Origin of the sequence: Serratia sp. ASV30 (assembly GCF_016428815.1) — a bacterium.
Classification (GTDB): Bacteria; Pseudomonadota; Gammaproteobacteria; order Enterobacterales; family Enterobacteriaceae; genus Chania; species Chania fonticola_C.
In genome coordinates, this window is the sequence record NZ_JAELTL010000022.1 from 1 (window position 1) to 57,671 (window position 57,671).

The 57,671-nt window shown below is 57.4% G+C and carries 29 protein-coding genes and 4 tRNA genes (1 of these 33 running past the window's edge); 21 read left to right on the top strand and 12 right to left on the bottom strand.

Annotated elements, in window-relative coordinates; genetic code table 11:
- Nucleotides 1–62 precede the first annotated feature (62 nt).
- From JHD74_RS11970 to JHD74_RS11980, 3 genes are all read left to right on the top strand, one after another.
- A complete protein-coding gene (locus JHD74_RS11970; protein ID WP_199062792.1) occupies nt 63–2,615 on the top strand; it encodes a fimbria/pilus outer membrane usher protein in 2,553 nt (850 codons plus the stop codon).
- 120 nt (nt 2,616–2,735) lie between these two features.
- Nucleotides 2,736–3,896 (top strand): fimbrial protein, encoded by a 1,161-nt coding sequence (locus JHD74_RS11975; protein WP_233169513.1) that lies wholly within the window; start codon nt 2,736–2,738, stop codon nt 3,894–3,896.
- Nucleotides 3,897–4,019: 123 nt separating this feature from the next.
- Nucleotides 4,020–4,598 carry a helix-turn-helix transcriptional regulator gene (locus tag JHD74_RS11980; protein WP_199062775.1) on the top strand — a complete coding sequence of 193 codons (579 nt, stop codon included), beginning with the start codon at nt 4,020–4,022 and terminating at the stop codon, nt 4,596–4,598.
- A gap of 44 nt (nt 4,599–4,642) precedes the next feature.
- On the opposite strand, the gene JHD74_RS11985 is transcribed toward JHD74_RS11980, so the two are convergent.
- The 3 genes from JHD74_RS11985 to JHD74_RS11995 all read right to left on the bottom strand — a co-directional run bounded on the left by JHD74_RS11985 (nt 4,643) and on the right by JHD74_RS11995 (nt 7,480).
- On the bottom strand, nt 4,643–6,097 hold the full coding sequence (locus JHD74_RS11985; RefSeq protein ID WP_199062776.1) for a carboxylesterase: 1,455 nt from the start codon (nt 6,095–6,097) through the stop codon (nt 4,643–4,645).
- 148 nt (nt 6,098–6,245) lie between these two features.
- A complete protein-coding gene (locus JHD74_RS11990) occupies nt 6,246–6,713 on the bottom strand; it encodes a glycine zipper 2TM domain-containing protein (RefSeq protein WP_199062777.1) in 468 nt (155 codons plus the stop codon).
- A gap of 329 nt (nt 6,714–7,042) precedes the next feature.
- Complete coding sequence (locus tag JHD74_RS11995; RefSeq protein WP_199062778.1) at nt 7,043–7,480, bottom strand: periplasmic heavy metal sensor; 438 nt, start codon at nt 7,478–7,480, stop codon at nt 7,043–7,045.
- Nucleotides 7,481–7,634: 154 nt separating this feature from the next.
- On the opposite strand from JHD74_RS11995, the gene JHD74_RS12000 reads away from it, so the two are divergent.
- From JHD74_RS12000 to JHD74_RS12010, 3 genes are read left to right on the top strand one after another with little or no spacing between them, the layout of a single operon-like run.
- Nucleotides 7,635–7,808, top strand: a complete 174-nt coding sequence (locus JHD74_RS12000) for a hypothetical protein (protein WP_199062779.1) — start codon at nt 7,635–7,637, stop codon at nt 7,806–7,808.
- The gene (locus tag JHD74_RS12005) at nt 7,798–9,570 is read left to right on the top strand and encodes a PAS domain-containing sensor histidine kinase (protein ID WP_081375856.1); all 1,773 of its coding nucleotides are present in this window, start codon (nt 7,798–7,800) and stop codon (nt 9,568–9,570) included. The genes JHD74_RS12000 and JHD74_RS12005 overlap by 11 nt, the downstream gene beginning before the upstream one ends.
- Complete coding sequence (locus JHD74_RS12010) at nt 9,557–10,900, top strand: sigma 54-interacting transcriptional regulator (RefSeq protein WP_199062780.1); 1,344 nt, start codon at nt 9,557–9,559, stop codon at nt 10,898–10,900. Before JHD74_RS12005 ends, JHD74_RS12010 begins: the two co-directional genes overlap by 14 nt.
- Nucleotides 10,901–11,277: 377 nt before the next feature.
- Here JHD74_RS12010 and JHD74_RS12015 read toward each other — a convergent pair whose 3' ends face one another.
- From JHD74_RS12015 to JHD74_RS12030, 4 genes are all read right to left on the bottom strand, one after another.
- Nucleotides 11,278–12,609, bottom strand: a complete 1,332-nt coding sequence (locus JHD74_RS12015) for a cytochrome c (RefSeq protein ID WP_199062781.1) — start codon at nt 12,607–12,609, stop codon at nt 11,278–11,280.
- 6 nt (nt 12,610–12,615) lie between these two features.
- The gene (locus JHD74_RS12020) at nt 12,616–14,886 is read right to left on the bottom strand and encodes a molybdopterin cofactor-binding domain-containing protein (RefSeq protein ID WP_199062782.1); all 2,271 of its coding nucleotides are present in this window, start codon (nt 14,884–14,886) and stop codon (nt 12,616–12,618) included.
- Nucleotides 14,883–15,356 carry a (2Fe-2S)-binding protein gene (locus tag JHD74_RS12025; RefSeq protein ID WP_074031689.1) on the bottom strand — a complete coding sequence of 158 codons (474 nt, stop codon included), beginning with the start codon at nt 15,354–15,356 and terminating at the stop codon, nt 14,883–14,885. Before JHD74_RS12025 ends, JHD74_RS12020 begins: the two co-directional genes overlap by 4 nt.
- Nucleotides 15,357–15,556: 200 nt before the next feature.
- A complete protein-coding gene (locus JHD74_RS12030) occupies nt 15,557–16,294 on the bottom strand; it encodes a carbonic anhydrase (protein ID WP_065686958.1) in 738 nt (245 codons plus the stop codon).
- Between the two features lie 267 nt (nt 16,295–16,561).
- On the opposite strand from JHD74_RS12030, the gene mltB reads away from it, so the two are divergent.
- Nucleotides 16,562–17,641, top strand: a complete 1,080-nt coding sequence (gene mltB, locus JHD74_RS12035) for a lytic murein transglycosylase B (RefSeq protein ID WP_024530721.1) — start codon at nt 16,562–16,564, stop codon at nt 17,639–17,641.
- A gap of 190 nt (nt 17,642–17,831) precedes the next feature.
- Nucleotides 17,832–17,915, top strand: coding sequence for a damage-inducible type I toxin DinQ (gene dinQ, locus JHD74_RS27050; protein WP_370505612.1), 84 nt, complete (start codon nt 17,832–17,834; stop codon nt 17,913–17,915).
- Nucleotides 17,916–17,972: 57 nt separating this feature from the next.
- Here dinQ and JHD74_RS12040 read toward each other — a convergent pair whose 3' ends face one another.
- The 5 genes from JHD74_RS12040 to JHD74_RS12060 form a co-directional block, all read right to left on the bottom strand.
- Nucleotides 17,973–19,142, bottom strand: coding sequence for an HlyD family type I secretion periplasmic adaptor subunit (locus tag JHD74_RS12040; protein ID WP_024530722.1), 1,170 nt, complete (start codon nt 19,140–19,142; stop codon nt 17,973–17,975).
- 10 nt (nt 19,143–19,152) lie between these two features.
- A complete protein-coding gene (locus JHD74_RS12045) occupies nt 19,153–21,291 on the bottom strand; it encodes a type I secretion system permease/ATPase (RefSeq protein ID WP_199062783.1) in 2,139 nt (712 codons plus the stop codon).
- Nucleotides 21,292–21,317: 26 nt separating this feature from the next.
- Complete coding sequence (locus tag JHD74_RS12050; protein ID WP_081375857.1) at nt 21,318–22,715, bottom strand: TolC family outer membrane protein; 1,398 nt, start codon at nt 22,713–22,715, stop codon at nt 21,318–21,320.
- A gap of 188 nt (nt 22,716–22,903) precedes the next feature.
- Nucleotides 22,904–45,415 (bottom strand): Ig-like domain-containing protein, encoded by a 22,512-nt coding sequence (locus JHD74_RS12055; protein WP_199062784.1) that lies wholly within the window; start codon nt 45,413–45,415, stop codon nt 22,904–22,906.
- A 680-nt stretch (nt 45,416–46,095) separates the two neighbouring features.
- Nucleotides 46,096–47,487, bottom strand: coding sequence for an MFS transporter (locus tag JHD74_RS12060; protein WP_074032097.1), 1,392 nt, complete (start codon nt 47,485–47,487; stop codon nt 46,096–46,098).
- A 203-nt stretch (nt 47,488–47,690) separates the two neighbouring features.
- Here JHD74_RS12060 and pncC point away from each other — a divergent pair, with 203 nt between their 5' ends.
- The 13 genes from pncC to luxS form a co-directional block, all read left to right on the top strand.
- Nucleotides 47,691–48,179: a nicotinamide-nucleotide amidase gene (gene pncC / locus JHD74_RS12065; protein ID WP_199062785.1), complete on the top strand. Its 489-nt coding sequence runs from the start codon at nt 47,691–47,693 to the stop codon at nt 48,177–48,179.
- A 112-nt stretch (nt 48,180–48,291) separates the two neighbouring features.
- The gene (gene recA / locus JHD74_RS12070; protein WP_024530727.1) at nt 48,292–49,356 is read left to right on the top strand and encodes a recombinase RecA; all 1,065 of its coding nucleotides are present in this window, start codon (nt 48,292–48,294) and stop codon (nt 49,354–49,356) included.
- A 58-nt stretch (nt 49,357–49,414) separates the two neighbouring features.
- Complete coding sequence (gene recX, locus JHD74_RS12075; protein WP_199062786.1) at nt 49,415–49,948, top strand: recombination regulator RecX; 534 nt, start codon at nt 49,415–49,417, stop codon at nt 49,946–49,948.
- Nucleotides 49,949–50,079: 131 nt separating this feature from the next.
- Complete coding sequence (gene alaS, locus JHD74_RS12080; RefSeq protein ID WP_074032101.1) at nt 50,080–52,707, top strand: alanine--tRNA ligase; 2,628 nt, start codon at nt 50,080–50,082, stop codon at nt 52,705–52,707.
- A gap of 254 nt (nt 52,708–52,961) precedes the next feature.
- A complete protein-coding gene (csrA, locus tag JHD74_RS12085; protein ID WP_004091602.1) occupies nt 52,962–53,147 on the top strand; it encodes a carbon storage regulator CsrA in 186 nt (61 codons plus the stop codon).
- Nucleotides 53,148–53,480: 333 nt separating this feature from the next.
- Nucleotides 53,481–53,573 (top strand) — tRNA-Ser (locus JHD74_RS12090).
- A gap of 3 nt (nt 53,574–53,576) precedes the next feature.
- Nucleotides 53,577–53,653, top strand: a tRNA-Arg gene (locus tag JHD74_RS12095).
- A gap of 200 nt (nt 53,654–53,853) precedes the next feature.
- Nucleotides 53,854–53,930, top strand: a tRNA-Arg gene (locus tag JHD74_RS12100).
- 51 nt (nt 53,931–53,981) lie between these two features.
- A tRNA-Arg gene (locus JHD74_RS12105) sits at nt 53,982–54,058 on the top strand.
- Between the two features lie 306 nt (nt 54,059–54,364).
- Complete coding sequence (yqaB, locus tag JHD74_RS12110) at nt 54,365–54,931, top strand: fructose-1-phosphate/6-phosphogluconate phosphatase (RefSeq protein WP_199062787.1); 567 nt, start codon at nt 54,365–54,367, stop codon at nt 54,929–54,931.
- Nucleotides 54,928–55,356, top strand: coding sequence for a YqaA family protein (locus JHD74_RS12115; RefSeq protein ID WP_024530730.1), 429 nt, complete (start codon nt 54,928–54,930; stop codon nt 55,354–55,356). The genes yqaB and JHD74_RS12115 overlap by 4 nt, the downstream gene beginning before the upstream one ends.
- A gap of 81 nt (nt 55,357–55,437) precedes the next feature.
- Nucleotides 55,438–57,000, top strand: a complete 1,563-nt coding sequence (gshA, locus tag JHD74_RS12120) for a glutamate--cysteine ligase (RefSeq protein WP_199062788.1) — start codon at nt 55,438–55,440, stop codon at nt 56,998–57,000.
- 164 nt (nt 57,001–57,164) lie between these two features.
- Nucleotides 57,165–57,671: the 5' portion of an S-ribosylhomocysteine lyase gene (gene luxS / locus JHD74_RS12125; protein WP_021182180.1), read on the top strand. Its footprint extends 9 nt past the window's final position; 507 of the gene's 516 nt are visible here — the first part of the coding sequence; its start codon is at nt 57,165–57,167; the stop codon falls past the right edge of the window.

Below are 57,671 nucleotides of genomic sequence, written 5' to 3' on the forward strand. Positions count from 1 at the left end.
CCCCCCCCCCCCCCCCCCCCCCCCCCCCCCCCCCCCCCCCCCCCCCCCCCCCCCTTTTAGATGTGTATAAGAGACAGTCACAAGATATTGCCAAAAATCTTGAGTTCGATGCCTCTTTCCTGAATGTGGATGATGAAAAGTCGGTTGACCTTAGTCGTTTTGCCAACGGTTCCTCGGGCCTGCCTGGGGTCTATAAAACGGCTTTATATGTTAATAATCAACCGATCAGCAATACTGACATTGAATTCAAAGCGCGAGCAGATAAAAGCGTTTATCCCTGTCTGACCCGCGAACTGATTAAAAACATTGCGTTTGATTACGCCAAACTGCCGGCGGATTTTTTAACCTTGTTGAGCAAGGGGGAAGTCTGTTTCGATCTCCAGAGCCAGTTGCCAGAGGCTCTGGTGAATTACGACAGTAATGAGCAACGCCTGGATATTGTGGTTCCGCAGGTTTACATGCTCAACACCGCCCGTGGCACCGTTAGCCCGGAGCTGTGGGACAGCGGCGTACCGGCACTTTTGATGGGCTACAACGTCAACGGCTACACCAGCGAATCGCACGGCAATACCTTTAATTCACTGTTTGCCGGTGTGAACGCCGGGCTGAATGTCGGTGCCTGGTATCTACGTCACAACGGGTCTTATACCCGGATGGACAATGGGCCAAACCAGTACAGCAACCTCAACACTTATTTGCAGCGCGATATTCCAGTTCTCAAGGCGCGCGTGTTGATGGGCCAATCGAACACTACCGGGCAACTGTTCGATACGCTGCCGTTTACCGGTATTCAACTGGCCAGTGATGAGCGGATGTTGCCGGAGTCCCTGCGCGGTTATGCGCCGGATATCCGTGGCATTGCCCGCACCAACGCCCGCGTTACCGTGCGTCAGGGCGGCCAGGTGTTGTATGAAACTACGGTCACGCCGGGCGAATTTCTGATCAACGATCTGTACCCGACCGGTTACGGTGGGGATCTACAGGTCGCTGTACGTGAGTCCGATGGTACCGAGCAGACTTTCAGCGTGCCTTATGCCTCGGTGGCTCAACTGCTGAGACCTGGGTCATCACGTTATTCGATCACCGCAGGTGAAGTCCGCAGCGATAACCTGCGTGAGAAACCGGCGCTGTATCAGGGCACCTATCAACTGGGGCTAACTAACGCCATCACCGGTTACGGTGGCCTGCAGGCCAGCCAGGATTACTACGCACTGCAGTTGGGTGCGGCGGTAGGCACGCCGATTGGTGCCTGGGCTTTTGACGTTACGCAGGCGCGTACCCATTTGGGGAACGGCACCGACGCCAATGGCCGACATGAGGCGGATAATAGCCTGAGTGGGCAAAGTTATAAGGTGAGCTATAGCAAGCTGATCAGCGAAACCAACAGCAACCTGTCGTTGGCGGCGTACCGCTTCTCAACCGATGGCTTTATGGATTTTATGACCGCGATGCAGACTCGTGACGCGGTAGCAGAAGGGTTTTCGCCGGAGTCGATCTCGCGAGCCAAAAATCGCCTGACGGTGACCGCGGGACAAGGTCTGCCGGAGAACTGGGGCCAGTTGTATATCAGCGGCTCCTTGCAGAATTACTGGAACAAAGACGGCAGCGAGAAGCAGTACCAGGTGGGTTACAACAATCGCTACAAGGACCTGTCCTACGGCCTGAGCATTAACCGCAGTTTCTCCAGCCTGGGCACGGCGCAGACCAACTATCTGTTGAGCTTCAGCCTGCCGTTGGGGCGTAGCGACGAAACCCACACGCCACAGTTGCGGATGGATTTGTCGCATGACAGCAGCGGCCGTTATGGCCAGCAGGCTACGGTATCCGGCACTGCTGGAATGGATAATCAGTTCAGCTACGGCGTGACGGCAATGAATGCCAATCAGGGCATGGGCTCCAGCGGCTCGCTGAGCGGTAACTATCGTACCCCGGCCACGGCGTTGAGCGGTACTTACAGTACCGGTAAAGGTTATCAAAGCGCCTCTGCCGGGATGAACGGCACGGTGATCGCCCACTCTGGTGGAGTGACCTTTACGCCGTACACGTCCGACACCTTCGCGCTAGTGGAAGCCAAGGGTGCAGAGGGAGCGAAAGTTTCCTCATATCCGGGCGTGAGCATCGATTCACGGGGGTACGCGATAGTGCCATACCTGAATCCGTACCAGATGAACGAGATCAGTATCGATCCGAAAGGGACGGCGGCCGGTGTGGAGTTGGATAACACCAGCCAGAAAGTCGCGCCATATTCCGGTGCGGTAGTGAAGATGAAATATACAACTAAGCAGGGGACGCCAATTCTGGTGAACGCGACCTATCAAGGGGAGCCGGTACCGTTTGGGGCCGATATCTTTGATAGCAAAGGCAACAGCGTAGGCTCAGTGGGCCAGGGCGGGCAGCTGTATGCGCGTGTGTCGCAAGACAAGGGCCAGTTGCGAGTGAAATGGGGTGAAGGCGGTGAGATGCAATGCACCGTCAGCTATGTGCTGATGCCTGTAGCCAAGGGCCAGGCGCAGATACAGCAATTCAACTCTCCTTGTGCGGCGACGACATCAGCCGGTTCCCAGAGAGTGAAACTGGCGAACAATGATGCGATATCGGCTGTTAACCAAGGCTAGCCGTCCGGTATGACAGCTATTCGGCTGGTGAAGCCAAATAAATGATGTCGTGCAGATTATATAAAATATAGCAAGTGTGGCGCATACGGTTGTGCCAGAGGTGAAAGAATGAAGAGAATAATGCAGCGTACAATTGGGCTACTTTTGTTCATGGTAGCCAGCAACAGCGCCTGGGCGGTGGTAAACTGTACTGCGATAGGTGGTAGCTCCCGTACCGATATCGTTCAACTAACCCCTCCCGCGATTTCTGCAGGGGCAGATATTCCTGTCGGAACGGTAATTTATCAAGGGCGCTGGATTAGTGGTTCAACCGGTATCAGTGTGATGGACTGTACATCCACGTTGGACCCTGCCTCAATGTGGCTTAACGTTGCCTGGAGTATTGAGCAGGCGCCTATGCCGCTTTCCAGTTGGTCAGGCAGCCCTTTCGGTGGCGCGGTATATGAGACCGGCATTCCAGGTATAGGCATTGCCATCTCCCGCAGCAATAATGGTGATGCGGCCAAGGTTGGCCAACCAAACTATCAGTTTCCCAACGATGTCGAGAGCCCGATAACTGGGGGGCATTATAAGCCTTATATGGCGAATAGGGTCATCTACGTCTCACTGATTAAAACCGGTGTTATTTCGCCTGGGAATCATACCTTGGATGCGTCGAAACTTCCGGTAGCCGGCCTGACTATTGTTAATCCGCTGTATCATGCCTCGACAACTGGATTGCCTATCACGGTTACCCGGGTTCAATTTCAGGGGCAATTAACGGTGTCGGCACAGACCTGTAGCACACCGCTGGTCGCTGTTGCAATGGGTGAATATGACATCGGAGAGTATTTTAACCGAATAGGTTCGACCACTCCTTGGCTTGATGCGTCAATTAGGCTGACCAATTGCCCAACCTTCTACGGTTTTTATAATGCTGATAACAGTACGCTGATGTTCGATTACACAACCGGCACCGGGCTTGTAGCCAACTCAACCAGTAACAGTATTGGTGTGCGATTAACCCCGGCAACTTCGGTTATCGATGCAGCCAATGGCGTGATGGAAATCGACTCGACGGTTCCAGGTGCGGCATCGGGCGTAGGCATCCAGCTCGGTTGGGGGGAGAGCAGCCAGGCGCCGACATTGTTTAATTTTTCAACTGAACAGGCTATGACGCTGCCGAAAGATGGCAGCCCGACCATTCGTGTCCCGCTGGCCGCCCGATATATTCAAACGGCTTCGGCACCGACGCCGGGCAAGGCGAATGGCAAAGTGGTATTTACCATTAACTATTATTGAATTGCGGCCTGTCGATAACATAACTCATGACTATACAAACGTTCCGCTCGCCAGATTTTAGTATCTGTTTGCTGTGCTAACAATGAGATGGAGATTTATTTTTCATAAAGGAGTGCCATTGATATGTCTGGAAGAATTAATATAATTACCGATAATTATTATTTTTTTGTTGGGCTCAAGGCGTATTTGTATGCCGAGGGTAGAGTGATTAATCTAATGGCGCTCAATGAACTGAAAAACACCAGTGCTAGTAGCTTTGGCAAAGAGGATGTGCTGGTTTTTCATATGTTGAATTCAATGAGTGAAATGTCGTTCTTGATTGCTGTTGCCAAATTTCCGGGCAAAATAATTTTTTTGCCACGTGAAATGAAAATAAAATTCAACCTGGATTTTGGGCGGCATGTTGCCTTTGCAGAGGGTGCTGATGTAGACGCAGTGTTTAATGAGTTAGTCAAGATAGTCGGTGGGGAGCTTCCCGTTGCTACTTTTCTCCAGGATAGCTTAACCCGCAGAGAGAAGGCCGTACTGCTGTCTATGATCGATGGCATGAATATGCAGGCCATCGGCCACAGCTTACGTATCTCAACCAAAACCGTGTATACCCACCGGCGCAATGCGCTGCATAAACTGGGGGTGCGTAATCTGTTTCAGGCGTGCCCTATAAAAACCAGCGTGCTCAATTCAGCCATTTTTGCCGGTTAAAACCCCGGCCAGCACCGATTGGGTACTGGCCGGGTTAACCTGCCCTATTTTGTTGGTGCCGGGCCGATGTTGTCATCGATACGCTTGAGCATATAAGGGAAGAACGGGTTGGAGGACAGACGCATCAGCGAATCCAGCCCGACCACCAGCACCGCCCGCTCGCCACGTGCGGCAAAGGTCCCCAGGCTGATGCCGTATTGATTGCGCGGTTCCGGGTAGCGCCCGTACAGGGAATCACTCAGCGGGAACGGCAACGCCACGTGCGACAGCGAGAAGATATCCGGCAAATAGGTGATACCGAGCGGAACGGTGGTCTCTGCCGTTTGCCCTGCGAGGATGGTACGCGCCTCGGTATCGGTAGTTTCCGGTGTCACGTTGGTGACGATGGTGGCCGTATAGTTACGTGGTGGCGCTGGCAGCAGCCGCGGCAGAGCGGTATAGGATGAGCTTCTGAGTAACGGCCCAAACGCTACCGCCTGGTTTAAATCAAATAACACCACCTCACTGCCGTTGGCTGGCAGGTGGTTATACAGGGCGGTGATCACCGCGCGGGTACTGACGGTAGAATCCATCACCGATTGGAACGTCAGGATCGGCGGCAATTCGCCCATTTTGCCATTGCGCGAATCGGCGGCAATCTGCTTTTGCAATGCCTGGGTTAGCTGGAAGGATTGGCGTGCCGCGTTCACCGGGAACGAATTGTATTTGAACGGGTTAAACTCCGGCACAATTCCCAGCCAGGCGGCTTTGGCAAACGCCGGGAAGATGGCAGGCCAACCGGCAATACCGGCAAAACGGGCAAAGCTGGTGACGCCGATCATCGGAGAAATCAGCACCACACGCTGGGGTTTGGTCAGCCGAGGGTCATCCAACGCATCTAACGTGTATTTCATCGCCAACGCGCCGCCGTTTGAGAAACCAACGATATGCAGCGGGACGTCGTCACCTGCCAGGCGCTTGGCTTCACGGATCGCCAAGCGGGTGGCCGCCATCCAATCCTGCCAATCCACATCGGTCAGTGCTCCCGGTACGGTGCCATGCGCCGGTAAACGAATACCGACCGCCACATAGCCATATTCACGGTAATTATCCGCGATATGCCGCAGGCTGTAAGGGGTATCGGTCAAACCATGCAACAGCACGACAGCACCTTTCGGTTTGCCGTCCGGCATCATGATGTAGGAGCGGTTCCAGTCGGTGGGGAATTTCTCGGGATAGATCGGGCTGCCGGCATAGTAGCGGTTCAACGAGGTCTGCTGGCTGCTGTCCAGCTTGTCGGTCACATTCTGGCGGACCTCTTTGAAAATGGCGTCCTCGGCAGTCAGATAATCCGCCCAACTGGCCTTATCGATCTCATCGGCGCGCATTTCATTGGGGACAAAGGTATGCCAAAGCTGTAGTGATGGCCCACGCTGAGTTTCATAAACTCGCATGCCCAGTGCACAGACGATTAACACCACCAGCAGCAAGGCAATGCGTTTAATCCATTTGATAAACATCAGGTTTAACTCCGTTTTTTATTGTAATGGCCGAGCCGGAAAACTCGCTTTTACCCCGCAAGGGGAGTTCGTCCCTGAATTCTGTATCCTATCAGCAAGGGGGCCATGTTGCGGCCTGACACCTAAACCGTGAAGCAACTTGTTCCCTTTAGCGTGGTGATACGGTGGTGGTGCTGCCATTGGTCACCAGTGCGACGCGCTGCCCGTTATGGAACTGGGTTGAGCCCTGTGCCTGAACGACCACGATATTCACGCCATCATCCCGGCGCACTTCCAGTTCCACCCCGGCGCTGCGGTTCATGGCGCTTTGGATACCTGAGCCAGCAGCTGCGCCCCCAACGGCACCTGCCGCCGTTGCCAGATTGCGTCCTGTGCCCCCCCCCACGGTGTTACCCAGGAAGCCACCTACCACAGCCCCGCCGATGGCTCCAGCGGCGTTGTTGCCATCACCCCCCTGGATGGTGACCGGGCGCACGGAGACCAGTGTGCCATAAGTGACGAAGTTGGCCTGCCTGGCCTGTGCTGCTGTAAAGGTATCGCCGGAAGCGGTGCGATTAGCGTTACATCCGCTGAGAACGGCGGCAGCAAGAGCGACAACAATGATTGTTTTATTCATGAGATAACTCCGAGCAAGTTAAGTGCGCAAAGAGACAGTCGCTGTCTCATGCAAATAAGTATGGCAGGAACTTGATTTTATTCAGGTGATACGACAAAAAATTATATTCGGGCGTAAGAATAGAGATTAAGCGTTTTAGTATGCTGTTTTGCGTCAATTTCCCAAGAATATTCTCATTAATAAGTCTTAAATCAGTCTTATTAATTGTTCTTAAGGGAGGAATCAATGGTGGGGGTAGCCTGAACAATCCTGGAATTGCGAAGAATTGGTGGGAGAAACCAGAACAGGTCTGGCGTTCTCCCGATTTTATCTGAGGGTAATGTTAGGGCTTAACGGCAGCCGCGTCCGCCGCCCATCCCACGGCCCATCATTGGCACGCCGGCCTTGGCCAGATCGGTATCCAGCGCCACGCGTTGTTGGTACAGGTTGTCACGCAATGCGGTAACTTCTGTGCTCACGGCCAAGACCTTTTGTTCATCCAAAGGCTTGCTGGTCAGAAGCGCCTGATATTCGTATTGCTTGGACATCAGCTGTTGGCGCAGATCGGCGGTTTTCGACTGGAACTCATCAAAGGCTTTCTGGCTGACGGCTTGCTGTTCAGGCGTCAAGTTCGCGCGGTTACCGTGCTGATAACCCATCCCCTGATGAGTTCCCTGTGCATTGGTCATGTTTGCGTGGTAACCATTTTGCGCCAGCGCAGTAGTGCTAACACCGGCTAGCAGGGCAACGGAGATAATGGCGGCGAAGGTGGTTTTAGTTAGCGTCATGATTGATTTCCTTTTGTTTAGGGTTCATGGATTCCATTTCTTTCATTGCAACCGTCGTGCCAGCTTCAGGCTGGCATGGGAATTGTATAGATCCAGGATCGCCTTTTGGGCTGGGCTAGCTCCAACCAACGGGTACCAGCCAAGGAGTGTCAGCATGCAGCGCGTTAAGTTTATGACAGTAATAAAAATAACTGACGGTGGAGGATGGCCGTTTGCTGGTCGCAATCCAGAGATAAAGTGGGTTATTTTTACTCGCCATATTGATAGTGTGGGTAATAATTACCCGCACGCTGGCGTGCTGGTTGCAGAGGAAGCCAATGGAATTTAAAACCAAATCGACGCTCTTACCTGCCTGGATAGCGATTGCTGCGGTCGCGTTACTGCTCGGCATTATCATCACCCTGGCCATTAAAGATCTGCAGCGTGGTCGTGAGGTGGAGATCCAAACGCTACGAGAAAAAAGCGCGGTGTTGATGAGCTCGTTTGAATCCGGTGCCCGTACCGGTATGGGGATGCGTTGGCGTCACGATCAGCGCCAAACCCTGTTGGAGGAGATGGCCTATCAGCCGAACGTGCTGTACATCGCCATTACCGATCGCTCTGGCCGCATCCTGGCGCACAGCGATCCGCAACGCGTTGGCCAGCAGCTGTATAGCCCGCAACAGATGGCTGAGCTGAAAGTCTCCAGCGATGCACAATGGCATATGACGGTTTTTGATGAGCCACAGGCTCAGCAGCAGAATGCTTTCGAAGCCTACCGTTGGTTTAAGCCGCTCAAACGTGGTAGCGGCCACGCCGGCCATATGATGAACCGATCGCGTATGCAGGAGGCTGCCGAGTTTCAGGATGATGAGCAGGCCGTCATTTTTGCGGCGTTAGACACCGTCGCGCTGGATGCCGCCCAGGCAAAGGATATGCGCAACACCTCGATTTTGCTGTCCATCCTGTTGTTGCTGGCGTTAGCCAGTGTGTTGGCGCTGTTCTGGGGGCGGCGTTATCAGCGTTCCAGCCAGCAGTTGCAGGACTCAAGGGCCTTCTCCAGCGAAATTATCAGTAACTTGCCGATGGGCTTGATCACCACCAATGAGCAACACCAGATCCGGGTGGTTAATCATGCGGCAGAAGTGATGTTGGGTTGTCGTGCCGCCGAGCTGTTTGGCCAGCCCAGCCATCAGGTGCTGCCCGCCGAATGGCAGCAACTGGCGCAGAAAAGTAGCCACGGCCAGCCGATTATCGAACAGGATATTGACTATCGGCTGGCTGGCGGGCAGAGCCTGCCGTTGAGCCTAAGCGTGGCGAATATTGTTAATCACAGCGGCCATTTTCTGGGAAACGTGTTTATCTTCCGCGATATGCGGGAAATTCGCCAACTGCAAGAGGAGATCCGCCGCAAAGAAAAGCTGGCGGCTATCGGCGATTTAGCGGCTGGCGTGGCCCACGAAATCCGCAATCCGCTTTCCTCCATCAAAGGCTTCGCCAAGTATTTTGCCGACCGTTCGCCTGCGGGTAGCGAACAGCATGAACTGGCCAAGGTGATGGCGAAAGAGGTCGATCGTCTCAACCGGGTGATCACCGAGTTACTGGCGCTGGTGCGCCCTGCCGATCTGCGTTTTCAGCGGGTGGCGATTAACGAGGTGATCGAACATTCGCTGCACCTGATCCGCCAGGATGCAGAGAGTAACAATATCGTCCTCCGTTCCCGTTGTGATGAAGCTTTGCCGCTGGTGGAGATCGACCCCGATCGCCTCACTCAGGTGTTGCTGAATCTCTATCTCAATGCCATCCAGGCGATTGGCTCGAAAGGCGTACTCGAGGTTGACGTTGAAGTGACCAAGGATGGGGCGATGCGCATTACCGTCAGCGATTCGGGTGCTGGTATCCCACCCGACGACCTTGGAAAAATCTTTAACCCTTACTTCACCACCAAGGCGACGGGCACAGGTCTGGGGCTAACCATGGTGCAGAAAGTGATCGAGGAGCATCAGGGGACGATCGCCGTGACCAGCGGCCAACCAACGGGCACACGCTTTACAATGGTGATCCCACTTAGTCACCAAACACTGCAGGGAGAGGCTCATGCAGACGCCTAATGCACATATTTTGCTGGTTGAGGACGATCTCAGCCACTGCACCATCCTCCAGGCGCTGATAAACGGCTGGGGTTACCGGGTCAGCGTGGCGCATAACGGCCGACAAGCGTTGGAGCAGGTCAGGGCGCAACCGTTTGATCTGATCCTCAGCGACGTGCGGATGGCGGAAATGGACGGCATCGCGGCGCTGAAGGCCATCAAAAGCTATAACCCGGCGATCCCGATCCTGATCATGACTGCCTATTCCAACGTGGAGTCTGCCGTGGAAGCGATTAAGGCGGGGGCTTATGACTATCTGACCAAGCCTCTCGATTTCGATACGTTGCAGCTCACGCTGGCACGCGCGCTGGAGCATACCTCGTTAAAAAGCGAGAACCAGGATCTGAAGCAGCGCTTGCGGTTCGAACAGCAAAATTTTATTGGCCGCAGTGAACCGATGCGCAAACTGCTGGAAATGATCGCCATGATCGCCCCTTCCGAAGCAACGGTGTTGATCAGCGGCGAATCAGGCACTGGTAAGGAGCTGATAGCCCGGGCCGTACACGCCAATAGCCTGCGCAAGGATCGGCCATTGGTGAGCATCAACTGCGCCGCCTTGAGCGAATCTCTGTTGGAGTCGGAGCTGTTCGGTCATGAGAAAGGGGCATTTACCGGTGCCGACAAACGCCGGGAAGGGCGCTTTATGGAGGCTGACCAGGGCACGCTGTTCCTGGACGAAATTGGAGAAGTCTCGCCGTTGATGCAGGCGAAATTATTGCGGGCGATCCAGGAGCGGGAGATCCAGCGGGTGGGCAGTAATCAGACCCTGTCGGTGGATGTACGCCTGATCGCGGCAACTAATCGGGATCTGTTGGCGGACGTGGAGGCTGGCAGATTCCGCCAGGATCTCTACTATCGGCTGAATGTGGTGACGGTGGACAGCCCGCCGCTGAGGGCGCGCCGCGAAGACATTCCCCTGTTGGCGATGCACTTCCTGGCCAAATTTGCCGAGCGTAACCGTAAGACGGTCAAGGGATTCACCCCGTTGGCGATGGATATGCTGCTGAAATACCCCTGGCCGGGCAACGTGCGTGAGCTGGAGAACAGCGTTGAGCGTGGGGTGATCCTGCTGAGTGGGGACTTTATCAGTGAAAAAGAGCTGCCGCTGAGCGTCAGCCAGTGCGCCGATGTGCAGCCGGATCGCCAATGTGGCCAAGCGATCCAGCCGTTGGAACAGGTAGAGAAACAGGCGATTTTGGCGGCGCTTGAACAAACTGCCGGTAACAAGACCGAGGCGGCCAAACAGCTCGGCATTACCCGTAAGACGCTGTTGGCCAAGTTACAGAAGTAGCTTCTGGCTTCTGTTCACACCCCCTCACCCTAACCCTCTCCCACAGGGAGAGGGGACCGATCGAGTCCCCACTGAATTACAGCAATTTGTCTTTATATTAAATAGTTACAGAATAACTTTGCCCCCTGCCACGCGCTCCGTTCAGCTCCCCCCCCTTTTTTGAGAGAGGGTTGGGGTGAGGGGAGCAGCGATCTCCGGCTGACCAGTGATTATCCAGACGGTGTCACAGAGCGCTTCCCATACCTGATCACAACGCCGTATCAGCTCCCTCTCCCTGTGGGAGAGGGTTGGGGTGAGGGACGCAGCGATCTCCGGCTGACCAGTGATTATCCAGACGGTGTCACAGATTGCTTCCCATACCTGATCACAATGCCGTATCAGCTCCCTCTCCCTGTGGGAGAGGGTTGGGGTGAGGGGGCGGTTTCCGCTCGTAGTTCAGCCACCCGTTGCTGCACATCAGGCCACGGTTTTTGCTTGGCAAAGTCCTGCCGCAGATATTGCAGCAGCGCAGCGATTTGCGCGTCGTTGAGGTTATAACGGAACGCAGGCATATAGCCCAATTCGCCTTTGGCCGGATGCTGGATACCGGAAAGTACCACGCGGATGGCATTATCCGGGCTGTCGCTATACAGGTTGCTGTTCAGGACCAGGGAAGGGCGTACGCCCTGCATCTGCGCGCCTTTCTCCTGAGAGTGACAAGCCATGCAGGCCCCGGAGAAAATTCGGGCCCCCTGTGATGACAGCGGCTCTACCCTTTGCTCCGCTAATCGGCTGATCTCTGCGGCCTTACCAGGCAGGCTTTGATCCTGAGGATGGAAGGAACTCAGATAGGTAGCAATGGCCTGTAAATCTTCTGATGGCAACTGAGAAAGCCCCTCCTCGATCACTGGTGCCATCGGCCCTGCTGCCACGCCGTGGTTAGCCGAGTAGCCGGTTTGCATAAAGGTCACTAAATCTTGCTTGCTCCAGGCCAGCGGTAATTGATCGTTGGCCGTCAGAGCCGGAGCAGTCCATCCTTCTGCGACACCGCCGTTTAGATGTTCGCTGCCCCCTTGCTCCCCAAACAGAAAGTTTCGTGGTGAATGACAGGCGCTGCAATGACCCAGCCCCTCCGTCAAATAGGCCCCCCGGTTCCACTCTTTACTCTGGCTGGCGTCTGGCTGCATGGCACCGGGCGTCAGATAGAGCCAGTTCCAGGTCACGATACCCTGACGGATATTGAAGGGGAAATGTAATGAGGTTTTCGGCGGCTGGTAGTGCACCGCTGGCTGCGTCATCAGGTAAGCGTACAGTGCCTTGAGATCTTCGTCGCTGGTGCGGGTAAAGGCGGTATAGGGGAAAGCCGGGTAGAGGTAATTGCCCTGGCGATCGACCCCGTGACGCATGGCGCGTTCAAAGGCGAGATAGGACCATCTGCCAATTCCTGTTTCCAGGTCGGGCGTAATATTGCTGGTATAGATGGTGCCGAACGGGATCTCCATCGCCAGCCCGCCGGTATTGCGTTCACCACCGGGGCGGGTGTGGCACACCGCACAATCGCCAAGAGCGGCTAGGCGCTCACCCTTTTCAATCTGCGCCTGGCTGAAATTGCGGGTATTCAGGGGCTCGGTTTGCACCATTTCTGGCTGCCAGGTGGCAATCCCACCTACCGCGACGATGATGGCAACGGCCAGCGCGCCCAGCCCGGCGATTTTCTTTATCTTGTGCATAATGTGTTACCTGTTTGCATGGCTGGAAGAGGTGGCAGTAGCTAAAGCCTTCAGGATCCGTTCCGGGGTGAAGGGAACTTCACGCAGTCTGACGCCCAGCGCATCAAATAACGCATTGGCGATGGCGGCAGCGCTAGGTACGGAGGCGGATTCACCGGCCCCCATCGGCGGCTCATGTGGGTTATCCAGCAGTTGGATATCCACCTCTGGTAGTTCGTCAAACCGCAGCAGAGGGTAACCGCCCCAATCCAGTGAGGTCACTCCGCTGCCGTCAAAGGTGACAAACTCTTTCAGGACCCGGCTGGCAGACTGGATGATGTTGCCATGCACCTGATGGCGGACCCCGGCCGGATTAACGATTTGCCCGCAGTCGTGGGCAACGTAGATCTTGTTCAGTTTGATCTGCCCGTTGCGGCGATTAACGCTGAGATCGCAGACCCAGGCCGCCCAGGCGGCACCAAAACCGGGGAATTTGCTGTGGAAGTAACGGGCATAGGCGAAACCTCGGCCATTGACCACTTCTTGATCCTCGGCCACTGGATTACGATGGGCGGGGCCATCCTGCCAGTTGGCCTGTTTTTTCAGCGCGTGGATCAACGTAATGGCGCGCGGATCGGTTAAATATTGCAGCCGGTAGGCGATCGGGTCCTGTTTGGCGAGGTAGGCCAATTCGTCGATCCAGCTTTCATGGGCAAACACGTTCGGCAGCGCCGACACGCCACGCATCCAGGAAGCCCGCACGATGGGGGCCGCATCTTCCGCAATTACCCGCATATGCGGATATTCATACTGAGGCACGGCGGTACGATCACCCATTTGCTGCACATCTGCCCGATTGGCGACCTTGCCGGTTAATACCAGCGGCAGGGTAACGGCGTTGTTGGAGGGATAGCTGGTTCTCAGCTCATAGGCGGCGACCTGATGATTGGCATCCAGCCCGCCACGTACGCGGATCAATTGCCCGGTACCTTTTGGCTCCCAACCCGCTTCCTGCTCGCGCATCAACTGCACCCTCACCGGCTTGCCAGTGGCATGCGACAGTAAGGCCGCATCTGCCGAAACGTCATCGGCACAGTTACGGCCATAACAGCCGGAAGCTTCCATGCGGTTGATGTGCACCTGTTCCAGCTCCCGGCCAAGCAATTTGGCAATGTCTTTGCGCAGGTCGTGGGGATTTTGCGTACCAGACCAGATTTCCACCTGATGCGCGTTTACCTCGGCCACGGCACAGGAAGGGCCGATGGAGGCATGTAAATGATAAGGCCAAACGTAGTCGACATTGACCTGCGTTGTGACTGCGGCAAGGGCGTCGGTGGTGCCCGGATCGTCGCGCAAAATTCGCTCGGCTTTCGGCATGGCTTCCAACGTAGCGTGCAGCTTGTCCAAAGACAGATCGGGTAACCCGGCCCAGGGCTGCCATTGCACCTTTAGTTGGCGCATGGCTGCGATCGCCTGCTCCTCACGCTCGGCTACGATGCCGATAAAGTCATTGATGACCACCAGTTTGACAATGCCGGGCAGGTGGGCGATGGATCCCCGATCGACGGAAATCATCGCTTTTCCCAACGGCGCGCTGCTGTCTGCTCCGGCATAAGGCGGGCGTACGACCCGGCCATGTAACATGCCAGGTAGGCGCATATCATGCACATAGGTCAGTTGGCCGCGAACCTTGGCCGGAATATCGACGCGCGCCACCGGTTTGCCTACATACTGGCCGCTTTGCGGACTTTTCAGCACCACATTGCTGTCCAACGGCAGATGCAGATCCTGCCCACGCGCCAGTTCGGCGTAGCTCAGGCGGGCTGAGGGTGCATCTGGGGCAAAGACGAAGCCATTGGCGGTTGTCAGCTGTGAGGCTGGGCGCTTGAAGGCAAGAGCTGCGAGTTGCACCAGCAATTGCCGTACCTGCGCTGCCGCCTGACGCAAGGGAACCGAGGTTACCTGAATGGTGGCGCTGGCGATGGTTGGGCCTTGATCGGGCGTGCGATTGGTATCGCCCAGGATCAGCGTGACATCGTCGAAAGCCACGTCCAGTTCATCGGCGACAATCTGCGCCAGTGAGGTGCGTATGCCGGTGCCGAGATCGACGTGGCCGTTAAACGCGGTCACTTTGCCGTCGGCACTGAGGGCAATAAAGCTGCTGATACGGTCCAGGGGGATCGCTTTGCCTGCGGCGGCAGGGCTATCCGCCAACGCGTTGAAGGGTAACAGGCTGCTGACCATCACTACGCCACCCGCCTGCAGCAGGCGGCGACGGGTTATCTGCATCTCCATCATTGGGCACCGCGCTCGGCCAGTAGCCGCTTGGCCTGTTGCGCCGCAGCCAGAATTTCCAGATGGGTACCGCAGCGGCACAGGTTGAAGGCTAATTCGTTTTTGATCTGTTGCTCGCTGGCTTGCGGATCGCGTTCAAATAGCGCCACTAGCGTCATAATCATGCCGTTGGTGCAGTAGCCACACTGTGCGGCCTGTTCATCGATAAAGCCCTGTTGCACCGGGTGTAAATGGCCTTCCTGGCTTAGCCCTTCCAGCGTGGTGATCGTTTTCCCTTGGGCAGCAGACAGCGGGGTAGAACAAGAGCGGGCCGCAACGCCGTCGATCAGTACGGTACAGGCACCGCATTCACCCAGGCCACAGCCATATTTGGGGCCGTTGAGTTGTAAATCGTTGCGTAGGACATACAGCAGGGGAGTCTCTGGTGGGATATTGCTCAGTGCGACCAAACGGCCATTAACCTTAATTTCCATGTAAAACCCTATCCTTGGTGAGTTTAATTTTTTGTGAATTCTATGTTGATTACTGGGGGGGTGTTTGATCAAAAGAGGGATTTTTAATGATTCGCAGAATAATTATTGAAACAGGGTGTGATGTAATGCATTGATACTCAAGAAGAGTTATAAGCAGCGGCGAGCCAATGTCGCCGCTAGGGTGATAGGGTATCTAGGCGTTAAGCAAGAAACTCGACCTTGCCGCCGTCAAGATGGTACATGCTGCCCACAATCTTGATTTTTCCTTCCTCTTCCAGCTTTTTCAGCACCGGGCTGTTTTTGCGGATATCGGCAATGGTCATCTCGACGTTGGTTTTGGCCACGGCATCGACAAATTCATAGTTGCTACCGCTACGTTCGCCTTTAAATTCGGTCTTGTCGATGGCCGGCTTGATCTTGTTGAGCAGCCCGGTCAGGTTACCCAGTTCGACGTTTTCGATGGCCCCTTTTACCGCCCCGCAGGCGGTGTGTCCCATCACCAGCACCACTTTGGCTCCGGCAGCGGCACAGGCAAACTCCATGCTGCCCAGAATGTCGTCATTCTGGATATTACCGGCAACGCGTGCGTTAAAGGTTTCACCAATGCCGACGTCAAACAGGAGTTCCGCCGGGGCGCGTGAGTCAATGCAGCTTAAAATGACCGCCGCCGGGAACTGCCCCTGAGCGCTGGCCTGCTTCTGGGCGACATAGTCATGCTGCTGCATTTTGCCTTCACGAAAGCGCATATTGCCTTGTTTAAAGCTGGCGATGATGTCGTCCGGCGTCATTTTATCGCGCTGTTCTTTGGTCATCGCGGCGGCAAAGGCCACTGACGGCGCAGTGAAACCGGCAATGCCGGTCATGGCTAATACTGAAAGGGCTGCGGTACGTTTTAGCAGGGCACGGCGTGGCGGTTCTTGATCGGGGAGCTTACTCATATACGTTATTCCTCGTGTGCTGAGTTGGAGAGAAAACACATTGATTGCGCCAGTTCCCAGGGGCAATGAAACAACCTGGCGTAGTGGCGTTGAACGGGTATCGCCTTGATAAAGGTAAGCACTACTAAGTGTATATGTGACCTTGCTTTTTAGCTGGGTATTTTGTGAACAAAATGAGGCCGCCGGGGACCAGATTCCTGTTTGTTCGCGCCAGACAATGGCTTAACATAGCGACAACTTTTTTTGCCTGGCCTATATGGATATCCGATGCGTCATCTGGTTACGCTTTTACCCCTGATCCCTTTGCTGGCTGCCTGTAGCAGTGAGCCTAAACCTTCCGAGCAACTGGCCCCCCCAGATAGCCTGGTGCAGAGTGGCTTTGTGCTTGAACCGGAGCATGCCATTCATCCGCTGGGCGGCGACTTTGCCGATAATCCGGCGACGGCGCGCTTTATCGACAAGATGGTGCAGGAGCACGGCTTTGAGCGCCAGCAGTTGCATGACGTGCTAGCCCAGGCCAAGCAACTGGACTGGGTGGTGGCTCTGATGGATAAGCAGGCACCGGCAGGTAAGCCATCGACCACGCCAAACGGCGCTTGGATCCGCTATCGCAACAAGTTCCTGACGCCGGACAACGTGCAGAACGGGGTGGTATTCTGGAATAAATATGAGGCGGATCTCCAGCGCGCCTATCAGGTTTACGGTGTACCGCCAGAAATTATCGTGGGCATCATCGGGGTAGAAACTCGCTGGGGCCGGGTGATGGGCAAAACGCGCATTATCGATGCGTTGGCGACGCTGTCGTTTAACTACCCACGCCGTGCTGACTACTTTAGCGGTGAATTGGCCACCTTCTTGCTGATGGCGCGTGCCGAAGGTGACGATCCGCTTTCCCTGCGCGGCTCCTACGCCGGTGCGATGGGCTACGGCCAGTTTATGCCTTCGTCGTTCAAGAGCTATGCGGTTGACTTTAACGGTGACGGCCATATCAACCTGTGGGATCCGGTGGATGCCATCGGCAGCGTGGCCAACTACTTCAAAGCTCATGGCTGGACGCGTGGGGCAACGGTGGCGGTGCCGGCTAATGGCCAGGCTCCTGGTTTAGAGACTGGTTTTAAAACCAACTATTCGGTCGCTACGCTGGCCGCGGCGGGCTTGACGCCGCAAGGTTCGTTGGAAGGTAATCAGCAGGTCAGCCTGCTGCGACTGGATATGGGCAACCGTTACCAATACTGGTACGGCTTGCCGAACTTCTATGCTATCACCCGCTATAACCACAGCGTGCATTATTCGATGGCGGTGTGGCAGTTGGGTGAAGCGGTGGGCAGGGCTCGGCGCGGGCAGTGAGTTTTTCTGATTTTTGAGCGAGTTTCAGGCGTAAAAAAACCCGATGGTGAATCGGGTTTTTTTACTTTCCGGCCTGAGTTGGTGTCTCTGGCCAGGATGAGAACATCATCATCTAACAATGAGATACCTGCCGCGACAGGCAATGGAAGGGTAAGCGGTAGTGCTCTCACTCCTTTTTAAGGAGTAACGGATGAAAACTTTCATTGATAAAGTTCTCATCGTTCTGAAAGCGCTGGTTGCGCTGTTGGAACTGATCCGCAGATTCATCAACTGATGAAGGTAGAAACGTAAATAAGGCCAGGGAGGCTAACCACTCTCTGGCCTTTAATAATTACCGTTCCCGCAGTGACTCTTTCACCTTGTTCAGCGGCTTGATCAGGTAATCCAGCACGCTTTTCTGCCCGGTCTTGATCTCCACGCTGGCCACCATCCCCGGCACAATCGGGAACTTCTTGCCCGCCTTATTCATCAGTTCTGCCTGCTTGGTGCGCACGTAAACCCGGTAGTAATACTGGTCACGTTTGACCTCGTCCTGAATGGTATCCGGGGAAACGTTCTCCACCTCGCCATTCAGGTTGCCGTAGATTGAAGAGTCATAGGCGGTCACCTTGACGGTAGCGGGCAGGCCAGGGCGGATATAGGCGATATCTCGTGGGTTGATGCGGGTTTCGATAAGCAACTGATCTTCCAACGGCACGATCTCCATCAGTTTGCCACCCGGCTGCAACACGCCGCCCACGGTAGTTACCTGAATATCCTTCACGATCCCACGCACTGGCGAAACCATGGTGGCACGATCCAACTGATCTTCCTTACCGTTCACCAGTTCTAACTGGGCGTCGAGATCGGCGTTGTTTTTTACCTGCTCCTCACGCGCACGCACGGCATATTGGTTAATTGCTTCGTCAATCTTGCCTCTCAGCTCACTAACCTGCCGCCGTAGGCGGATTACTTCAACCTGGCCAGCTGCCCCTTTGGCGACTAGCGGTTCGGTCATGCGTAATTCCTGCTGGACCAACTGCATCGACTGTTGCAGATTGCTGACGGTCTCATCGCGGTTGCGCTTGCGGGACTCATACAGCTGGCGTTCACGGGCCACCAGACTTGGCTCCTTCAGGGTATCGGCGCTGAACTGCAGTGGCTCGCCAGTCAGCTCGGAACGCAGGCGTTCGGCGGAGGCGCGCAGGGTGCGCACGCGGGAAAAGGCTTCGCCATAGTTGGACTGGAAGCGTTTCACATCCAGCTGCGCCAGTTTCTGGCCCTTGTCGACGATGTCCCCTTCGTGCACATACAGGTGATCGATAATCCCACCGTCCAGGCTCTCAATCAGCTGCGCCCGGCTTAAGGGCGTGACCTTGCCGGTGCCGACGGTGACCTCATCGAGTATGGCAAAATAGGCCCAGACCACAAACAGGATCATCCCCAGCAGCGTCAACCAAAGTACCGAGGAATGCCGCCGCCCTTGGCGTGCCAGATCGTCTTGCATGGTGATATTGCTCATTGCTTGCTCCTCATGCTACGCCCTGTTCTTTATTGATCGGCTTATTGGCCGCCTGCAGGATCTGATCTCGTGGCCCGTCGGCCACCACGCGGCCGTTATCCAGCACCACAATGCGATCCACCAGCTTCAGCAGCGCTGGCCTATGGGTGACCAGTACCAGCGTGCGGCCGCTGAGCCAGCCGTGCATCTGGCGGATCACGTACTCTTCCAACTGTTCATCCATGGAGGCGGTGGGTTCATCCAGCAGCACGATTTGCGGGTTACGCAGGATCATACGGCTTAGCAATACCATTTGGCGCTGGCCGCCTGACAGGCCGCGGCCACCTTCATGAATAATGCGATCCAGGCTGGCGGCGTCCTGTTGTGCCAGACTCAGTGCCCCGGAAATACGCAGCGCCTGGAGCATTTCCGATTCGGTAGCATGAGGGTGGCCAAGCATCAGGTTCTGGCGCAGGCTGCCGAAAAACAGCCGCGACTCCTGCGAGAGAAAGCCCAGTTGGCGGCGTACATCGCTGGGATCGATATGGCTGATATCGACGCCGTCGATGATCACCTTGCCCCGAGTGGCGCTGGCCTGGCCGGAAAGCAGCTTCAGCAGCGTCGATTTCCCCGCGCCAACCTTACCGAGGATCGCTACTCGTTCGCCGGGTTTGATCTCCAGATTATTGACGGTGATCGAGTTTTCCCCTTTCTCCACGTCGTAGCTGTATTGCAGATTGCGCAGTTGGAAATGGCCGCTGAGCACCGGGCAATGAGCCATCTTGCCCTCTTCCGGCTTATCGAGCGGTTTCTTCAACAGATCGTCCAGGCCGGTCATGGCGGTTTTAGCGTGCTGCCAGCGTGAGAACACCATGGTCAACTGCATCAGCGGGGCGATGGTGCGTGAGGAAAGCAGGCTACAGGCCACCATGGTACCGGTAGTGATATCGCCGGCGAGCACCAGATAGCTGCCAAACACCAGCATCCCGGCATAGGTCAGTTGCTGTACCGTTGAGGCCCAGCCGCTGAGCCGCGCACCCCACAGCCGTTGCTGCATACCAATGTTGGCGCTGACCGCGTGGGTCTGTTCCCACTGGCGCTGGAAGTAGGGCTCGGCTTGCAGTGCCTTGATATCCTCAACCCCTTCGATCGACTCAACCAGCACCGCGTTGCGCAGGGCGCTTTCCCGCATGCCTTCCTTCGCCAGCTTGGCCATCGGCCATTGCAGCAAGATGCCAGGAATGACGATCAGCGGGATCGCCAGCATCGGGATAAACACCAGCGGGCCGCCAACCAGCGCCATAATGACGAGGAACAGCAGCACGAACGGCATATCTGCCGCCGCGCCCACGGTAGTGGAGGTCAGCAGTTCCCGCACCTGATCGATCTCCCGCAACTGCGAGATAAACGAGCCGGTCGATTTTGGCCGTGCTTCGTTTTTGATCGCCAGGGCGCGGGCAAACAGCATGCCGGAGATCTTCAGGTCGATCTTCTTGCCCATCAGATCGGAGATCACGGTGCGCGACAGGCGGATGGCATACTCCAGCGCCGCCGCGATCAGCACCCCGAAGAACAGCACCCACAGGGTGGAGTAAGACTGGGCTGGAATGACTCGATCATAAACCTGCATCGAAAACAGAATACCGGCGAGGGCCAGCACGTTGCTGATGATCGACGCCAGCGAGATCTCGCCGATTTGCCGTTTGGCCCCGCGAAAATGTTGCCAGAACCAGTGTTTGCGGTAGGGCTGCACGAAGTCGTCGATACGCGAATCTTGCCCACGCTCCGCCGCCCCCAGCAGCACAATGGTGCCTTGCCCTTTCAGTAGCAGCTCCACCAGCTCGGCCTCTCGCTGCACGTCACCGCTGTCGTTGAGCCAATACAGCGCCTTGCCCTCGTTGTCGAGGGATTCGATCACCATCAGCCCGCCGTCGTCGATTTCGATCAGCGCGGGCAGGATCTCGTTACGCCAGCGAACTTTCTCCCGTGGCTGCAAGCTGACGCTAAGCCCCATCAGGTGGCCCAGGCGCTCCAGGCGACGCGGTGCAGGCAGTTGTTCATACCAGCGCATCTGCTGGCGGACGGACTTGGTATCGACAGCCAGGCCGTAGCCGTTGGCCGCCCGGGCCATGGCTGCGATCCAGGTTTCGAGTGATGCAGGTTGTGACATAAGCGCTCCTGGCAAAATAATTCAGACTACAGCGACGGCAGGTTGTCGCCGATGGCTCGTTGGCGCTCGATACCCAACATATCCAATAAATTGTCGACCGCAGAGGCGTAGCGCACCGCCGCGTCCCAGCCGTCGTACAGCGCGGTGACGCGTGAGGTTTCCGCCTGCAGAACGTCCTGCTCGACGCTGAGCAGATCGTTAAGGCTGCGTTTGCTGAGCTTGTATTCGTCCTGGTAGACGCTGCGGGTGTAGTCCGCGCTGCTGAGCTGCTGCGCTCCGGCCAGCTCTCGTTGTTGCGCACCAATCAGATCCGCATAGGCGGTGGAGGCCTTCTGATTCATATCCAGCTTGGCCGCTTCGACCTGAGCTTGTGCTGCCTGGCGATCACCCTCGGCGGCATCGACCTTGGCGTTGACCGCACCGCCTTGGTAGATCGGCGCCTGCACCACGAGTTGCAACTGATCGTTCCAGTAGGATTGGGCATCGTTGCCATCGCTCTCATAGCGGGTGCGGCCAGCCTGGACCGAGATGGTAGGCCAGTGCTGGGCCTCGGCCTGGCGAATGCGCTGGGTAGCGGCCTCCTGCTTGGCCTGGGCGCTGAGTACCGCATTGCTTTTTTGATAGGGCAGCGACTTGAGGGTGATTTTCTGTTGTAGCAGTTGCTGCGGCAGGTCCGGCAGTTTATCCGGCACGACGCCGGTCAGTACGGTGAGTTGCGCCAGGGCCGAGCGCTGTTGTGCGCGGTACTGCTCCAGCGTGGCGTTCATCCCGGCGATGCGGGTTTGTGCCTGTAACACGTCGGATTGCGAGCTTAGGCCAGCATTGGCCCGCAGCTCGGCGATGTCCTTGACCCGGTTGAGTGACACCAGGTTGTGTTCCGCCGAGGCGCACAAGTCCTGATAGCGCTTGACCTGCAAGTAGGCCTGCAGCGTTTGCTGGCCGACGTCGGTCATGGTTTGGTACAGCGTGTAGCGATAGGCATCGGAGAGGTTATGTTGCTCCTCGATGCTGCCGCTGGTTTTGCCGAAGTCATACAGCAACTGGTTCAGGGTCACGCCCGCTGAGGCGGTGTTGTTCAAGGTGCCGGAGGAGTCGGTCTGGCTGGATTTGCCAAAATTGCTGTTGAGGGCAATTTGTGGAAACCAGGCGCTTTGTGCCAGCGCCAGATCGGCTTTACCCACGTTAATCTGTGCCGAAGCCTGAGCGATTTGCGGGTTACGCGCAAAGGCTCGCAGGATCGCCTCCTGTAAAGTGAGCGTCATCACCGAACGTTCAGTCGGTGCAGCTTGCCAGTTAAATTCGACCTGCGGTGCGGCGAGAGTCTGACCTGTCAGCCCGCCTAATCCGCCCAAAAACAGTCCGATTGTGGCCGCACGCCGAAGCGTGAGCCGATATCCATCCGTGTCATAAGGGTGTTTTTTCATTATCGCTACCACGTCTGGGCCGATAACCGCACGTTGTGCCGTTTCGGCTTTGTTATTGTGACGATCGTTAATTTCGGCGGCCCGTCTCCCGAACGGTACCGCCGCACTGCATTGGCCTTGGCTCTGTCATTCCCATGTCACTGGCTCGCGGCGTGGTGCGAGCCAGTGGCTGACAGATGGGCCGGGTACTACACCAGATTGACGTGCAGGCCTTGCTGCACCAGAACATCTCCCAGGGTGTTGCCGCTTTCGAGGGCTGAGTTGTGGTAAACATCAAACACTTGGCCGTCTACCGTCCGTTGACCTACGGTGCTCCAGGTACCGCCTTCGCCCTGGGTCAGATTGACCTGGTCGCCGGTAGTCCCCTTGATCAGCAGATCGTCGCTGGAAGCGTCCTTCACGGTCAGCGCTTCGTGCAGATCCAGCGTGATGCTGTTGGTGCCGCTGGTGCCTAAATCGAAGATATCGATGTGTTGCACCTTCAGGCCCAGCGCCGTCAGATCCAGGTTGAGGTTTTTGCCATCCAGCTCCAGGGTATCGATACCCGCGCCGCCGTCGATCGACAGGAAGTCGAGGGCGTTGACGTGGATCACATCGTTACCGCTGCTGCCGTGAATGGTGTCTCCGCTGGCGGTGGTGCCATCCGCCAGATTGATGGTGACGCCGCCAATGCTGAAGGTGCTGTCTTCAACCTTGGTTTCACTTGTGGTATCCACCGGCAGCGTTGGGTTCACCACCAGCGTGCTGGTGGCTGGTTCACTGGTATCCGTGGTAGTCGGAGTGCTGCTGACCTCACTGGTTGGCGTGCTGGTTTCTGTCGTGGTGTGTTGCACGGCGGCTACCTGAGCATGCTGTACCGCTGTGTGATCGGTAGTGCTGTCGGTAGTGGTGTTTTCAGAACCTGAAGTATCCAGCGACAGCGTTTCGACCGCGGCGTTGGCGGTCATCAGCAGTGGCAGTTCGATACCGGATGTCAGCCCCGCAGAAACGCTGACCCCGTTGCCCGCCAGGTCGGTGACCGAAGCCGCCACTACGGTGCCCAACAGGGTAGGTATCAGGTTGAGCACGTTCAGACCCTTAAGGGCGTTGGTGGTGTCGAATTTCACCGTCCAATGTCCGGTGGCATCCACGGTGCCTTGCAAGGTACTGCCCAGCAAGGTCACGCTAACCTTCGCGCCTTGCTGCACGTTCAGGCTGGTACCGCTGACGGTCAGGCCGTTGGTCAGAATGCCTAGCGCACCAGTCAGGGTTCCTAGAGCATCAATACCCAACAGCGGCAACGCGTGGATTTTCACTGTGGCGTTGGCGTTGGCCGAGCTGGTGTTACCGTAGCGATCGGTGACGGTAACGCCAACCGACAATGGTCCATCTGCCAGATTGACCAGGTTCAGGGTAGGAACGCTGACGCTCCATTTCCCGTCGTTGCCTACGGCAGCGCTCAATACCAGTCCCCCCACATTAACGCTGACGCTACCACCGATGGCGTTGGTGGTGGTGCCGCCGATCAGTTGGTTCAGGTTGGCTTCGCTCAGGTTGAGGAAACCATCGCCAAACAGACTGCCCAGGCTGACGGTCGGCAGGTTATGGATGCCCACGCCCAGATCGGCGCTGATGCTGCCGGTTTTCCCTGCGGAGTTGGTGACCGAAACCCCCAGTGACAGATTGCCATCCAGCAGGCTGGACAGGTTGAGCGGTGTCAGGCTGAGTGACCAACTGCCATCGGCTTTCACCTGGGTGGTGAAGGTATTGCTACCAAGGTGAATCTGAATGGTCGAACCCGGTGCGTTGGTAGCGTGACCGCTGATGATCTGGTTGCTGGTCGCTTCCAGTGCATTCAGCAGGCCGTCACCGCCGAACAGCGGATCGAGCGTCAGGGTTGGTAGGGCGTTGATCAGCACGTTGAGCGGGCTGACCTTGCTCACGGTGTTACCTGCCGCATCGGTGAGGCTGGCGGTGACGTTGGTCAGGCCATCCAATAACCCTTGCAGATCCAGAGTTGGGATCGGCAACTGCCATTTACCAGTGGCATCGACGCTGGTGGTGTAGGTGTGGCTGCCCAGCGTCAAGGTGATGGTGGTCCCGGCCGACACGTTACCTGCGTTGCCGCTCAGGATCTGCGGTGACAGCAGATCGCTCAGATCCAGCGTACCGTCGCCAAACAGCGGGTTCAGCGTCAGCGTTGGCAGGATGGTCGCCACGTTGAGGCCTACGCTGGCACCGCTGGTGTTACCTGCCGGATCGGTGACCGTGGCGCTGACGATCAGGTTACCCGCCGCCAGATCCGCCAACTGCAGCGGATTGATGGTGGTACTCCAGCTACCGTCGGCACCGACCGTGGCGTTCAGTTGCAGCGTACCGACCTTGATCACCACCTGGGAACCCGCCGCCGCATTGGTGGTTGTACCGCTGATGGTCTGGGTCAGCAGCGCTTCGGCCGCATTGAGGAAGCCGTCGCCGCCAAACAGCGGGTTCAGCGCCAGCGTTGGCAGCTTGTTGACGATCACATTAATCGCCGTATTGAGCACGCCGGTGTTGCCGGAGCCATCCAGCACCGAAACGCCAACGTTGATATTGCCGTCCAGCAGGGTGTGCAGATCGGCAGGTTGCAGCACCAGGCTGAACTTGCCGTCGGCACCGACGGTGGTCAGGAAGTTTTTACCGCCAAGAGAAACCTGCACCTGCGCACCTGCGCTGGCGAAGGCCACGGTCCCGCTGACGGTTTGCGCCACCAACGCTTCCGCCGCGTTGAGGAAGCCATCACCGCCAAACAGCGGATCGAGCGTGATCACCGGCAGTTTCACATCCAGCTGTAGCCCGGTAGTGGCGCTGGTGGTGTTACCCACCGCATCGGTCGCCGAGGCGGTGACGGTAAAGTTACCGTTGCCCAGCCCTTGCAGGATGCCGAGGATATCCGGGGTGACGGTAGCACTCCATTTGCCACCATCGCCTACGGTGGCCGTCAGCGTTTGCGAACCGGCAATATCCAGATTGATAGTGGCACCCTTCGCCAGATTGGTGACGGTGCCGCTGATGGTCTGGTTGAGCAGCAGATCCGCTACGTTGAGGATGCCGTCGCCAAAGATCGGATCCAGCACGATGTGCGGCAGATTGTGGATGATGGCGGTGATATCGATATTTTTACTCACCACGTTACCGGCAGAATCGGTCACCGAGACGCCTAGCGCCAGATTGCCGTCGCTCAGGGCAGCCAGATCCAGCGGTGGGATCGACAGGCTCCAGGCACCGCCCGCTCCGACGCTAGCGGTATAGGTTTTGGTGCCCAGGCTGACGCTAACGCTGCCGCCACCGATACCAAGACCGTTAATCACCCCGCTGATGGTCTGAGACACCCCGGCTTCAACCGCATTCAGCAGACCATCGCCAAAGGCAACGACCGGGCCGATCACCGGCAGGTTGTGGGTCAGCACGTTGATATCGATCAGATCGTTAACCACGTTGCCGTGGGAATCGACGATCTGCACGTTGACCTGTGCCAGACCATCACCCAACAGGTTGAGCTGGCTAGGCAGCAGTGACACGCTCCATTGGCCGTTACCGCCAACGACCGCATCCAGCGTAATGCCTGCGATGGTGACGTGAACAACCGCCCCGTTGTAATCGCCGGTGGCGTTACCGCTGATCACTTGAGTCAGCAGCGATTCGGCCAGGTTCAGCACGCCATCGCCGCCAAACAGGGCGTTAACCCCCGCGCCGAGCGTTTTGTTCAACGCCACGTTTAGCGTTACGTCGGTATGGCTGCTGTTGCCAGCGGTGTCGGTCAGCGTGACGCCGATGATCTGCGGCCCATCGGTCAGGCTTTGCAGATTAAGCGACGGCAGCGGAATGCTCCATTTGCCATCCGGGCCAACCACCACGCTGGCGGTCAACGGCCCCAACGTAACGGTGACGGTTTCGCCAACGCCGCCGGTCCCGGTTAATGTCTGGCCGAGCAGGGCTTCTGCCAGCGTCAGGATATTGTCCCCGGTCAGCAGATCAACCGAGAGCAGCGGTGCCGTGGTATCGGTAGTAATGACGTGCGTTGCCGGCGTGGTGTTGCCTGCTGCATCGGACAGGGTGGCATTAATGGTGCTACTGCCCTGCGGCAGGTTAACCAGATCTGCCGGTGGCACGTTGACCGACCAGGTGCCGGCGCCGCTGACCTGCGCACTGTAGGTTTTGCCGTTCAGCGTGACGGTGACAATGCGGCCTGCTTCCGAGACCGAAGCGGTACCGGAGATCGCCTGGGCGACGGTGCTTTCACTGGCGTTCAACACGTCGTTACCCGCGAAGGTATTGATGGTGAGCGTCGGTGGAATGCGGTCGACCAACACGGTTTCGCTGGCGGTAAACACCGTCGGCAGTGGTGTCAGCAAGGTGGTACTGGCCGAAACCACGATATTGCCGTCAACCGGGAAGGTCACCACAGTGCTGAAGGTGCCATCCGCCAGGGTGGTAACCGGGATCCCCAGTGGCAAACCACCAACGATAATGGTCACTACCTGACCAAGCCCGATCCCACCAACCACTTTACCGGTCAGGTTGATGATCAACCCGACTTCGCTGGCGTTAACGATGTTATCGCCGGTGATCGGATCAACGGTAATAATCTGGCCCGGAGGCGTCAGGTTAACGGTGAAGCTGTGGTTGTCGACGGCGACGTTCCCGGCCTGATCGCTGACCTGAGCCGTGATGCTTGGCGTACCGCTCAGGGCTTTCAAGTCGGCAGGCAGGACAGATACGCTCCAACTGCCATCGGCCAACACCACCCCGGTATAGGTTTTGCTATTGAGCGTAACGGTCACTTGTTGCCCAACCGCGACATTGGTGGTGGTGCCGGTTATCAGCTGTACCGATTGGCTCTCGGCATAGTTGATGGTGTTATCCGCCGTGAAGTTACTGATGGTGACGGACGGCAGCGTGTTGACCGAAATATGTACCGAAGAACCGGCCGTGCCCTGGTTGCCTGCTGCATCCGTGGCGGTCACGGTGATGGTGTTATCGCCCTCTGCCAATGCTTTTAACTGCGGTGTCGTCAGCGCCAGGCTCCAGTTGCCGCCGCTGACCAGTGCGGTAAAGGTTTGGCTACCGATCTTCACGCTAACGGTTGTCGCATCACCGGCGCTGCCAGTGAGGATTTGCCCCAGGTTGGCCTCGGCCAGGTTGAGGAAACCGTCACCGAACGGTGTGTTAATGGTTGGCACCGGCGCGGTGAGATCGCTGGTGAAGTTCAGAGCACTGCTATTGGTGTTGCCCGCGGCGTCGGTCGCCGTGACGGTCAGCACGTGTGGCCCATCCAGCAAGGTGCTCAGGGTGGCAGCAGGCAGTGGTAACGCCCAGTTGCCGTTGATATCAACCTGCGCGTTGTAACTGACGCCATTGACATCGATCACCACTTTCACCGCCTGGCCTGCACCGTTTACCCCGGTGGTGCCGGTGATGGTCAACGCACCGGCGGCTTCGCTGATGCTCAGAATACCGTCAACGCCAAACGGCGGAACGATAGTGGGCTGTGGCAAGGTGAGAGAAGCGGTCACATCCAGCGGCGTGGTGGTGGCCGTATTGCCGCCACGATCCTCGACGGTGACTTCAACGGTGTGTTGCCCGTTGGTGAACACGCCAAGCTGGGTCGGGGTGAGTTGCAGAGACCAGCCACCCAGACCATCGGCCTGAGCGGTAAAGGTCTGCTGATCTGGCTGCCCGGCATCCACTGTTACCGTAACGATCTGGCCGCTGCCGACCAGGCCGGTTTTGCCGGTCAGGGTTTGCGCCAGCGCGGCTTCGGCAATATTCAGCAGGCCATCGCCAAACGGCAGATCCAGCGTTGGCAACGGCAGCTTGTTGATCAGGATTTCCAACGAGCCATTGGTGCTGCTGATGTTACCCACTGCGTCGGTAACCGTGACCGTGATTGGCCAGTTGCCATCCGGCAGGCCGAGCAGGGTGGCGCTGTCGAGTGGCAGCGTCCAACTGCCGTCGGCATTTACCGTGGCGTTCAGGATCAGGCCATTAACGTTCACCTTCACGGTCTGGCCGAGATTGCTATTGATGCCGGTGGTACCGGTGAGGGCTCCGCCCAGCAAGGCTTCGGCGTGGTTGATGATGCCATCGACAAATGGCGTGTTCAGCTCGGCCACTGGCAGCCCGGTGAGGATGCTGTCAAAGTCCAGCGTTGCGCCGTGGCTGTTGCCGCCTTTATCGGTAGCGACCACGCTGATGGTATGCGGGCCATCCAGCAGCCCCAGCAGATCGTTAGTCGGTAAGGTGACGCTCCACTGGCCGTTGTTGGCGACCGTGACGTTGTAGTCTTTACCGTTGAGGCTGACCACCACCGTTTGACCGTTGCCGATAATGCCGGTGGTGCCGGTCAGCAACTGATTGACCCCGGCCTCCACCAGGTTCAGTGCCCCGTCGCCAAATGGCGGGTTAATGGTTGGATTCGGCAGGATATGCGACAGGATCTCCAGCGAACCACCGGCGCTGGCAGGGTTACCTGCCGCATCCACGGCGGAGACCACCACCTGCACGGTGCCGTCTGCCAGCAAGGCCAGGGCATTGGCTGGGATTAGCGCGCTCCAGGTGCCATCGTTATTCACGATACCGTTCACTACGTAGGTGCCAATCTTGACCACTACCGGGGTGTTAACCAGCAAGTTGACCGCTGCACCGCCGATTGGCGTCGCGACACCCAGTTCGGCAATATTAAGAATGTTGTCACCGAACAACGGGTTCAACGTCAGTGATGGCAGCGTATGGGTATTGACCGCCACCGTGATGGAGTCTGATACGCCGTTACCTGCGGCGTCGGTGACGCTCACACCGATGGTCACGTTGCCATCCAACAGCCCTTGCAGGATATTGCTTGGGATATTCACGCTCCACGCACCGGTCGTTGGATCCGCCAGGGCGGTGTAAACGTTGGCGCCCAGCGTGACGGTAACGGTCAGGCCCGGATCGGTATGGCCGCTCAACACTTGCCCTAGCAGCGCTTCCGCCAGGTTCAGGATGTTATCGCCGGCAAACAGATCGATCTCCAGCAATGGCGGCACGGTGTCGACCGTGACGTTATGGGTGGCACTGGCCGGGTTATCGGCAATGTCGGTAACCGTTGCGGTAACTGTCTGTGAGCCTTGCGGCAATGCCTGCACGTCGGCTGATGGCACCGTCGCGCTCCAGCTACCGTCTGCTCCCACCACGGCGGTGTAGGTTTTGCCGTTGAGCAGCACGCTGACCACCTGGCCAGGCTGTACGTGGCTGGATCCCCCGCTGATGATGATGGCAGCTTTCGCCTCGTTGGCGTTGATGATGTCATCACCGGCAATCACGTTGACCGACAGCTGCGGCAGATTGCCCGCATCGGTGATCACGGTGAGGTTGTGGTTGGCGGTGGCCTGGTTGCCAGAGGTATCGCTAACCGTGGCGGTGATGGTGTCTTTACCGTCTGGCAAGGCCCCCACATCCACAGCCGGAACCTGCAGACTCCAACTGCCGTCCGCGCCGACGACGGCGGTATAGGTTTTGCCATTGAGCGTTACGGTGACCTGTTGCCCTTGTTCGACGCGCTGGCTCCCCCCGCTGATGGTCAACGGCAGGTTGGATTCCGCCAGGCTGAGGTAGTCATCGCCGGACAGGGTGTTGATGGTCAACAGCGGTGCCTGGGCCGGGTCGGTATCCAGGGTGATGCCGTGGCTGACGCTGCCGGTGTTGCCAGCGGCGTCGGTCAAGGTGGCGGTGATGGAAGAGGCACCGTTCGGCAGGTTAGCCAGATCGCCAGCCGTAATGGTGACGCTCCAACTGCCATCCGCCAGCACCAGCCCGTTATAGGTCAAGCCGTTGATGGTGACTTTCACTACCACTGGCTGGCCGCTGTCGTTGATCGGTGCGGTACCGGTGATTTGCAGCGCTTGCTGACTTTCGGCGATGTTGATGATGTCATCACCGCTGACGGTGTTGATGGTCAGCACCGGCACGGTCAGGTCGACCGTGGCGCTGGCGTTAACGCTGGAGGTGTTGCCAGCCACGTCGCTGACGGTGACCCCAATGTTGGTTGGGCCATCTGGCAGTGCGGACAGATCGGCGCTCGGTACCGTCACGCTCCAATGGCCGCTGTTATCCACGATGCCGGTATAGGTTTTCCCTCCCAGCACCACACTGACAGTTTGCCCACTGCCGCTCACGCCGGTGGTGCCGCTCAGCGTTTGATCGCTGGTGGACTCCGCCTTATTGAGGTAGCCATCGCCGAACGGTGTGTTCAGGGTGGCGATCGGCAGACTGTTGATCAGCACGCCCAACTGCTGCGAACCGGTGACCAGATTGCCCGCTTCGTCGGTAGCGCTGACGGTAACGGTCAGTTTGCCGTCGCCCAGGATCGTCAGGTCGGTGGATGGGACCGTCGTCGTCCAACTGCCATCGGCCTGTACGATCGCCTCGTAGAACTTGCCGTTAAGCGCGATGGTGACGGTGGCTCCGGCGGCAACGTTGACTGAACTACCGCTAATGCTGATCCCGGCGGCAGCCTCTACGGCGTTCAGCTCATTGTCACCGGTGATTGGGGCAATCGCCAGGGCGCTCTGAGTGAGATCGACCGTAACGTCATGGGTGGCGCTGGCCGGGTTACCGGCTTTATCGGTTACGTCGGCGGTGATCGTTAAACTGCCGTTGGTCAGTAGAGCCAGATCGGCGGCGGGGACGCTGGTGCTCCATGAACCGTCTGCCTGCACGGTGGCGGTATAGGTTTTGCCATTGAGGGTGATGGAAACGATCTGCCCGGCTTCAACATGCAGACTGCTGCCGCTCAGGGTTTGCGTTGCCTGCACCTCGGCACCGTCAATAATATTGTTGCCCGCAAAGGTGCCGATGGTCAGTACCGGTGCGTTCAACGCGCTGGCATCAACCCCGATGGCGTGGGTGACGCTGGTGCTGTTACCGGCGCTATCGGTCAGGGTGGCAACCAGGTTATAGCTGCCATCGGACAGTGCGGTGAGATCGGCGGTTGGCAGTGAAGTGCTCCACGAACCGTCTGGCTGAACCACCGCGGTGTAGGTTTTACCGTTCAATGTCAGCGTCACGGTACGACCTGCATCCCCGATGGAGGCGGTGCCCGAAACGGTCTGGTTGAGCAGCACCTCTGCGCTATTAAGCACGTCATCACCGGCAATCACGCCAACGGTGAGGGTCGGAGCGACCTTATCGACCAAGACTGTGCCATTCAGGGTATTGCTGTTGCCCGCAGAATCGGTGACCACTACGTTGAGCACTGGTGTCCCATCCGGCAACGCCTGTAGATCGCCAACCGGAACGGTGACGCTCCAGTTGCCGCTACCGTCCACCGTACCGGTGTAGGTTTTATCCCCAAGGGTTACGGTCACTGTTTGCCCCGGCGTGGTGATGCCGGTGGAGCCGGTGATGGTCTGCGGCTGGCCCGCTTCCGTACCGTTCAAGATGCCATCGCCAAACGGCGTATTGAGAGTGGCGTCTGGCAGATTATGGATAAACACGCCCAGCGTATGGCTGCTGCTGACCGGGTTACCGGCCTGATCGACCGCAGAAACGCTCAGGTTGATATTGCCGTCTGCCAACAGCGCCAGATCGGCCGGTGGTACCAGCACGCTCCAGGAACCGTCCGCCAGCGTAATGCCGGTGTAGGTTTTACCGTTCAGCGTTACGGTCACGCTTGCGCCGGTGGCCAGGTTGAGGCTGCTACCGTTGATGGTTAATGGCAGCAGGCTTTCGGCCAGATTCAGCTTATCGTCGCCAGCAATCACATCGATGGCGATGCCGCTCAGGGCCGTGTTGACCACCACGTTATGCGTTGCTGTTGCCGGGTTGCCAGAGGTATCGCTGACGGTGACGCTAATGGTGCTGCTGCCCTGAGCCAGTTGGCCCAGATCGGCGGCGGGCACGCTGGTGCTCCAGGTACCGTCTGCCAGCACGGTGGCGGTGTAGGTTTTGCCATTCAGCGTGATGGTTACCAACTGGCCCGCTTCCACGTGGGTGGTAGTGCCGCTCAGAGTCTGGCTGGTTTTCACCTCTGCGCCGTCGATAATATCGTTACCGGCAAACACGTTGATGCTCAGGGTTGGCAGATCCAGCGGATTGGCGTCGATCGTCACGTTATGGGTGACGGTGGTGGTGTTGCCCGCCGCATCGCTCAAGGTGGTGGTTAATGGATAACTGCCATCGCCTATCGCTTGCAGATCGGCGCTTGGGATGGTGGCACTCCAGGTGCCGTCGTTGGCGACTACCCCGGTATAGGACTTACCGTTGAAGGTCACTGTGACGGTACGGCCGGCGTCGGCGATGGAAGCCGTGCCGGAAACCACCTGGTCGCTGAGGCTTTCCAGTGCGTTAACCTTGTCATCCCCGGCAAACGGCTTGACGGCCAGAGTTGGTGGCACCAGATCGACCTGTGCCGTAGTGCTGCCAGGCACGCTATTACCCGCGGAGTCCGTAGCGGATACGCTGATGGTATTGCTGCCCGCTGGCAGGTTTTGCAGATCGGCCGATGGGATGGAAACGCTCCAGTTACCGCTGCCATCCACGGTTGCGGTATAGGTTTTTCCACCCAGAGTGACGATCACGCTTTGTCCCGCACCAGGGATGCCGGTGCTGCCGCTCAGCAGTTGTGCTGTGGCGGCCTCAGCCTGATTGAGGAAACCATCACCAAACGGCAGATTGATGGTTGGCTCCGGCAGGGCATGGATATGCACATCCAGTGAATGGCTGTTGCTGACCGGATCGACCCCCGGGTTGGAGACGCTGGCGGTGACCGTTGTCAGGCCGTCTTGCAGCGCCAGCAGATCGGCGCTGTTCACCGATACGCTCCAACTGCCGTTAGCCAGAACAACGCCGGTGTAGGTCTTGCCGTTCAAGGTTACGGTAACGGTTTGGCCAGCGTTCACATTGACCGTTGTCCCGCTGATGGTCAGTGGCTGTGAGGCCTCGGTCAGGTTCAGCTTATCGTCACCGGCAATCAGGTTAATGGCGATGCTTTCCACCGCCGTATCGACGCTGATGGTATGGCTGCTGGTGGCCGGGTTACCTGCCAGATCGCTGACGCTGGCGGTGATGGTAGCCTGGCCATTGGCCAGCAACGCCATATCGGCCGCCGGAACGTTAACGCTCCAGCTGCCTCCTAACTGCACGGTGGCGAAGTAGGTTTTGCCGTTCAGGGTAAGGGTAACGGTCTGGCCCACTTCTACATGAGTGGTGGTACCTGACAGGGCCTGGGTGACCAGCGCTTCGGCTCCGTTAACGATATCATCCCCGGCGAATACGCCGATGCTCAGCGTTGGCAGGTTGGCCGGATTGGCATCGACATTGAGGCTGTGGGTGACGCTGGTGCTGTTGCCAGCCGCATCGGTGAGGGTAGCGACCAGATTATGGCTACCGTCGGCGAGCGCTTGCAGATCGGCGGCAGGCAGACTGGTGCTCCATGAACCATTTGGCTGTACCACGGCGGTGTAAGTCTTGCCGTTCAAGGTCAGAGTTACGCTGCGGCCAGCATCCGCGACTGAGGCGGTACCGGAGACAGTTTGTGCCACCTGTACTTCGGCGGCGTTCAGCACATCATCTCCTGCAACCAGACCCACGGTGAGGGTTGGTGCGGTCTCGTCAACGGTAACGGTGGTGTTCAGCGTATTGCTGTTTCCGGCGGCATCGGAGACCACCACGGACAAGGTTGGTGTACCGTCTGGCAACGCTTGCAGATCGGCGCTTGGTAGCGTGACGCTCCAGTTGCCGCTGCCGTCTACGGTGCCGGTGTAGGTTTTGCCACCCAGGGTGACCGTGACGGTCTGGCCTGGCGTAGTGATGCCGGTAGAACCCGTGATGGTCTGTGGTTGACCCGCTTCCGTGCCGTTCAGGATGCCATCGCCAAACGGTGTGTTCAGGGTGGCTTCTGGCAGGCTATGGGTAAACACGCCCAGGTTGTGGCTGTCGCTGACCGGGTTACCGGCCAGATCGGTGGCGGTGACGGTCACGGTGGTGGTGCCATCGGCCAGCAAGGCCAAATCGGCCGCTGGCACGGAGACGCTCCAGGAGCCATCTGCCAGCGTGGTGCCAGTGTAGGTTTTACCGTTCAAGGTCACTGTAACCGTGGCACCCACAGCCAGATTGGTGCTGCTACCGCTGATTGCCAACGGCAGCAGGCTTTCCGCCAGGTTGAGTTTGTCATCGCCTGCGATCACGGCAATCGACAGCCCACTGAGGTTGGTGTCAACGGTCACCTCATGACTGCCGCTGGCTGGGTTACCTGCAGTGTCGTTGACGGTGGCGGTAATGGTGGTCTGGCCGTTAGCCAGCAGCGCCAGATCGGCAGCCGGTACGCTGGTGCTCCAGGAGCCGTCTGCCAGCACGGTGGCGGTGTAAGTTTTGCCGTTCAGGGTGAGGGTGACGGTCTGGCCCGCTTCCACATGGGTGGTGGCACCAGACAGGGTCTGGGCCGTTTTTACTTCGGCGCCGTCGATAATGTCGTTACCGGCGAACACGCCGATGCTGACGGTCGGCAGGTTGGCCGGGTTGGCATCGACGCTGATGCTGTGGGTGACGCTGGTGCTGTTGCCTGCGGCATCGGTGAGGATTGCCACCAGGTTGTGGCTACCGTCGCTGAGCGCTTGCAGATCGGCAGCGGGCACGCTGGTGCTCCACGAGCCATCTGGCTGCACCACCGCGGTGTAGGTTTTGCCGTTGAGCGTCAGGGTGACGGTGCGACCCGCATCCGCGATCGAGGCGCTGCCGGAGACGGTCTGCGCCACCTGTACTTCGGCAGCGTTCAGCACGTCATCGCCAGCAATCAGACCCACGGTGAGGGTTGGTGCGGTTTCATCGACGGTGACGGTGGTGTTCAACGTGTTGCTGTTACCCGCGGTATCGGTGACCGTGACGGTCAAGGCCGGCGTGCCGTCCGGCAATGCTTGCAGGTCGACGGCAGGGACGGTGACGCTCCAGTGGCCAGAGCCGTCGACGGTGCCGGTGTAGGTTTTGCCACCCAGGGTGACCGTGACGGTCTGCCCCGGCGTGGTGATGCCGGTAGAACCCGTGAGGGTTTGCGGCTGACCCGCTTCTGCACCATTCAAAATGCCGTCGCCAAACGGTGTGTTCAGGGTGGCGTCCGGCAGACTGTGGATAAACACGCCAAGATCGTGGCTACCGCTGACCGGGTTACCGGCCAGATCGACGGCGGTCACACTGAGGGTGGTGGTACCATCAGCCAGCAAGGCCAGATCGGCCGCAGGCACGGTGACGCTCCAGGTCCCGTCTGCCAGCGTGGTACCGGTGTAGGTTTTACCGTTCAAGGTGACAGTAACCGTAGCCCCAACGGCCAGGTTGGCACTGCCGCCGTTGATGGTGAGTGGCAGCAGGCTTTCCGCCAGATTGAGCTTGTCGTCACCGGCGATCACGGCGATCGACAGGCCGCTCAGGCTGGTATCAACGGTCACCTCATGGCTGGCGTTGGCCGGGTTACCGGCGCTGTCGCTCACGGTGGCGGTAATGGTGGTCTGGCCGTTAGCCAGTAGCGCCAGATCGGCAGCCGGTACGCTGGTGCTCCAGGAACCATCGGCCAGCACGGTAGCGGTGTAGGTTTTACCGTTCAGGGTGACGGTGACGGTCTGGCCCGCCTCCACGTGGGTGGTGGTGCCAGAGATCGTCTGGGCCGTTTTGACTTCCGCGCCATCGATAATGTCGTTACCGGCGAAGATGCCGATGCTAACGGTTGGCAGGTTGGCCGGGTTGGCATCGACGCTGATGCCGTGGGTGACGCTGGTGCTGTTGCCTGCGGCATCGGTGAGGGTAGCGACCAGGTTATGGCTACCATCGCTGAGCGCTTGCAGATCGGCGGCAGGCAGGCTGGTGCTCCACGAACCGTCCGGTTGCACCACGGCGGTGTAGGTTTTGCCATTCAAAGTCAGGGTGACGGTGCGGCCTGCATCACCAATCGAGGCGGTACCGGACACGGTCTGCGCCACCAAGACTTCGGCGGCGTTCAGCACATCATCGCCAGCAATCAAGCCCACGGTGAGGGTTGGTGCGGTTTCATCGACGGTGACGGTGGTATTGAGCGTATTGCTGTTACCGGCGGCATCGGTGACCGTGACGGTCAAGGCCGGTGTGCCGTCTGGCAGCGCTTGCAGGTCGGCGGCAGGGACGGTGACGCTCCAGTGGCCAGAGCCATCCACGGTGCCGGTGTAGGTTTTACCGCCCAAAGTGACCGTAACAGTCTGGCCCGGGGTAGTAATGCCGGTGGTACCCGTGAGGGTCTGCGGCTGGCCCGCCTCTGCGCCATTCAGGATACCATCGCCAAACGGTGTGTTCAGGGTGGCGTCTGGCAGATTGTGGATAAACACGCCCAGATTATGGCTGTTGCTGACCAGGTTGCCGCCCTGATCGACGGCGCTGACGCTGACGGTGGTGGTGCCATCGGCCAGTAGTGCCAAATCGGCAGCCGGGACCTGAACGCTCCAGGAACCGTCTGGGAGGGTCAGGCCGATGTAAATCTTGCCATTCAGCGTCACGGTAACGATGGCACCGAGCGGCAGATTGGCGCTGTCGCCGGAGATCGTCAGTGGCAGTTGGCTTTCTGCCAGGTTCAATTTGTCATCCCCTGCGATCACGGAGATGGACAGTCCACTGAGGTTGGTGTCGACGGTCACGTCATGGCTGGCACTGGCCGGGTTACCGGCACTGTCGCTGACGGTGGCGGTGATGGTGGTCTGGCCGTTGGCCAACAGTGCCAGATCGGCGGCCGGAACGCTGGTGCTCCAGGTACCATTTGCCAAGACGGTGGCGGTGTAGGTTTTGCCGTTCAGGGTGAGGGTGACGGTCTGACCCGCCTCCACATGGGTGGTGGTACCGGTCAGGGTCTGGGCGGTTTTCACTTCCGCGCCATCGACAATGTCGTTACCGGCGAACACGTTGATGCTGAGCGTTGGCAGGTTGGCCGGGTTGGCATCCACACCGAGGACATGGGTAGTGCTGGTGCTGTTGCCCGCGGCATCGGTCAGAGTGGCGACCAGGTTGTGGCTGCCATCGCTGAGCGCTTGCAGATCGGCGGCGGGTAGGCTGGTGCTCCACGAGCCATCTGGCTGCACCACCGCGGTATAGGTTTTGCCATTCAAAGTCAGGGTGACGGTGCGGCCTGCATCGGCGATTGAGGCGGTGCCGGACACGGTCTGCGCCACCTGTACCTCGGCGGCATTCAATACATCATCCCCGGCTACCACGTTAACGGTCAGGGTTGGTGCGGTCTCATCGACGGTGACGGTGGTGTTCAGGGTATTGCTGTTACCGGCGGCATCGGTGGCGGTGACGGACAAGGTTGGCGTGCCGTCCGGCAACGCTTGCAGATCGGCCGCAGGGACGGTGACGCTCCAGTGGCCAGAGCCATCCACGGTGCCGGTGTAGGTTTTACCACCCAGAGTAACGGTGACGGTCTGGCCCGGCGTGGTGATGCCGGTAGAACCTGTGAGGGTCTGTGGCTGACCCGCTTCCGTGCTGTTCAGAATGCCGTCGCCAAACGGTGTGTTCAGGGTGGCGGTTGGCAGGCTATGGATAAATACGCCCAGATCGTGGCTGCCGCTGACCGGGTTACCGGCCAGATCGGTGGCGGTGACGGTTACGGTGGTGGTGCCATCGGCGAGCAACGCCAAGTCGGCCGCAGGCACGGAGATGCTCCAGGAACCGTCTGCCAGCGTGGTGCCGGTGTAGGTTTTACCGTTCAAGGTGATAGTAACCGTAGCCCCAACGGCCAGGTTCTGGCTGTTGCCGTGGATCGCCAGCGGCAATTGGCTTTCGGCCAGGCTGAGTTTGTCATCGCCTGCGATCACGGCGATCGACAGGCCGCTCAGGCTGGTGTCGACGGTCACGTCATGGCTGGCGCTGGCCGGGTTACCGGCACTGTCGCTGACGGTGGCGGTGATGGTGGTCTGGCCGTTGGCCAGCAGGGCCAGATCGGCGGCCGGTACGCTGGTGCTCCAGGAGCCGTCTGCCAGCACGGTAGCGGTGTAGGTTTTGCCGTTCAGGGTGATGGTGACGGTCTGGCCCGCCTCCACGTGGGTGGTGGTGCCAGACAGGGTCTGGTCGGTTTTCACTTCGGCGCCGTCGATAATGTCATTACCGGCGAAGATGCCAATGCTAACGGTTGGCAGATTGGCCGGGTTGGCATCGACGCTGATGCTGTGGGTGACGCTGGTGCTGTTGCCAGCCGCATCGGTCAGGGTGGCCACCAGGTTGTGGCTGCCATCGCTGAGCGCTTGCAGATCGGCGGCAGGCAGGCTGGTGCTCCACGAACCGTCCGGTTGCACCACCGCGGTGTAGGTTTTGCCGTTCAAGGTCAGGGTCACGGTGCGGCCCGCATCGGCAACGGACGCGGTGCCAGACACGGTCTGCGCCACCTGTACTTCGGCGGCGTTCAGCACATCATCCCCGGCAATCAGACCCACGGTGAGGGTCGGCGCGGTCTCATCGACGGTGACGGTGGTATTGAGCGTATTGCTGTTACCGGCAGCATCGGTGACCGTGACGGTCAAGGCCGGCGTGCCGTCCGGCAACGCTTGCAGGTCTGCACTTGGCAGCGTAACGCTCCAGTGGCCAGAGCCATCCACGGTGCCGGTGTAGGTTTTACCGCCCAGAGTGACCGTAACGGTCTGGCCCGGGGTAGTAATGCCAGTGGTACCCGTGAGGGTCTGCGGCTGGCCCGCTTCTGCACCGTTCAGGATACCATCGCCAAACGGTGTGTTCAGCGTCGCATCCGGCAGGCTATGGATAAATACGCCCAGGTTGTGGCTGTCGCTGACCGGATTACCGGCCTGATCGACGGCGGTGACGGTCACGGTGGCGGAGCCATCGGCCAGCAACGCCAGATCGGCGGCAGGTACGGTGACGCTCCAGGAACCATCTGCCAGCGTGGTGCCGGTGTAGGTTTTACCGTTGAGCGTGACTGTCACTGTCGCGCCGGTGGCTAGATTGGCGCTGCTGCCGCTGATGACCAATGGCAGTTGGCTTTCTGCCAGACTGAGTTTGTCATCGCCTGCGATCACGGCGATGGACAGGCCGCTGAGGCTGGTGTCGACGGTCACGTCATGGCTGGCGCTGGCCGGGTTACCGGCGCTGTCGCTGACGGTGGCGGTGATGGTGGTCTGGCCGTTGGCCAGCAGGGCCAGATCGGCGGCCGGTACGCTGGTGCTCCAGGAGCCGTCTGCCAGCACGGTGGCGGTGTAGGTTTTACCGTTCAGGGTGACGGTGACGGTCTGCCCGGCCTGCACATGGGTGGTGTTCCCCGAGATCGTCTGGGCGGTTTTCACTTCGGCGCCGTCAAGCACGTCGTTACCGGCAAAGATGCCGATGCTGAGCGTTGGCAGGTTGGCCGGGTCGGCGTCGACGTTGATGCTGTGGGTGACGCTGGTGCTGTTGCCAGCCGCATCGGTGAGGGTGGCCACCAGGTTGTGGCTGCCGTCGGTGAGCGCTTGCAGATCGGCGGCGGGCAGGCTGGTGCTCCACGAACCGTCCGGTTGCACCACCGCGGTGTAGGTTTTGCCGTTCAAGGTCAGGGTCACGGTGCGGCCCGCATCGGCAACGGACGCGGTGCCAGACACGGTCTGCGCCACCTGTACTTCGGCGGCGTTCAGCACGTCATCCCCGGCCACCACGCTAACGGTGAGGGTTGGCGCGGTCTCATCCACGGTGACGGTGGTATTGAGCGTATTGCTGTTACCGGCGGTGTCGGTGACCGTGACGGTCAAGGCTGGCGTGCCGTCCGGCAACGCTTGCAGGTCTGCACTTGGCAGCGTAACGCTCCAGTGGCCAGAGCCGTCGACGGTACCGGTATAGGTTTTGCCGCCCAGAGTAACCGTAACGGTCTGGCCTGGGGTAGTAATGCCGGTGGTACCCGTAAGGGTCTGCGGCTGGCCCGCTTCTGCACCGTTCAGGATACCATCGCCAAACGGTGTGTTCAGGGTGACGTCCGGCAGACCATGGATAAACACGCCCAGATTGTGACTGCTACTGACCGGGTTGCCGGCCAGATCGGTGGCGGTGACGTTCACGGTGGTGGTGCCATCGGCCAGCAACGCCAGATCGGCCGCAGGCACGGAGACGCTCCAGGAACCGTCCGCCAGCGTGGTGCCGGTGTAGGTTTTACCGTTGAGTGTGACAGTCACGGTCGTGCCCGTGGCCAGGTTTTCGCTGCTGCCGTGGATGGCCAGCGGCAGCTGGCTCTCGGCCAGGTTGAGTTTGTCGTCGCCCGCGATCACGGCGATCGACAGGCCGCTGAGAGCGGTATCGACGGTGACTTCATGATTGGCTGTTGCTGGATTACCGGCGCTGTCGCTGACGGTAGCGGTAATGGTGGCCTGCCCGTTAGCCAACAGCGCCAGATCGGCGGCCGGTACGCTGGTGCTCCAGGAGCCGTCGGCCAAGACGGTGGCGGTGTAAGTTTTACCGTTCAGGGTGACGGTGACGGTCTGCCCGGCTTCCACGTGGGTGGTGGTGCCGGACAGGGTCTGGGCGGTTTTCACTTCGGCGCCGTCGACAATGTCGTTACCGGCGAACACGTTGATGCTGAGGGTTGGCAGGTTGGCCGGATTGGCATCGACGCTGATGCCGTGGGTGACGCTGGTGCTGTTGCCCGCGGCATCGGTGAGGGTAGCCACCAGGTTATGGCTGCCGTCGCTGAGTGCCTGCAAGTCAGCCGCAGGCAGTGAAGCGCTCCAGGTGCCGTCCGGTTGCACCACGGCGGTGTAGGTTTTGCCGTTCAGGGTCAGGGTGACGGTACGGCCTGCATCGGCAACGGACGCGGTGCCAGACACGGTCTGCGCCACCTGTACTTCGGCGGTGTTCAGCACGTCATCCCCGGCCACCACGTTAACGGTGAGGGTTGGCGCGGTCTCATCGACGGTGACGGTGGTATTGAGCGTATTGCTGTTACCGGCGGCATCGGTGGCGGTGACGGTCAAGGCCGGCGTGCCGTCCGGCAGCGCTTGCAGATCGGCCGCCGGAATGGTGACGCTCCAGTGGCCAGAGCCGTCGACGGTACCGGTGTAGGTTTTGCCGCCCAGAGTAACGGTGATGGTCTGCCCTGGCGTGGTGATGCCGGTGGTGCCGGTAAGCGTCTGTGGTTGACCCGCTTCTGCGCCATTCAGGATGCCATCACCAAACGGTGTGTTTAGCGTCGCATCCGGCAGGCTATGGATAAACACGCCCAGGTTGTGACTGCCACTGACCGGATTGCCGGCCAGATCGGTGGCGGTGACGGTCACGGTGGTGGTGCCATCGGCCAGCAACGCCAGATCGGCCGCAGGTACGGAGACGCTCCAGGAACCATCCGCCAGCGTGGTGCCGGTGTAGGTTTTACCGTTGAGTGTGACAGTCACGGTCGTGCCCGTGGCCAGGTTTTCGCTGCTGCCGTGGATGGCCAGCGGCAGCTGGCTCTCGGCCAGGTTGAGTTTGTCGTCGCCCGCGATCACGTCGATGGACAGGCCGCTGAGGCTGGTGTCGACGGTCACGTCATGGCTGGCGCTGGCCGGGTTACCCGCTTTGTCGCTGACGGTGGCGGTGATGGTGGTCTGGCCGTTGGCCAGCAGGGCCAGATCGGCGGCCGGTACGCTGGTGCTCCAGGAGCCGTCTGCCAGCACGGTGGCGGTGTAGGTTTTACCGTTCAGGGTGACGGTGACGGTCTGTCCGGCCTGCACATGGGTGGTGTTCCCCGAGAGGGTCTGGGCGGTTTTCACTTCCGCGCCGTCGACAATGTCGTTACCGGCGAACACGTTGATGCTGAGGGTTGGCAGGTTGGCCGGATTGGCATCGACGTTGACGCTGTGGGTGACGCTGGTGCTGTTGCCCGCTGCATCGGTGAGGGTAGCCACCAGGTTATGACTGCCGTCGCTGAGTGCCTGCAAGTCAGCCGCAGGCAGTGAAGCGCTCCAGGTGCCGTCCGGTTGCACCACGGCGGTGTAGGTTTTGCCGTTCAAGGTCAGGGTGACGGTACGGCCTGCATCCGCGATTGAGGCGGTGCCGGACACGGTCTGCGCCACCTGTACTTCGGCGGCGTTCAGCACGTCATCCCCGGCCACCACGTTAACGGTGAGGGTTGGCGCGGTCTCATCGACGGTGACGGTGGTATTGAGCGTATTGCTGTTACCGGCGGCATCGGTGACCGTGACGGTCAAGGCCGGCGTGCCGTCCGGCAGCGCTTGCAGATCGGCCGCCGGAATGGTGACGCTCCAGTGGCCAGAGCCATCCACGGTGCCGGTGTAGGTTTTGCCGCCCAGAGTGACCGTAACAGTCTGGCCTGGGGTAGTAATGCCGGTGGTGCCGGTAAGGGTCTGCGGCTGGCCCGCCTCCGTGCCATTCAGGATGCCATCACCAAACGGTGTGTTCAGAGTCACCGCAGGCAAATCATGAGTATAAACGTCAAGATTATGCGTGGTGGTCACGGTAGAACCATCGTTGCCTGTCACGCTGGCAGAAATAGTGTTGTTGCCTTCGGCCAGCAGTTGCAGATCGGCGCTAGGCACCTGCAATGTCCAACTGCCGTCCGCCAATACCTGCGCAGTATAGGTTTTACCATTGAGGGTGACGGTCACGGTTGCACCAACGGCAACGTTGGCCGTGGTACCGTTAATGGCCAGGGGAAGCCCGGCTTCGACGGCGTTGAGCTTATCGTCTGAAGAGACAATGCCGATATTGATGGCCGAAATATGGTTGTCTACGGTGATAACCTGCGGTGCAGTCGTGGTCGTATTGCCCGCCTGATCGCTAATCGTGGCGATCATCTCGTAGGTACCGTTGGTCAGGGCCGCCATGTCTGCGGCAGGCACGCTGATGCTCCATTTACCATCTGCGCCTACGGTGCCGGTATAGGTTTTGCCGTTGAATGAAACGCTGACCACCAGCCCGGCTTCGCTGACGGAGGCGGTGCCGGTGATATTTTGTGCCGATTTTTGCTCGTCGGCGGAGACAAAGTCATCCCCGGTAAACTTATCCAGCGTCAGCACCGGTGGAACAGTGTCTACCTGCACATGCTCTGTTACGGTAGTGCTGTTGCCTGCGGCGTCGGTAGCCGTCACGGTGAGGGTGTTATCCCCTTGGGCCAACGCTTGCAAGTCTGCGGCAGGCAGTACCAGGCTCCACTTGCCATCTGCGCCCGTCACCGCCGTGTAGGTTTTACCATTCAGGCTAACGACAATTGTCTGGCCTGGATTACTGGTGCCACTCAGCGTCTGTGGCGTATGTGCCTCGGCGGCGTTGAGCACATCGTCCCCGGCCAGTTTGTTTACGGTCAGTTCAGGGGCGGTTAAATCGACGGTGATCGTTTCATGAGCGCTGGCGCTTTGGCCTGCTTTGTCGGTGACGGTGGCATTGATCGTGATCGAGCCATTGGCCAGCGCAGCCAGATCGGCGGCAGGCAGTGAAAGCGACCAACTGCCATCACTCTGAACCACTGCGCTATAGGTTTTGCCGTTCAGGGTAATGGTAACGGTTTGTCCCGCTTCGACATTCTGCGTATGGCCGCTCAGCGTTTGGGCGCTTTTCGCTTCGTTGGCATTGAGAACGTTATCGTTGGCTAGGGCGCTAATAGAGATCTGTGGTGAGGTATTATTGATCGTGGTGTCAACGGAGAACGGGTGATCCAGCGTGGTTTGGTTGCCCGCTTTATCGACAGAGGTCGCGATCAGGTCATAGTTACCGTTTTTCAGCAAAGCCAGATCCGCCGCAGGCAGTTGCAGACTCCACTTGCCATCGCTGCCGACCGTCGTGGTGTAGGTCTTGCCGTTCAGGGTCACGGTCACCGTCAACCCTGCTTCGCCGGTACCGGTCAGCGCCTGTGACGTCTTCAACTCTGTGCCGGTCAGATGGTCGTCGCCGGTCAATGGATTGACGGTCAAGACCGGCGGGGTGATATCGACCAGTACGCTGATCGTTTTTTCGACGCTAATCCCATCCTGGTTAGCCAGTTTAACCGTCAGTTGATAATTGCCGTCTTTCAGGCCAGCAAGCGCAGCGGAGCTGAAGTCAAAGCTCCACTTGCCATCGGCCCCGACGGTAGTGGTGTAACTTTTGCCGTTGAGCGTCAGCGTGATGGTCACGCCTGCGGCAACGCCGGTGGTCAGGCCGCTCAGCAACTGGGCAATTTTAACCTCACTGGCGTTCAGAACGTTGTCCTGGCCCAGTGTTCCGACGGTCAGGGTCGGTTGTTCTGATGGTACGGAAGGATTTTCATTGTTGTGGTTGTTCTTCCCCGTCCCCGTAGCGATGGCGACGCCAGCCCCAAGCGCCAGGCCAGCCAGAATGGCTGCAATGGCACCGTTGGATAAATCATGGTTGCCAATCAGCAGAGGCGAAACGTCAGACAGTGATTCAAACTGCGGTGTGATCAGCACTGGCTCGGCGGAAGCTGCGGTTGCCGGGAATATCGCGTGCTGGATGGCACCATTGCCATCATCAAACACCAATTCACTGTGTTTGCCGTCGGCGTCCACGTCAAAGAAGCTCTGATAACGCACCGTTGTGCCATCTTTCATGTGCACGATCAAATCGTTACCTTGGCGCTCATAGCTGCTCACCAAAGCCTGGGTGCCATGGATCCGCACAATGCTGCTTTGCGTCAGGCTTACGGAACGGGTACCGGTTGCGACGTCAGCGATTCTTGCGCCGCCGTGACGAGCAATAATATCAACAGCCCCAAGGGTAAAATTGGATTGTGCCATGTGGTTAGCCTCTGAACGCCAAAGTTAATTTGCATAGCACGCCAAAGCCGCTGATGTGGCTTTTGTAGGCGCGCTGGAATGCCCGAGGGGGTGCCCTAGAGCTAAATTTAACCTGGTGTTTAGATGACTAATTAATACAAAGTTAACTATAAACTCATCCCTGATAGGGTTTATGATTAAGTTTCCTAACTTATCTGTGAGGTAAGGTATAAGCGAGCTTTGATAAAAATGCCATAGATGGCAATGATTATTGTGCCTGCTTGTTATTGATAAAAATTCTTATCTGCCAGAGTGGATTAGTATCCATATTGAATTAATGGTTTCTAAAATTACCCGGTTACTCTATTTTTTCAAGATAAACTGCATTTTACTTACCTGTTATCCTATCGATTTATCAATATGAATTAATTTTAAATCAACTGGTTAACTTTTTTATTTCGAGGGTTGTACTTATTTAAAAGTTGGTGCTACCGAGAGGGGTAAATAATACCATTACATGACAAAACTAACGGTTATTGAGGGTTTCAATGGCGCTTATCTGCGGGATAATAAAGGAGTATTTTTTGAAACTGTTAAGTAAAGATTTTATATTCATAACTTATGTTACTGATTTCCATGTGTGACATAAGAAAATCTTTATATTTGTGGGGGTGAGGCGTGGAGGACCACGCCTGGCTGACCTATAGCATGGTGTAGGCTTTTTTCAGCCCGGTGTCTTCTTCAGGATCCGCACCTTGAGGATGGGCAGGCTCTTCTTCCGTGAGCGATTCAGTCAATGGAGCTTCTGCTAGCGGATCGGGAGCGGCCTCCGGCGCGGGCATCGTATCTTGAATGGTCTGCTCATCGAACGTCGGGTTTAATGCCGGGGAAAGGGGGGAACTGGAGAGGCTGTCTGGCATGGCGATATGGGGCACTGGCGCATCCTGTACAAACTGCGACTCATCCTGTTTGACCGTTCTGCTGCAAGCCATAATCAACAGACCACACAGCGCGAAAAACACGTACAGGATGTTCCCACCCAAAGGCTGGATCAACGCACCGACGGCCAGCGGCCCGATGCTGGCCCCCACGCCAAACGCCATGAGCAAGCAGGCAGCCAGGGAAACGCGACGTTCTGGCTCAATCATGTCGTTGGCCAGCGCTACCGCCAGCGGATACAGGGTGAACTGCAACATGCTGACCATGAAGCCGACGATCAGTAACACCGGGAAATCGATATGGGGCAATAGGGCGAGTGGCAAGGCGGCAATCACCAGCAGTAGTGCGTTAACCCGCATCAGCAGCGTACGGTTGTAACGGTCTGACAGCCAGCTCAGCGGAAACTGCGCCACCAGCCCGGCAAAGATAGCAATCGCCATAAACAGACCGGTTTGCTGAGTGGTTAATGCCTGCTGGCTGGCATATACCGGCGCCAGCCCGTAGAAGGAACCTACCACCATGCCGATCACCAGCGTGGTGGCCAACACTTTAGGGATGGCGTGCACAAAATAGCGCAGCTCCATGGGGGCGGGCGACATATGTCGGGCATTGGTGCGGGTTGTCAGAGCAATCGGCACCAGGCAAAGGGAAAAACACAGCGCGATGAGCAGCAGCGTGCTGATGCCAAGGTTGGCTTGCAGCATCAATACGATCTGCCCCAGCGACATGCCAAGATAAGAGGCCGCCATATAAAAGCCGAATACCATGCCGCGCTGATTGGATTCGGACTGATCGTTCAGCCAGCTCTCCAGCACCATGTACTGGCACATCATACATAGGCCGATAATCAGCCTCAGTACCACCCAAACCGGGATGTATTCCGTCAGGCCGTGGCCCAGCACCGCTGCGGTAATGATCCCGGCGCAGGAGACATAGGCGCGGATATGCCCTACGCGGGCAATCAGAAAGTGGCCGACCTTGCCACCGATCACCAGGCCGATGTAGTTGGCGGCGATAATGGCCCCGATCAGGGCGCCACTGACGTTGATGGAGGTTAACCGCAGGGAAATGTAGGTGGTCAGTAACCCTGAACCCAGCAGCATCAGCAGGGTGGTGGTATACAGCGGAAAGAATACACCTAACGTTTTTTTCACTCGGCCTTCCTGTTTTAGTCGAAGATTGAGGCAAATGGGTTTGCCGCAACAAGCTGGACGTATCCCCGATACTAGCAGTTAGTACAACGGCTTAAAACCGCAGCACTGCGAAGCGCTTGGCATTTCGGCCGGTAAAATGCCGCAGAGGCTTGATAAATGCTACCATCAGGCGCATATACCTTGATTGATTAAAAGGAGAGGCCATGAGTGAGAAACGGTTGCGTGAGCTCAGTATTGCCGTCGGACAAAGGCTAAAGGACAGTGGGCGTTGGATCAGCTGCGCAGAGTCCTGTACGGGCGGAGGTATTGCCAAGACAATTACCGATATCGCTGGCAGCTCGGCCTATTTCGATCGCGGCTTTGTCACTTACAGCAACGCGGCAAAGCACGAACTGCTAGGGGTGGCGGAAGCGACCCTGCAGGCTCATGGCGCGGTCAGTGAGGAAGTGGTGCGTGAGATGGCGCAGGGCGCGATGCACGCAGCCAAGGCCGATCTGGCGCTTTCGGTCAGCGGCATTGCTGGTCCAGACGGTGGCAGCGTGGAAAAACCGGTAGGTACCGTCTGGTTTGGTTTTGCCGAACGTTCCGGCCGGGTGCTGGCACGCAAAATGCAATTTACCGGCGATCGCGATGCGGTGCGCCTGCAGGCAACCCTTTTTGCGCTGCAAACGGCGCTTGATGAATTTTTGTAAAATTAGGCTTGATACTGTATGACCATACAGTATAATTAGCGACAATTTCCTGCACAACATACATTCAGCGGCAATGTGAGTCACTCTGACATTGCGCAACGAAGGAGCAAAAATGGCTATTGATGAGAACAAGCAAAAGGCGTTAGCTGCGGCACTGGGCCAGATTGAGAAACAGTTCGGCAAAGGCTCCATCATGCGTCTGGGTGAAGACCGCTCCATGGACGTAGAAACGATCTCCACCGGCTCGCTGTCACTCGATATTGCACTGGGTGCAGGTGGCTTGCCAATGGGCCGTATCGTCGAGATTTATGGCCCGGAATCCTCCGGTAAAACCACCCTGACTCTGCAAGTTATTGCCGCCGCGCAGCGCGAAGGTAAGACCTGTGCGTTTATCGATGCCGAGCATGCGCTGGATCCTATCTACGCCAAGAAGCTGGGCGTGGATATCGATAACCTGCTGTGTTCTCAGCCGGATACCGGCGAGCAGGCGCTGGAAATCTGTGATGCGCTGACCCGTTCCGGCGCGGTTGACGTCATCATCGTCGACTCCGTAGCGGCGCTGACGCCGAAAGCGGAAATTGAAGGCGAAATCGGTGACTCACATATGGGGCTGGCGGCACGTATGATGAGCCAGGCCATGCGTAAATTGGCCGGTAACCTGAAGAACGCCAACACCTTGCTGATCTTCATCAACCAGATCCGTATGAAAATTGGCGTGATGTTCGGTAACCCGGAAACCACCACCGGGGGTAACGCCCTGAAGTTCTACGCTTCTGTCCGTCTGGATATCCGCCGTATCGGTGCGATCAAAGAAGGTGATGAAGTGATCGGCAGCGAAACCCGCGTGAAAGTGGTGAAGAACAAAATCGCTGCGCCGTTCAAACAGGCAGAGTTCCAGATCCTGTATGGCGAAGGGATCAACAGCCGTGGCGAACTGGTCGATCTGGGCGTGAAGCACAAGATGATCGAGAAGGCCGGTGCCTGGTATAGCTACAATGGTGAGAAGATCGGTCAAGGTAAGTCCAATGCCTGTAACTTCCTGAAAGAAAACCCGGCCATTGCTGCGGAACTGGACAAAAAACTGCGCGACCTGTTGCTGCACAGCAATGGTGAAGCAGTTGCTGCGAGCGCCGAGCAGGCCGATGATAACGAAGCAGAAACCAGCGAAGAGTTTTAATCTTTGCCGGTGGGTATACGCCCGTTAGGGCGTAGACCGATCACCAAGGCTTGCAGATATGAATGACGTAGGTTCCCAATCTGCTGGTAATCAGCAAAATACGTTGATTAGCCGTGCGATGCGGTTATTGTCCCAACGCGATCATAGTGAAGCCGAACTGCGCCGCAAACTTGCGGCGCAGCCATTTATGGCGAACGCCAGATTCGGTAGCAAATCCCCTACAGAACCCCCCGAAGAGCCCGTCGATCCCGCAATCATTGAACAGGTAATTAGCTATTGCTACCAGCATAACTGGCTGGACGATCGGCGTTTTGCCAATAGCTTTATCGCCAGCCGCAGCCGCAAGGGATATGGCGCGCAACGCATTCGCTCAGAACTGATGCAAAAGGGTGTGGATAAAGAGATAGTGCAGGACGCATTGGCGGAATGCGAAATTGACTGGTGTGAGCAAGCCAGGGAGATCGCGCTGCGCAAATTTGGCGATCCGTTACCGGTAGAATGGAAAGAGAAGGCCAAGGTGCTGCGCTATCTGCTCTATCGTGGCTTCTTCCAGGAGGAAATTCAGTCGATTTACCGTGATTTTGAGCAATGAATGCACACGGTGTTTTACTTCCCCCCGAAGAAAATTTATCTTATCCCCACATTTAGTTCGTGAGCCAGAGGATATCGTCAGGATGTCGAGCCTCTTTCACGCATCGTTATTCTAGTCTTTCCGGGAAAATTATGAGCAAGAGCACCGCTGAGATCCGTCAAGCGTTTCTCGATTTCTTTCATAGTAAAGGCCACCAGGTTGTAGCAAGCAGCTCCCTGGTACCTAACAATGATCCGACATTGCTGTTTACCAATGCCGGCATGAACCAATTTAAAGACGTTTTCCTGGGGCTGGACAAGCGCGCCTACTCGCGTGCCACCACTTCACAGCGTTGCGTGCGTGCCGGTGGCAAGCACAACGATCTGGAAAACGTCGGCTATACCGCCCGTCACCATACTTTCTTTGAAATGTTGGGCAACTTCAGCTTCGGTGACTATTTCAAGCACGATGCCATCAGCTACGCGTGGGAACTGCTGACCGGTGAAAACTGGTTCAACCTGCCGAAAGAAAAGCTGTGGGTCACCGTCTATGAGACCGATGATGAAGCCTTCGACATCTGGCAGAAGCAGATTGGCGTGCCTGCGGAACGTATCATCCGCATCGGCGATAACAAAGGTGCGGCCTTTGCTTCCGATAACTTCTGGCAGATGGGCGACACCGGCCCATGCGGCCCGTGCACCGAGATCTTCTTCGACCACGGCGATCATATCTGGGGTGGCCCTCCGGGTAGCCCGGAAGAAGATGGCGATCGCTATATCGAGATCTGGAACATCGTGTTCATGCAGTTCAACCGTCAGTCTGATGGCACCATGCTGCCGTTACCGAAGCCTTCGGTGGATACCGGTATGGGCCTCGAGCGTATCGCTGCGGTGCTGCAACATGTCAATTCCAACTACGAAATCGATCTGTTCACCACCCTGATTGCCGCCGTCGCTAAACTGACCGGCGCAACCGATATGGGTAACAAGTCGCTGCGCGTGATTGCGGACCATATCCGTTCTTGTGCCTTCCTGATCGCCGATGGCGTGATCCCGTCGAATGAAAACCGTGGCTACGTGCTGCGCCGTATCATTCGCCGCGCGATCCGTCATGGCAACATGTTGGGCGCGAAGGATACCTTCTTCTACAAGCTGGTTGCTCCGTTGATCGAAGTGATGGGCCCGGCTGCTGACGAGCTGAAACGCCAGCAGGCTCAGGTTGAGCAGGTACTGAAATCCGAAGAAGAACAGTTTGCCCGTACGCTGGAGCGCGGTTTGGCGCTGCTGGACGACGAACTGGCCAAGCTGCAGGGCGATACCCTGGATGGCGAAACGGCATTCCGTTTGTATGATACCTACGGTTTCCCAGTGGATCTGACCGCCGACGTCTGCCGTGAGCGTGGCCTTAAGGTTGATGAGCAAGGCTTTGAGCTGGCGATGGAGGCTCAACGCCGCCGTGCGCGTGAGTCCAGCGGTTTTGGCGCGGACTACAACAGTCTGATCCGTGTTGACGGCGCAAGCCAGTTCAATGGTTACGATCGCGAAGAGCAACAGGCGAAAGTTACCGCACTGTTCCGTGATGGTCAGCCGGTGGCTGAGATCCATGCGGGTGAAGAAGCCGTGGTGGTGCTGGACGAAACGCCATTCTATGGCGAATCGGGTGGTCAGGTCGGCGATAAAGGCGTGCTGAAAACGGCTGGCAGCGAATTCGTCGTGAGCGATGCGCAGAAATATGGCCAGGCTATCGGTCATCTGGGCAAGCTGGCTAGCGGCTCGCTGAAGCTGAATGACCGCGTTGATGCAGTGATCGACAGCGAACGCCGTAACCGTATCCGCCTGAACCACTCCGCTACTCACCTGTTGCATGCGGCATTGCGCCAGATCCTGGGTGAGCACGTAGCGCAAAAAGGCTCGTTGGTTAACGACAAGTACCTGCGTTTTGACTTCTCACACTCCGAAGCGATGAAGCCAGAACAAATCCGCGCGGTAGAAGATTTGGTTAACCAGCAGATCCGTCGTAACCTGTCGGTGCAGACCGAAGTGATGGCGTTGGACGATGCCAAAGAGAAAGGCGCGATGGCGCTGTTTGGCGAGAAGTATGATGATCACGTGCGTGTGCTGACCATGGGCGATTTCTCTACCGAACTGTGTGGCGGTACGCATGCCAACCGTACCGGTGACATCGGCCTGTTCCGCATCCAGAGTGAATCTGGTACAGCAGCCGGTATCCGCCGTATTGAAGCTGTAACGGGTGAAGGGGCGATAGCGACCTTGCATCAGCAAAGTGACCTGTTACAAGATGTTGCTCACTTGGTGAAGGGTGACAGCAATAACCTCAGTGATAAGGTGCGTGCGGTGCTCGATCGCACTCGTGCACTGGAAAAAGAGCTGCAGCAGCTGAAAGATCAGCAAGCTGCACAGGAAAGCGCTTCGTTGTCGAGTAAGGCTACGCTGGTCAATGGCGTGAAGCTGCTGGTCAGCCAGTTGGATAACGTTGAGCCGAAGATCCTGCGTACCATGGTTGACGATCTTAAAAATCAGCTGGGTTCTGCGATCATCGTGTTAGCCACGGTGGAAGAAGGCAAAGTCAGCCTGATTGCGGGTGTTACCAAAGATCTGACCGACCGGGTTAAGGCCGGCGAGCTGATCGGCAACATCGCACAGCAGGTTGGCGGTAAGGGCGGTGGACGCCCTGATATGGCAATGGCTGGGGGCAGTGATGCCAACGCCTTGCCAGCGGCATTAAACAGCGTAGAGGCCTGGGTGGCCGCGAAACTGTGAATATAAATAAATAGGCGCGTTACTGACGCCGTAAGCCACTGTGGCTTATGGCGTTTTTAGACTGTGCTAACACAATGTAGTGACAATTGCGGGAACAAAGTTTTCCAGGTCGGCTAAACTTATTCTTAATCTGGAGTGACACCAAGTCTGCTTACATTTATTGTGGGTTCTTGACTTACGTTTTCACTGCATATAATGGATAATGGCGGGGAAACTGAGAGACCCGACTCTTTTAATCTTTCAAGGAGCAAAGAATGTTAATTCTGACTCGTCGAGTTGGTGAAACCCTCATGATTGGCGATGAGGTTACGGTCACAGTGCTAGGGGTTAAAGGCAACCAAGTTCGTATTGGTGTGAATGCCCCCAAAGAGGTGTCTGTTCACCGCGAAGAAATCTATCAGCGCATCCAGGCCGAGAAGTCTCAACAGACGACTTACTGATTTCTAAGTAGCGTCTCGTTCTATAACGAGACGCTTCTTGCTTTTACTGACCCGCTTTCCCCCTCCTTTTCACACTTATCGTTATCTGCCCCCACTTTTTTGACAATAATCTTTCTCCTGCGATCAAACTCTTATCCGCGGTAACACGGCATTTTCTTGTTGATAAAGCACTCTTTTTGCCGTGAAATCACTCATGTTGCCTGTGATTTGTGCAAACGCGCAAGAGTTGGGAAAAATTGTTTGACTTATAAACCCACGAAAGTAATATGTGCGCCACGCAGTGCCGATGAGCTTCTTTAAAGCAAGTTAGGCACAATTCGCAAGAAGCGTACTGGTGAGGTGGCCGAGAGGCTGAAGGCGCTCCCCTGCTAAGGGAGTATGCGGTCAAAAGCTGCATCCGGGGTTCGAATCCCCGCCTCACCGCCATTTGCATCCATAGCTCAGCTGGATAGAGTACTCGGCTACGAACCGAGCGGTCGGAGGTTCGAATCCTCCTGGATGCACCATATTACTAAGTGTTTGTCTGAGAGTGTTTAGCTCACAGATGAATGCGAGCTGAAAGGTAGCACAAAGGGGAATAACGTTGCTTTAGCAACGGCCCTGCGGGCGAAGCGATTACGCTGAGTAATCCTCCTGGATGCACCATATTTTGCAGTATGGTGGGGTAGTAACGACATACCATACGGTATCAAAAAAGAATTCCTGTGCATCCATAGCTCAGCTGGATAGAGTACTCGGCTACGAACCGAGCGGTCGGAGGTTCGAATCCTCCTGGATGCACCATTCTTCAAGTGAAGTTTCACGGAACGAAACCCATCGCTAAAAAATAAAACTGCATCCATAGCTCAGCTGGATAGAGTACTCGGCTACGAACCGAGCGGTCGGAGGTTCGAATCCTCCTGGATGCACCATATTATAATGTACCTATCGCGAGCGCTAACTTGTAGATAGATACAATATGGAAGGTAGCAATAGGGAGGATAATGTTGCACTGCAACAGCCCAACGGGTGAAGCGCTTGCGCTGAATAATCCTCCTGGATGCACCATATTATAGAGAAACCCGCTTCGGCGGGTTTTTCGTTTTCTGCTTTCCAGCTTCCGTCTTTGCTTCTTATAAGCTCTCTTCTACACCGCATTTTCCGTCATGCTCTGGCAGCGACAACCTTTCGGCTTTACGCTAAAGTAGCTTTCTTTGCTCAATGGTCATGGAGTCACGATGTACGATCGCTATCAGGGTCTGATCTTCGACATGGACGGTACCATTCTGGACACCGAGCCAACGCACCTCAAGGCGTGGCACGAGGTGTTGGCACGTTACGGAATGAAGTTTGATGCAGCCGCCATGACAGGGCTGAACGGCTCACCTACCTGGCGCATTGCTCAGGCGGTGATTGCCGCACATCAGGCCGATCTCGATCCTCATAAGCTGGCCGCCGAGAAAACCCGCGCGGTAGAAAGCATGCTATTAGACACGGTGCGCCCGTTACCGCTGATTGAGGTGGTGAAGTCTTACCATGGCCGTCGTCCCATGGCGGTAGGGACGGGCAGTGAGCACCGGATGGCGGAGATGTTACTGCGTCATTTAGGGCTGTTCGACTGCTTTGATGCCATCGTCGGGGCGGATGATGTTCAACGTCACAAGCCGGAGCCGGATACTTTCCTGCGCTGTGCTGAGTTGATCGGCGTGCCTCCTGAGCACTGTGTGGTGTTTGAAGATGCCGATTTCGGCATTCAGGCCGCCAGAAGCGCCAATATGGCCGTGGTGGACGTTCGCACGTTGTGAGTAGTACGCTGGCGGTCATGTCGCTGTTTGGCAGCAGCTTCCTTAGTGCGACGCTGTTGCCTGGCAATTCAGAGATCGTGTTGGTTGCGTTGTTGACCAACAGCAGCGCTTCACCAGGTTTACTGGTGCTGGCTGCAACGTTGGGAAATACCCTGGGTGGGTTGACCAACGTCATTATCGGGCGCCTGTTACCGGCGTTGAAACCACAACGCGGGCTGGAAACGGCTCTTGGTTGGTTACAACGCTTTGGCCCGGCTGCGCTGTTGCTCAGTTGGGTGCCGGTTGTGGGCGATTTATTGTGCGTGTTGGCAGGCTGGCTGCGCATGCCATGGGGCGCCGTTACGCTGTTTCTGTGTATCGGAAAAGCGTTGCGTTACATCATCTTGACGATGATTACGCTGCAGGGTATCGCCTGGTGGCATTAACCAAGTGAATATAACTCAATATTCTCTAGGGAGCGGATTCAGTATGCTTACAGCTATCGTTTTTAGAAGCGGGAGGTCAATTTGATCCCGGACGTATCACAGGCGCTTTCTTGGTTGGAAGCCCACCCTCATGCATTAAAAGGGATCCGGCGCGGTATTGAGCGTGAAACACTGCGGGTAACCGCGGATGGCACGCTTGCCAGCACGGGTCATCCAGAACAACTGGGGGCGGCATTAACGCACCATTGGATCACCACGGACTTTGCCGAGGCGCTATTAGAATTTATTACACCGGTTGATGATGACCTCGATCACTTGTTGACGTTCCTGCGCGATATCCATCGTCACGTGGCGCGCAATCTGGGTGATGAGCGCATGTGGCCGTTGAGCATGCCGTGCTTTATCAACGCCGAGCAGGATATCGAACTGGCGCAATTTGGGACCTCCAACATTGGCCGGATGAAAACGCTGTACCGGGAAGGGTTGAAGAACCGCTACGGCGCGTTGATGCAAACCATTTCCGGGGTGCACTACAACTTCTCCCTGCCGCTGGAATTTTGGCAGGCGTGGGCTGGCGTTGAGGATGAAGAGAGTGGCAAAGAGCAGATCTCTGCGGGATATTTCCGCCTGATCCGCAACTACTACCGCTTTGGTTGGGTGATCCCATATCTGTTCGGGGCATCGCCAGCCATCTGTTCCTCGTTCCTCAAAGGCCGGGAAACCGATTTGCCGTTTGAGCGTAATGAACGGGGCATGTGCTATTTGCCTTATGCCACCTCGCTGCGCCTGAGCGATCTGGGCTATACCAATAAGTCGCAGAGCAATCTGGGCATTACCTTTAACGATCTGCAAACCTATGTGCAAGGTCTGAAACGCGCTATTGCGACGCCTTCAGAAGACTATGCCAAGCTGGGAGTGAAAGAGGGCGATCGTTATCTGCAACTTAACAGCAACGTGTTACAGATAGAAAACGAACTCTATGCCCCGATCCGGCCAAAACGCGTCACCCATAGCGGTGAGACACCGTCAGATGCGCTGTTACGCGGCGGTATCGAATATATCGAGGTGCGCTCGCTGGACATCAACCCATTCTCGCCAATCGGTGTGGATGCGGTACAGGCGCGTTTCCTGGATCTGTTCCTGGTGTGGTGCGTATTGGCGGATGCGCCAGAAATGAGCAGCGATGAGTTGCTGTGCACTCGTAAAAACTGGAATCGGGTGATCCTGGAAGGGCGTAAGCCAGGCCAGACCATTGGCATCGGCTGTAACGATACTCGTGAACCGTTGGATAAGGTCGGCAAAGCGCTGTTTGGCGATCTGAAGCGCGTGGCCGAAGTGTTGGACAGTGAAGCGGGCGATCGACAATATCAGCAGGTCTGTGAACAACTGGTGGCGGCGTTTGACGATCCGGAGCTGACGTTCTCGGCCCGTATCCTCAAGCAAATGAAAGCCCAAGGCACCGGTAACGTTGGCCTGGAACTGGCGGAAAAATATCGCAAAATGCTGATTGCGGAGCCGTTGGAACTGCTGACCGAAGGGCAACTCGCTCAGGAGCAGCAAGCCTCGTGGCAGCGCCAGCGCGACATAGAAGCCAGTGATACGCTAAGCTTTGAACAGTTCCTGAAGGAAAACGGCGGGGGCTGAAAAAGAAAAAGGCCACATCACTGTGGCCAAATACACATCTCTGAAAACAGTGATGATGATAACAAATGCGCGTCTTTCATAGATTAAGACCCGCAGGGTTGGAAAAGGTTTCATCGGTACGAAAAAAGTTTCGAAATAAATTCATTTTACCAAGAGGTGATGACATGCCACTGCTGGATAGCTTTACCGTAGATCATACTCGCATGGCGGCGCCGGCTGTCCGCGTTGCTAAAACCATGCAAACCCCCCATGGGGATACCATCACCGTATTCGATCTGCGTTTCTGTCGGCCGAATCTGGAAGTGATGCCAGAGCGTGGGATCCATACCTTGGAACACCTGTTCGCTGGCTTCATGCGCGACCACCTGAACGGTAACGGCGTGGAGATCATCGATATCTCGCCAATGGGCTGCCGTACCGGCTTTTATATGAGCCTGATTGGCGTACCGGAAGAGCAGCGCGTGGCCGATGCCTGGCAAGCCGCGATGGCGGACGTCCTGAAGGTGACTGACCAGCGCAAGATCCCTGAACTCAATGAGTTCCAATGCGGTACTTACCATATGCACTCGCTGGAAGAGGCGCAGGAAATTGCCAAGCATATTCTTGAGCACGGCGTGGTAGTGAACCATAACGAAGAGCTGGCATTGCCGAAAGATAAGCTGCAAGAGCTG

Bases quoted from the DNA above. Each gene is read 5' to 3' on its own strand.
- JHD74_RS11975 (WP_233169513.1), top strand. From the start codon at position 2,736: ATGCAGCGTACAATTGGGCTACTTTTGTTCATGGTAGCCAGCAACAGC.
- JHD74_RS11980 (WP_199062775.1), top strand. From the start codon at position 4,020: ATGTCTGGAAGAATTAATATAATTACCGATAATTATTATTTTTTTGTT.
- JHD74_RS11985 (WP_199062776.1), bottom strand. From the start codon at position 6,097: ATGTTTATCAAATGGATTAAACGCATTGCCTTGCTGCTGGTGGTGTTA.
- JHD74_RS11990 (WP_199062777.1), bottom strand. From the start codon at position 6,713: ATGAATAAAACAATCATTGTTGTCGCTCTTGCTGCCGCCGTTCTCAGC.
- JHD74_RS11995 (WP_199062778.1), bottom strand. From the start codon at position 7,480: ATGACGCTAACTAAAACCACCTTCGCCGCCATTATCTCCGTTGCCCTG.
- JHD74_RS12000 (WP_199062779.1), top strand. From the start codon at position 7,635: ATGCAGCGCGTTAAGTTTATGACAGTAATAAAAATAACTGACGGTGGA.
- JHD74_RS12005 (WP_081375856.1), top strand. From the start codon at position 7,798: ATGGAATTTAAAACCAAATCGACGCTCTTACCTGCCTGGATAGCGATT.
- JHD74_RS12010 (WP_199062780.1), top strand. From the start codon at position 9,557: ATGCAGACGCCTAATGCACATATTTTGCTGGTTGAGGACGATCTCAGC.
- JHD74_RS12015 (WP_199062781.1), bottom strand. From the start codon at position 12,609: ATGCACAAGATAAAGAAAATCGCCGGGCTGGGCGCGCTGGCCGTTGCC.
- JHD74_RS12020 (WP_199062782.1), bottom strand. From the start codon at position 14,886: ATGATGGAGATGCAGATAACCCGTCGCCGCCTGCTGCAGGCGGGTGGC.
- JHD74_RS12025 (WP_074031689.1), bottom strand. From the start codon at position 15,356: ATGGAAATTAAGGTTAATGGCCGTTTGGTCGCACTGAGCAATATCCCA.
- JHD74_RS12030 (WP_065686958.1), bottom strand. From the start codon at position 16,294: ATGAGTAAGCTCCCCGATCAAGAACCGCCACGCCGTGCCCTGCTAAAA.
- mltB (WP_024530721.1), top strand. From the start codon at position 16,562: ATGCGTCATCTGGTTACGCTTTTACCCCTGATCCCTTTGCTGGCTGCC.
- dinQ (WP_370505612.1), top strand. From the start codon at position 17,832: ATGAAAACTTTCATTGATAAAGTTCTCATCGTTCTGAAAGCGCTGGTT.
- JHD74_RS12040 (WP_024530722.1), bottom strand. From the start codon at position 19,142: ATGAGCAATATCACCATGCAAGACGATCTGGCACGCCAAGGGCGGCGG.
- JHD74_RS12045 (WP_199062783.1), bottom strand. From the start codon at position 21,291: ATGTCACAACCTGCATCACTCGAAACCTGGATCGCAGCCATGGCCCGG.
- JHD74_RS12050 (WP_081375857.1), bottom strand. From the start codon at position 22,715: ATGAAAAAACACCCTTATGACACGGATGGATATCGGCTCACGCTTCGG.
- JHD74_RS12055 (WP_199062784.1), bottom strand. From the start codon at position 45,415: ATGGCACAATCCAATTTTACCCTTGGGGCTGTTGATATTATTGCTCGT.
- pncC (WP_199062785.1), top strand. From the start codon at position 47,691: ATGAGTGAGAAACGGTTGCGTGAGCTCAGTATTGCCGTCGGACAAAGG.
- recA (WP_024530727.1), top strand. From the start codon at position 48,292: ATGGCTATTGATGAGAACAAGCAAAAGGCGTTAGCTGCGGCACTGGGC.
- recX (WP_199062786.1), top strand. From the start codon at position 49,415: ATGAATGACGTAGGTTCCCAATCTGCTGGTAATCAGCAAAATACGTTG.
- alaS (WP_074032101.1), top strand. From the start codon at position 50,080: ATGAGCAAGAGCACCGCTGAGATCCGTCAAGCGTTTCTCGATTTCTTT.
- csrA (WP_004091602.1), top strand. From the start codon at position 52,962: ATGTTAATTCTGACTCGTCGAGTTGGTGAAACCCTCATGATTGGCGAT.
- yqaB (WP_199062787.1), top strand. From the start codon at position 54,365: ATGTACGATCGCTATCAGGGTCTGATCTTCGACATGGACGGTACCATT.